Raw genomic sequence first — 54,091 nt, 5'->3', positions numbered from 1 at the left:
AACCGGACCGTCCTGGAGAACATGAAGACCGCGGCGCCGGACCTCAACGAGACGCAGGCCCGCAGCGTGCTCGGTTCCTTCCTGTTCACCGGGGACGACGCGGACAAGCCGGCCCGGGTGCTGTCCGGTGGCGAGAAGACCCGGCTCGCGCTGGCGACCCTGGTCGTCTCGGCGGCCAACGTGCTGCTGCTCGACGAGCCGACCAACAACCTGGACCCGGCGTCCCGGGCCGAGGTGCTGAACGCGATCCGCTCGTACGCCGGCGCGATCGTGCTCGTCACCCACGACGAGGGCGCCGTCGAGGCGCTCGAGCCGGAGCGCGTCCTGCTGCTCCCGGACGGCGTCGAGGACCTCTGGACGAACGAGTACGCCGACCTGATCTCGCTGGCGTAGTTACTCCAGAGTATCTTCCTCCGTATGACGGACTTGGGACTGCGGTTGACGGTGGACGGGCCGGTCGCACGGGTCGTGCTGGACCGGCCGGAGGTGCGCAACGCGCAGACTCCGGCGATGTGGCGAGCCTTGGCCGACTTCGGTACGGCGCTGCCGCCCGAGGTGCGCGTGGTCGTCGTGTCGGGGGAGGGGCCCTCGTTCTCGGCCGGCCTCGACCGGCGGCTGATCATGGGCGAGAACGCCGACGGCGAGGAGCCGCTGCTCGCGCTCGGCGCGAAGCCGGCCGCCGAGGTGCACGAGACGATCGCCGGGTTCCAGGCGGGGTTCGCCTGGCTGCGGCGTCCTGAGATCGTCAGCATCGCGGCGGTGCAGGGCCACGCGGTCGGCGCCGGGTTCCAGCTCGCGCTGGCGTGTGACCTCCGCGTGGTCACGCCGGATGCTCGCTTCAGCATGCGTGAGCCCGCGCTCGGCCTGGTGCCGGATCTGGGTGGCACGCAGCCGCTCGTCCAGTTGGTCGGCTACTCCCGGGCGCTCGAGATCTGCGCGACGTCCCGGTGGGTCGAGGCCGCCGAGGCGAAGGAGCTCGGCCTGGCGAACATCGTCGTACCGGCCGAGGAGCTGGCCGGCACGGTGAAGGACCTGTCGGACGCACTGCTGGCTCCGCTGCCTGGCGCGGTCCGGGAGACGAAGGCGTTGCTCCTGGGCGCTGCAGACCGAGGCTACGAGGAGCAGCTGAAGGCCGAGCGCGAGGCCCAGGAGCGTCGCCTCAAGGAGCTTCTGGCAAGCCTGGGTTAGGCGTCCTGAGTCGGAGGTCCTCCGACTCAGGACACTACGGCCAGTTGCTGATCTCCACGTCGTTCGGCGAGGGGTCGCCCTTGCCGGTCTCGACGTACTTCTTCAGGCTCAGCAGGAAGCTGGCCCACTTGGTGCTGCAGTGGTGCATGAACTCGACCGGTTCCTTCCAGCCCTCGTGCTTGAAGACGACGATCGCCCAGTCGTCGACCTGGGAGAGCTCGAACCCGACGTGCGTGCCGATCCACTCGTCCGGTCCGTCGACGACCTCCCACCGGACGAGCTCGCCGGCCTTCGACTCCAGGACCTTCATGTCGAAGCCTTCGCCGCCCGCGCCGGCGAACCGGAACTTGATCACCCCGTCGATGCCGGGGTCGCCCTGCGTGTCCTCGGTCCACCAGCCGGCCAGTCCGTCGATGGTGGTGAGGGCTTCGGAGACGTCGTCGAGGGATGCCCGGGCCCCGATTCTGTGCAAGATGTCGACCATTTCACGTGCCTTTCTGATGTCTTTGGGTGTGGATGGCCTCCGCCATCCGCTTGATCCGCTGGAGCCGGCCGTCCCATGCGTCGCGGACGGTCGACAGCTGTGCGACCGCGCGGGCGAGTTGGGCCTCGTCGACCGTGTACAGGCGTTCCCGGCCGGAAGGGGTGACCTGGACCAGGCCGACCCGGTCGAGGACGCCGAGGTGCTTGGCGACCGCCTGCCGGGTGACCGGCAACTGGTCGCTCAGGCTGGTCGCCGTACCGCCGTTGCCGGCCAGCAGTAGGTCGAGCATTCGCCGCCGGGTCGGGTCGCCGACGGCCGACCAGAGGTCGTCGTCGATGGCGACGTTCATGGCGTCGACACCAGCCGGTCGACGTACGGCGTGAGGCGGGGGAGGAAGTAGTCCCAGCCGGTGATGTGGTCGCGGTACACCTCGTCGGGGGCGGCCGACTCGTCGAACCCGGTCTCGGAGAACCGCAGCAGCGTGCCCGCACCCACCGGGACCAGGTCGAACGTCACGAGCAAGGAGTTCGCCGTGGTCGCGACCGCATCCAGCTCGTACGCCCACCGGAAGCTGAACCGCCGTGGCGGGTCCGCCTCCAGGACCGTCAGCGGAACGACCTTCCCGTCCGGCCGGTTGGTGAACGAGACGGTGCCGGTTGCGCCGGGCGCCCGCTCGTACTCCGCCTCGTCCGGCCACCACTCGCGCAGGTGCTCCGGCATGCTGATGACCTCGTAGACCACCTCCGGTGCGGCGTCGATGTGGATCTCCCGGTCAATGCTGCGCTGCGCCATCCCACGTCTCCTCGTCATCCCGCAACCTTTGGTTGCACATGACTGTACGGCGCTCGTCGCCGATGTGCAACCATTGGTTGCTCGAAGGAAGTTCGGGACGTGACCGCGTGTTGTCACCGTTGACGAGAAGAGCAGGGAGGGAACCGGATGTCGGGAATGCGGCCCATGGGCGGTGGGATGCCCGGAGGTATGGGCGCCTACGGCTGGCGGCGGCAGGACGCGTCGGTGGCCGGCCAGAAGCTCGCCAAGGGCACGTTGCGGCGGATCCTCCGGTTCGCCCGGCCGTACCGGTGGCACATCACGCTGTTCCTGCTGCTCGTGATCGTGTCGGCCTTCCTGGTGATCGCGTCGCCGTTGCTGTTCAAGAAGATCGTCGACGACGGCATCGGCAAGGGCGACGCCGGCCTGGTCACCGCGCTGGCTCTGGTGGTCGCGCTGCTCGCAGTGTTCGAGGCGGTGCTCGGCCTGATCCAGCGGTGGTTCTCGGCCCGGATCGGTGAGGGTCTGATCTTCGACCTGCGGACCAAGGTGTTCGAGCACGTCCAGCAGATGCCGGTCGCCTTCTTCACCCGGACCCAGACCGGCGCGCTGGTGTCGCGGCTGAACAACGACGTGATCGGCGCGCAGCAGGCGTTCACCTCGACGCTGTCCGGCGTGGTGTCGAACATCATCAGCCTGATCCTCGTGGTCGGCGCGATGCTGGTCCTGAGCTGGCAGCTGACCGTGGTGGCCATCCTGCTGCTGCCCGTGTTCCTGATCCCGGCACGCATCCTCGGCCGCCGGCTCGCCGCGATGACGCGCGAGCAGATGCAGCTGAACGCGGACATGTCGACCGCGATGACCGAGCGGTTCAGCGTCGGGGGAGCGATGCTGGTGACGCTGTTCGGCAAGCCGGAGATCGAGAACGAGGGCTTCGGTGAGCGAGCCGGGCGGGTCCGCGACCTGGGTATCCGGATCGCGATGCTCGGCCGGGTGTTCTTCACCGCGCTGACCCTGGTCGCCGCGCTGGCCACGGCCCTGGTGTACGGCGTGGGTGGCAACCTCGCGGTCCGCGAGGTGCTGACCGTCGGGACCTTGCTGGCGTTGGTCGCGCTGCTCGGGCGGCTCTACGGTCCGCTGACTGCGCTCTCGAACATCCGCGTCGACGTGATGACCGCGCTGGTCTCCTTCGAGCGCGTGTTCGAGGTCCTCGACCTGGAGCCGATGATCAAGGACGCGCCCGGCGCGAAGCCGTTGCCGGCCGACGCCGCGAGTGTCGAGTTCGACCATGTCGCCTTCTCGTACCCGACGGCCGACCAGGTGTCGCTGGCCAGCCTGGAGTCCGTGGCCGTGCTGGACAAGCGCGTGTCCGCGCAGGTTCTCGAGGACGTCAGCTTCGTCGTTCGCCCCGGTCAGATGGTCGCGCTGGTCGGGCCGTCCGGCGCCGGCAAGACCACGATCACGAACCTGGTCGCGCGGCTGTACGACGTCTCAGGTGGAGCGGTCCGGGTCGGCGGGAGCGACGTACGGGATGTGACGTTGCAGTCGCTGCACGACGCGGTCGGCTACGTGACGCAGGACGCGCACATGTTCCACGACACGATCCGGGCCAACCTCGCCTACGCGAAGCTGGATGCCACCGACGAGGAGATGGTCGAGGCGCTGAAGTCGGCGCAGATCTGGGAGCTGGTGTCGTCGTTGCCCGACGGGCTGGACACCGTGGTCGGGGATCGCGGTCACCGGTTGTCCGGTGGTGAGCGGCAGCGGCTGGCGATCGCCCGGTTGTTGCTGAAGGCACCGCGCATCGTCGTACTGGACGAGGCCACTGCGCATCTCGACTCGGAGTCCGAGGTGGCCGTGCAGCGGGCTCTGGACACGGCACTGGAGGGGCGTACGTCGCTGGTGATCGCGCACCGGTTGTCGACGGTGCGGAACGCCGACCTGATCCTGGTGGTTGACCACGGCAACATCGTCGAGCGGGGCACGCACGAGCAGTTGCTGGCACAGAACGGCGAGTACGCCGACCTGTACCGCACCCAGTTCACGGAGTCCGGGACCGCGGCGAATGTCTAGGGGTACCGTGAGCTTGAGGTAGGGGAGGGGCGCGATGATCAAATTGGCGCTGGTTCTGGCGGCCGGCTACGCGGGTTTCAAGGTCGCCTACCACTCCGAGGACGGCCGCCACTACGGGAAAGTCGGCGAGAAGACTCTGCGCACAACCCTCTCCCTGGTGATCGCCGGCCTCGCGGCCGGCGTCACCTACGCGGCGCTGCTACCGCACTAGTTGCTGGCCGCCTTCTGCGGGTCGTGCTCCAGCAGGTGCAGGACCGGGACCCGGAGATGCCGTCGGGCGGAATTGGTCCAGTCCAGGTGGAAGAACTCGGCGACGACGTGGGAGCGGGTCAGGATGATGACCTCCTGCGCGTTCACCTGGTCGACGGTGGCGATCAGGGCGTCGATCGGACGGTCGTGGGAGATCCCGCCGTCCGCGTGCTGGCTCAGGTCGCGCAGGCGTTGCACGCTGCGGCCGGTGCAGCCCTTCGCCTCGGTGTCGATCGCCTTCTGCGCCTCGGCCAGGTCCTGGCGCTGGGTGGCGAGCCCGGGTCCGTAGAGGTCGGCGGTCCCGAGGGCGCTGATGGACGCCTCCACTCCGGCCTCGGCGTTGTGGCACGGCACGAGCACGTGGTACTTGACCGGCTCGGGCATGTCCTGGTGCAGTTCGACGACGCGTTTCGCGTCCGGCTCGGACAGTTCCTGCTCGACGAGCAGTACGACGTCGTACATCTCGCAACCTCCGGTTCGTACCAGTCGGTATACCCCCATGATGCCCCTACGACGGCCGTTTGACCGTCAACTGCATCGATCCAGTTTCCGCCTTCCGTACGTCCTCAGCGCCCGCAGCAGGTCGACCTCCCGAAAGGCCGGCCAGTACAGGTCGCAGAACACGATGTCGGACCCCGTCGTCTGCCACAACAGGAAGTCCGACATCCGCAACTCACCGCTGGTTCTGATCACCAGTTCGGGGTCGGGCAACTCCGGGAGGTACAGGTGCCGGCGGATGTCGTCCTCGGTCAGGCCGTCGGCAACGTCCGACAGTGAGCGGCCTGATTCGGCTGCCTCGTCCAGGAGGGTGCGGACGGCGTTCAGGAGTTCGCCGCGGCCGCTGTAGCCGATTGCGATGGTCAGGTCGCCTGCGTCGGCGCGGTCGCGGGTCGCCTCGACTGCCTCCTTCAAGGCGGTGGCCGTTGACGAGGGCAACAGATCGAGCTGTCCTGCGACATGCAGCCGCCAGCGGTGGTCGCGTCGTACGTGGTCGGCGATCACGGTCTCGGCGAGCTGCATCAGGTAGTCGACCTCGGCCGAGTCCCGGCGGCGGAGGTTGTCGGCGGACGCCACCCACGCGGTGACACAGCTGATCCCGGCCGCGCGACTCCACTCGAGGAACGTCTCCAGGTGTTCGGCGCCGAAGCGGTGGCCCTGTCGCACGTCGTCGTACCCGGCCTGGCGGGCCCAGCGGCGGTTGCCGTCCATCACGATCGCCACGTGCTGCGGCATCGGGAGGCCGGCGAGCTGGCGGCGCAGCGCGCGGGTGTAGAGGCGGTGGAGCATCAGGTGGTTGCGCTCGTCAGTACGTCGGCGAGGTCGAACTTCACCGGCTCCTCGAGTTGCTCGTAGGTGCAGGACTCCGGCGTGCGATCCGGGCGCCAGCGGACGAACTGCGCGGTGTGCCGGAACCGGATGCCCTCCATGTGGTCGTACCGGACCTCGACCACGAGCTCGGGCCGCAGCGGGGTGAACGAGAGGTCCTTCCCGGCCTGCCAGCGGCTGCCTTCCGCGTTCCGCGGCGTCCGGACACCTTCCTCCTGCTTCGCCCACGCCCACGGATGCTCGTCGAACGTGGTGACCAGCGGCTGCATCTCCTGGAAGAGCTCCTTACGCCGCTCCAGCGGGAACGCGCCGATCACGCCGACGCTGGCGAGCGTGCCGTCGTCGTTGTAGAGCCCGAGCAGCAGCGAGCCGATCCGGTCGGGGCCGCTCTTGTGCAGGCGGTACCCGGCGACCACGCAGTCGGCGGTGCGCTCGGGCTTCACCTTGAACATCACCCGCTTGTCCGGCTGGTAGATCCCGTCGAGCGGCTTCGCGATCAGCCCGTCCAGCCCGGCGCCCTCGAACTGCTCGAACCACTGCCCGGCCGTGGCGTGGTCGGTCGTGGCCGGGGTGACATGGATCGGCGCCTCGACGTCGGCGAGCGCCTCGAGGAGCGCCGTACGACGTTCGCTGAACGGGCGCTCGGTGTAGTCCTCGTCGCCGAGGGCCAGCAGGTCGAACGCGACGAACCGGGCCGGAGTCTTCTCCGACAGCATGTTCACCCGGCTCGCGGCGGGGTGGATCCGCTGCTGCAGCACCTCGAAGTCGAGCCGGTCGCCGGACTCGCCGATCACGATGATCTCGCCGTCGATCGCGCACCGCTCCGGCAGGTTCGCCTTCACCGCCTCGACGAGCTCGGGGAAGTACCGGGTCATCGGCTTCTCGTTCCGGCTGCCGATCTCCACCTCGTCCCCGTCGCGGAAGATGATCGAGCGGAACCCGTCCCACTTCGGCTCGTAGCTCAGCGAGCCCCGCGGAATCTCCTTGACCGGCTTGGCCAGCATCGGCTTCACCGGCGGCATGATCGGCAGTCGCATTCCGCCATTCAACCCCACTTTGTGTACCCACCAACCACTTTCCGCGCCAAAAAACGATCGGTGGATGCACAAAGTGGGGTGCGGGGGTGGATGTGGACAGTGGCCCTGGGCGGCACTGACAATGCGGAGATGACATCGGTGCCGGTGCAGGGGGCGCGTCCGTCGGACGCGGAGCGTGACCGGGCACTGGCGGTCCTGCGCGACGGCGCCGGCTCGGGGCGGTTGTCGCACGACACGTTCATCCGGCGGATGACGTTCGTACTGCGGGCGCAGAGCCGTGGCGAGCTCGCTGCTGCGACGCGCGACCTGCCGCGTGAGGAACCACGTGCGCTCGCTCGGGTCCGCGGCGTTCTGGCCCGCCTCCCGCGGCTGACCGTCGTACCGCCGCCGGTGCAGCTTCCCGGCCTCGCGCTGCCACCTGCCGGCTCGCCGACGGTCCGCATCGGCCGCGGACCGGGCGCGACGTTGCGGATGGCCGACATCTCGGTGTCCCGCTTCCACGCCGAGCTCCGGCACGTCGGCGACGGCTGGATGTTGCGCGACCTCGGCTCGATGAACGGCACCCACCTCAACGGTCTGCGCATCACGACCCCGGTCCGCGTCCGCCCCGGCGACCACATCCGCTTCGGCGCCGTCGCCTACCTGCTGACTTGGGCCGAGTAGTTGCATCCTGTACTTGGGTACAGGTTTACCGTCGAAGCATGAGTACGACGGACTGGGCCCCAGAGGCCTGCACCCTGCCAACTGCCGAGCAACCCCTGCGGGTCGCGGAGTTCGACCAACTCTTCGCCGACCACCTGAGAACGGTCACCCGCGTCGACCCGACCACCCTCGAGCTCACGCTCGCCGCCGAGGCCGAGACGACCACGGCCGACCTCACCGCCCGCGAGACCGAGTGCTGCTCGTTCTTCACCTTCGAGCTCACCCCGACCGCCACCCACCTGACCCTCCGCATCACGGTCCCGCCGGCGCATGTCGCCGTACTGGATGCCCTGAACACCCGTTATGGCTGATGGCCTGCGCTCGGGTCAGGTCGCGGCCGCTGCGGGCGTGAACCTGCAGACCCTCCGGTACTACGAACGCCGCGGACTGATCGAGGAGCCGACAAGGAGCCTCGGCGGCCACCGGCTCTACCCGGATGAGGCCGTCACGACGCTGCGGGTGATCAAGGCCGCCCAGCGGCTCGGGTTCACGCTGACCGAGGTGGCGGAGTTGCTCGATGCGGCCAGGCATCGGCATCGCCTCGGCGAGGGAGCCGGGCTGCAGGCGCGCGCTCGCGAGAAGCTTGCCGATGTGGAAACCAAGATCGCCGACCTGACCGTGATCGCCGAGAGCCTGCGCGCCGGGATCGCGGCCGGCTGCGACGACCTCAAGACCTGCGCCGGCGACCCCGACTGCCCGCTGCCGTTCACCGACCTGGTCGCGCGCCCGTGACGGTCCTGCGGTCGGTGGTGCTGTTCGTGCTGGCCGCACTCGCGGAGATCGGCGGCGCCTGGCTCGTCTGGCAGGGCTGGCGGGAGCATCGCGGGATCTGGTGGATCGCCGGCGGCGTGATCGCCCTCGGCGCGTACGGCTTCGTCGCGACGTTCCAGCCGGATCCCCACTTCGGCCGGATCCTCGCCGCGTACGGCGGGGTGTTCGTCGCCGGATCGCTTGCCTGGGGCATGCTCGTCGACAAGTTCCGCCCCGACCGCTGGGACATCCTCGGCGCCGCCATCTGTCTGGTCGGCGTCGCCGTGATCATGTACGCACCCCGCGACTAGGCCACCCGGTCAGGGCTGAGTCACCACCCGATGGGGCCGAGGCGGTCTTCGAAGGTGCCGGTCGGGCCGTCCGGGCCGAGCGTTGCCATCCGGATCATCGAGTCGGTGCCCTCGGTCACCGTCAGCTGGCCCCGGTGGTTGTTCATGTCGGTGGCCGCGAACGTGTGCTTCTCGGTCTCGCCAGGGGTGACGGCGTTGAACTTGATGCCCGGCAGCGCCTGCGCGTACCGGACGGTGATCATGTTCATCGCTGCCTTCGACGAGCTGTAGGCAAGCTCGTGCATGTTGGCGACCGGCTGGTCCGGGTCGAGGATGACGCTGAACGCGCCGCCGGCGCTGGTCACGTTCACCACGCGTGGGTTCTCGGCCGCCTGCAGCAGCGGTAGGAACGCCTGGGTGACCCGCACCGGCCCGTAGACGTTGGCGTCGTACACGGGGTGCAGCTCGTCGGCAGTCGCCTGGCTGGGGTGGACGGCGTGTCCCGGCGCACCGGCGTTGTTGATCAGTACGTCGAGCCGGTCGGTGTGACCGCGGACGAGTTCCAGTGCACGCGCCACGGACTCGTCCGAGGTGACGTCGAGCGGGACCAGTACGACGTCCACACCCTCGGCGGCCAGCTTCTGGGCGGCCGCCTCGCCCCGGGCCTTGTCGCGGCTGCCGAGGAACACCTTCCAGCCCAGCTCGCCGAGCCGCCGGGCCCCCTCGTAGCCGAGGCCCTTGTTCGCCCCCGTGATCAGCACGGTGGTCTGGTCGGGCTTGCTCATCATGTCCTCCTGACGTTGAGAGTTCGCCCACCAGACGCCGCCCGCGGCCCGGCCGTGACGTCGTCCGAGTGTGAAACAGATCTCTGCGAAGCCCGCGCGACGTCGCTGCTAGGGATCGAGGATCGTCGGGTGGTTGTCCGGGTGGGTGCTTGCCGTCCGCGCGGCACGACTCGCTGGTGGCAGGGCGGTTCGCACGTTCTGACCGGAAGGTGGGCGCGGGGGGACTTTGCTGGTTGTTGTCAGGGGAGGAGTACTACCTTGCCTGTCGTTGCTCGGGTTTCGAGGGCGTGGTGGGCCTTGGCTGCTTCGGCGAGGGGGAAGGTGGTGATTACGGCTTGCCAGCGGCCGGAGGAGGTTTCTTCTAGGGCGGTGGATTCCAGGGGGCGGAGGTGGGGGAGGAGTTTGGGGCCGATGGCCCAGGTGGCTGTGAGGCCTCGGGACATGAGGTCTTCGGTGGTCAGGTGGATGGGGCCGCCGCCGGACCAGCCGAACATGAGTAGGCGGCCGCCGACGCCGAGGAGGTCGAAGGCTCGCTGGCCGTTGTCGCCGCCCACGCCGTCCAGGAGGACCGTAATTGCCCGATCACCCAGGTCGGACTTGAGGTCGGTCGGCCAGTCCGGGTTCTTGTAGTCGACCGCGTAGTGAGCCCCCAGGTCGCGGACCAGCTGCACCTTCTCGGGTCCACCGGCCAGGCCGATCACAGTCGCCCCGACGTTGCGCGCCGCCTGGACCAGGTAGCTACCGATCCCACCAGCGGCCGCCGTGACCAGTACGACGTCGTCCGCCGACAGCCGCGCCTGCGACAGAATCCCGGCGGTCGTCCGGCCGGTCCCGATCGCGGCGACGGCCTGGGCGGCGTCGACGTGATCCGGGAGCTCGTACAGCGACTCCACCTTGGCGACTGCGAGTTCGGCGTACCCACCTGGCACCATGCCGAGATGCACCACGACCCGTTTGCCGATCCACCCCTCGTCGACCCCGGGGCCGACCGCCTCCACCCGGCCCGCGACCTCGCGGCCGGGGATGGTCGGCAGCTCGGGCAGCGGGATCGGCCCCCCACCGCCGGTGCCGGCCCGCAGCGTCGTGTCGACCAGGTGAACCCCGGCCGCCTCCACCCGGATCAGCACCTGCTCCGCGGCGGGCACCGGGTCCGGGACCTCCTCGTACCGCAGGTTCTCCGCCGGACCGAACTCGTGCAATCTGATCGTCTTCACAGCCCGAGACGCTAGGACCTCAAGATTGGTTGAGGTCAAGCTGATGCCACTTTGTTACCTTGTGTATTAAAGTGCGGGGTAAGCCGAGGGAGGACGGTGACGTGGGGAAGATTCTGAAGGGTGCGACCGCGCAGGAGACACACAGCGCGATCCTGGACCTGATCCGGTCCAGCGGCACGGTCACCCGGGTCGATCTGGCCGACCGTTCCGGGCTGACCGGGGCGTCGATCTCGCGGGTGGTGAAGCAGCTGCTCGCCGACGGCCTGATCGTGGAGACCGGCCTCGGCGACCCGACCGGCGGCAAGCGCGCGACGTTGCTGCAGTTCAACCCGCGTGCCCGGCACGCGGTCGGCATCTCGATCGACACGCCCAGTACGACGTACGTCGTCACCGACATGAGCGGCCGCGTGATCGAGCAGATGTCGTCGCGGGGGATCGGCCGGGACGCGCCGGCCACGGTCGTCCAGCGGATCACCACCGAGCTCGAGGACCTGGTCGTGAAGGCGAACATCGAGCCGGCCACCCTGGTCGGGGTGGGCGTCGCGCTGGCCGGCCGGCAGGGCGGCGGCGGGATCCGGCTGCTGCGGACGAACGCGGCGAAGTACGTCTGGGAGCCGTTCGCCGTCCGGGACACGCTCAAGGCGGCGATCGACCACCCGATCGTGGTCGAGAACGACTCGACCTGCGCCGCGATCGGCGAGTTCTGGGCCGGCCGGATCCCATCGGTGAACGACTTCGCCACCGTCTACATGGCGGCCGGTTTCGGGCTCGGCCTGGTCACCAACGGCGACGTCTACCGCGGCTCGTCCTCGAACGTCGGCGAGATCGGCCACATGGTCCTGGACGTCAACGGCCCGCAGTGCTGGTGCGGCGGTCAGGGCTGTCTGGAGAGCCTGGCCGCGCCGGCCGCGGTCGTGAAGCGCGCCGAGCAGGACCCGTCCCTGGTCAACGATCTCGCCCTGCGCGGTCGCCGTACGGCGTTGCGCTCGGACTTCGCGAAGATCGCCCGGCTGGCCGCGGCCGGTGATCCCCGGTGCGTGCAGCTGATCGAGGAGTCGGCGACGTACCTGGCCAAGGCGTTGCTGTCGATCACGAACCTGCTCGACCTGGACCAGATCATCCTGGCCGGCCCCGGGTTCAGCGAGGCCGGCGACATCTACGTTCGGGTCGCGGCGACCGAGATCAACCGGCTGTCGTTCGTCCGCGCGATGCATCCGACCCGGGTCGAGCTGTCCAAGCTGGGGCCGAGCGCTGCGGCACTGGGCGCCGCATCGCTCGTCCTGCACAGTCAGCTCACGCCGCACCAGAAGTCGACCCGCGCGGTCACGAGCTGAGGAACTCCTGGAGCCAGCGCCCGCTCTTCTTGACGATCCGCTGCTGGCTCTCGTAGTCGACGTACACGATCCCGAACCGGCGGCTGAAGCCCCACGCCCACTCGAAGTTGTCCATCAGCGACCAGGCGAAGTACCCCTTCAGCGGCAGGCCCTCGGCGACCAGCTCCCGGCAGACCGTGAGGTGCTGCTCGAAGTAGTCCAGCCGGTCGTCGTCCTCGACGGTCCCGTCTGCAGTCAACGAGTCCGGGTACGCCGCGCCGTTCTCCGTCACGTACAGCGGCAGGTCCGGCGCGAGCTTGTTGATCGTGACCAGGATGTCGCGCAGCCCGGTCGCCTGGATCGGCCAGCCCATCTGCGTCTTCGGCAGGCCGGTGTCGACGGCAACCACGTTCTCGCTGCCCGGCTGCGTCGTCGGGACGCCCGGCGACGAGACCGGCCCGTCCGGCGCGGCCACGGTGGTCGGGCAGTAGTAGTTCACGCCGACGAAGTCCAGCGGGGCGCCGATCACCGGCAGGTCCGCCTCGAACTGCGCGAACCAGTCGGTCATCCCGGTGTCCTCGAGGACGTCGGCCGGGTACCTCCCGGTCAGCAAGGGCTCCAGGAACAGCCGGTTCCGCAGCCCGTCGACCCGCCGCGCGGCGTCGCGGTCCGCGGCCGAGTCCGACGCGGCGTGGATCGGTGCCGGGTTCAGCGCGATGCCGTAGGAACCCTCCGGGCAGCGGATCGCCTCTAGCGCGAGCCCATGCCCGAGCAGCAGGTGGTGCACGGCCTTCAGCGCGTCGGCGCCCTCGGTCCGCCCGGGCGCGTGCTCGCCGTTCCCGTAGCCGAGGAACGCCGAGCACCACGGCTCGTTCAGCGTCATCCAGTTCTTGATCACGTCCGCGAGCGCCGCGTGCGTGACGGCGGCGTAGTCGCGGAACCGCTCCGCGGTGTCGCGGACCAGCCAGCCACCCGCGTCCTCGAGCGGCTGTGGCAGGTCCCAGTGGTAGAGGGTCGCGTACGGCGTGACGCCGTACTCCAGGCAGGTCTCGGCGAGCCGACGGTAGAACGCGAGGCCGGACGGATTCGTCACGCCGGAGCCGGCCGGGATGATCCGCGGCCAGGCGATCGAGAACCGGTACGCCGTCAGCCCGAGGTCGGCGAGCAGCCGGATGTCCTCGGCGAACCGGTGGTAGTGGTCGTCGGCGACGTCGCCGGTGGTCCCGTCGGAGATCCGGCCGGGGGTGTGCGCGAAGGTGTCCCAGATGCTCGGACCGCGCCCGTCCGTGGAGACCGCACCCTCCACCTGGTACGACGCCGTCGCCGCGCCCCAGGTGAATCCGGGTGGGAAGCCGTTCGTCACGATGTCTCCTTCAGGTTGTGTCCGATGGTCCCGAGCCGTAGCGAGCAGGTGCCGAGTGCCGCGCAGTAGGCGCGGGACCATCGGACACGACCTAACCCTCGACCCAGTACTGCTCTTGGGGAAGGAGGCTACTCAACCGGTTAAGGAGCTCGTCGGGCAGGTCCGCTTCCATGGCAGCGACCAGCGCGTCGACCCGGGCCGGCTTGCTGATCCCGACCACGGTCCCGGCGACGCCCGGGGTGTCGGTGGAGTGCCGGAGCGCGGCCGTCGCGAGGTCGACGCCGTACTCGCGGCAGGCCTTGTCCATCTCCTGCACAGCCTCCAGTACGGCGGGCTGCGCCTCGCGGTACGCGTACTTCGTCGAGCCCTGCGGGTTCGCGAGGATGCCGCCGCCGTAGATCGCCGCGTTGATCACGCCGAGCCCGTCGGCGAGCGCGCGCTCGAACAGCGCGCCGGCCGAGTGGTCGACCAGGCTCCAGCGGTTGTGGACGAGCAGCACCTCGAAACCGCCGAGGTCGAGGTAGCGGGACAGCTCGCGGGTGTTGCCGCCGGCGAGTCCGACATGACCGATCTCGCCGTCCTCGCGCAGCTGCATCAGCGTGTCGACGGCGTCACGCATGGTGTCAAAGTCGTGGAACTCGGGGTCGTGCAGGTGCACCAGCGGCAGGTTGTCCAGGCCGAGGCGCTCCTTGCTCTCCGCGACACTCGCCCGGACCCGGGCGCCGGAGTAGTCGCCGTCGCGAGCGTCGACCTTCGTCGCGACCAGGAACCCGTCGGGCAGGCCGCCGTACTCCTTGATGGCCTGGCCGATCCGCAGCTCGCTCTCGCCGTCGCCGTACCCGTTGGAGGTGTCGATCCACTTCAGCGGGCTGTCGAAGACGCGGAGCACGAGGTCGACGGCCTCCTGGCGCGTGACGTCGTACCCGAAGACCGCGGGCATGCCTGCGATCCCGCTGCCGCCGGCGCAGACGGCGGAGACGGTGAGGCCGGTGGATCCGAGCGGCCGAAGCCAGTCCTTGTTCATGCCTCGGAGCCTACGGCGAACGCGAACCCGTCCGGATCGACGTACACGGTCGTGCCGTCAGGTGAGACGAGGTTGCCGAGATCGGCCGGAGGCTTGCCTTCGAGCTCGGCGTATGCAAAGCCGGCCACGGCGAGCTGCGGATCGCGGGACGTCTTGGGGACCTGGTAGGTGAAGACCTCGAGCACGGTGTCGCCGCCCTTGAGGTAGCCGATGCTGAAGCCGCGGTGGTCGTGCGGCTGCTCGATGGTGCCGATGAACGAGAAGCCGTAGTGCTGGTCGTAGAACGCGCTGGTCCGCTCGCGGTCCTCGATCGTGATCGCGACGTGGTCGAACCGCGGCCGCTGCGGCACCCCGAGCGCCCGCTCCCGGGCGACGCCGTCGGTGTCGAGGATCTCGGCGTACTGCAGGTCGCCCTGGATCATCTCCAGCAGCGTGCCGTCGGGGTCGTAGAAGAAGCAGATCCGGACCTTGCCCTCGGCATCGAGCGGGTCCAGCTTGAACTCGACCCCGGAGGCCTTGAGTACGGCGGCCCGCTCGTCCAGCCGGTCGACCTTGAACCCGACGTGCCGGAAGCCCTTCTGCAGGTCGTCGCCGACCCAGGTGGTCAGCTCGCGGCCGTTGCCGACGGCCCGCAACTCGATCGTCGCGGTGACCGCGTCCAGCACGGCCCGCTCCGCGGTCGGCTCGCCGACGACCGGGAGCTCCAGGAACTTGGTGTAGTACTCGACCGAGCGCTGCACGTCCGTGCAGTTGACCACGACGTTCTTGATCGCCATCGGACCTCTCTCAGGTGGGAGCTAGTTCTTGACGGCGCCGAGCATCATCCCGGCGACGAACTGCCGCTGCATCCGGACGTAGACGATGACGACCGGTACGACGGACAGCGTGAGGCCGGCGGTGAGGGCCGGCCAGTTGGTGGAGTACTGACCCATCAGGGTGAACAGCACCGGCTGCAGCGGCAACGAGTCGGTGTTGCGCAGCACGGTGTTGGCGATCAGGAACTCGTTCCAGGTGGAGAGGAACTGGAAGATCACCACGGTCGCGATCCCTGGCCGGGTGAGCGGCAGGATCACCCGGCGGAAGATGGTGAACTCGCTGCCGCCGTCCACCCGGGCCGCCTCGATCAGCTCGTCCGGCAGTGTCTGGAAGAACGCCCGCATCAGGAACATCGCGAACGGCGCGGACCCGGAGATGTAGAGCACCAGCAGGCCGGTCTGGGTGTCGAGCAGGCCGAGCGACTTGAGCTCGAGGTAGAGCGGGATGATGAGCGCCGTCGAGGGCATCATCAGGGTTGTCAACAACAAGACGAAGAGGGTGTTACGGAAGGGAAAGTCGAGTTTCGCGAACGCGTAGCCGCTCAGCGTGGCGAAGACCAGCACCCCGACGACCGTGACCGACGTGATCCAGACGCTGTTCCAGAAGTGCAGCGGGAACTCGATCGACGTCCACGCCTCCTGGTAGGCCTTGCCGGTGACCGATCGGGGGAAGAATGGCCCGTTGAAGATCGTGTTCTGCTCACGCAGCGACGTGAGCAGCATCCAGACGAACGGGAACGCCATCAGCACGCAGAACGGCGCCAGCACGAAGGTGGCGAACGACTTGCCGGCCCACGACGTACGTTTCATCGGTCCGCCCTCCTGGTCAGCCAGAGCTGGGCGATCACGGCGAGCGTGCAGAGCACCATCGTCACGACGCTGAACGCGCTCGCGTAGCCGAGCTGCGGGATGGAGCCGGACGTCGAGCCGAACGCGAGCGAGTACAGGTACGTGCCGAGCACCTCGCTGGCGTGGTTCGGTCCGCCGCCGGTCATCACGAAGATGACGTCGAAGGCCTTGAATCCGTTGAGCAGGCCGAGGCTGACGACCAGGCCGGTGACGACGCGCAGGCTGGGGACGGTGATGTGCCGGAACTGCTGCACGGTGTTGGCGCCGTCCACGGCCGCGGCCTCGTACAGGCTCGGGTCGATGCCCTGCAGGCCGGCGTAGAAGATCAGCATCGTGAAACCGATCCCGCCCCAGACCGTCACCACGATGATGGCCGGCAGCACCGTCTTCTGGTCGGCCAGCCACGGATGCTGCAGGCTGTCGAGGCCGACCGCCCCGAGCAGCCGGTTCAGCGTGCCGATGTTCGGGTCGTAGATGAGTTTCCACAGCACCGCGGACACCACGAACGAGACGATGCCCGGGATGAACAGGATCGTCCGGACCAGGACACCGACCTTCGGCCAGACAGCGTTGACGAGTACGGCGGTGACCAGTCCGAGGAACGTGAGCAGCGCCGTGGTCACGCCGGTCAGCACCAGCGTGATCACCATCGCCCGGCGCGCGACCGGGTCGGACAGCATCCGGCTGTAGTTGTCGAAGTTCACGAACCGCGGCGCGCCGAAGCCGCCCCATGAGGTCAGGCTCAGGTACGCCGTGTAGAGGATCGGCCAGAGCACGAACGCCAGGAACAGCGCGAACGTGGGGAGCACGAACAGGTATCCCGCCGCGCGCTGCGACCGGCGCAGCGGCGAGCCGAACCGGTACGACGTACGGCGGGGGACTGCCTGGGGTCTGGTCTCCGACCGGGACAGGGCTGTCGCCATCCGATCAGCCGCCCTTGGCGTTCAGCACGGCCTGCTGCATCTCCTTCGCGACCGCCGCCGGATCGCCCTTGCCGTCGAAGATCTTGGCCAGCGGATCGCCGGCCGCGACCGAGCCGGGCCCGAACGGGATGTGCGGGCAGCCGTCGCCGTCGAGCAGCCAGGATGTCATCTGCTTCATGATCGGCAGCTCGATCCGGCCCGCCGCGCTCTTGGTGGCCGGCATCGAGTTGGACTCGTTCATCGTGGGGGAGTACTCGTCCGCGGAGTACAGGAACTTCAGGAACTCCAGCGCGGCGTCCTTGTTCTTGCTGGTCGCCGAGACCGCCCAGCCGGCGCCGGCCTGGTTCGCGGTCCAGTGCCGCTTGCCCGGGGCGATCGCCGGCGTCTTCATCACCTTGTACTTCTTCACGAAGGCCGGCGGGGCGTCCTGGGTCAGGCCCTGCGGCGTCCACGACCCGTTGAACAGCATCGCGGACTTCTCGGTGTAGAACAGCTGCGGCGCCTGGTCGCCGCTGGTGCCGGTCGTGCCGGGCTGGAACACGCCGCCCTTGACGATCTTCTGCTGCAGCTTGATCGCGTCGAGGACCTTCGGGTCCTCGTACGTCGTGCCGTCCTTCAGCTGGTCGAGCTTCAGGTAGAACGTCGGGTCGTCGGCGACCTGGGTGATCAGCGGCAGGAAGAAGTCCAGCGAGCTGGTCGTCGGGTTGCAGCTGAGCGCGACCGGATGCTTGCCGATGGCCCGGATCTTGGCCGCGGCCGCGATCAGGTCGTCCCAGGTCTCGATCTCGTCCTCGCCGACCCCGGCCTTCTTCAGCAGGTCCGGGTTGTAGAACAGCCCGAACGTCTGCGCCATCCAGCCGACTGCGTACTGCTTGCCGTCCAGGGTGTACTCCTGGTTGGCCGAGTCGAAGAAGTCCTTCAGGAAGTCGTCGCCGAGCTCCTGCTTCAGGTCGGCGGAGACCCCGCCGGTGCCGTAGGTCAGCGCGCGCGTGTGCGGCGCGAAGATCTCCGGGACGTCGCCGCCGGCCACCGCCGCCTGCAGGGCGGGCAGGTACTGGTCCGGGGTGCCGAAGATCCGGTTCTCGATCTTGATGTTGCTGTGCGCCGCCTCGAACTTCTCGATCAGCTTCGGGAACTGGGCCTCCTGGTCGTTGTACCAGGACCACATCCGGACCACGGCCTTCCCGCCGCTCGTGGTGCCGCCCTCGCTGTCACTGCCGCCGCACGCGGCCAGGGCGGGCCCGAGCCCGAGTGCCGCGGCGCCGCCCAGCGCTCCCTTGAGTACCGTCCGCCGGCCCACTGTGCCGGCTTCCCGCCGTTCGCCCATACCGACTCCTCAGTCAGTCACCTCACGAACCTCACATCAACTTCCTAACTGAAAGTAAGAAAGTGGTCAAGCTCACGTGGAAGTTTCCCGGAGTTTCCGGGCCGGGCCCCTCGGGCGGCTTGTGTCACCACTGGGGTGCTGCACCCCCCACCGGTGACCCAACCCGCTAGACCGCAGGTTGGGCGGCGGGGCGGGTGGTGGGGGTGTCCCACTTAAGGTTGGGCGCATGGTGATTCGGTTGAGTGAGCGGTGGCCGGAGGTGAGCCCGGACCGGCTGCTGTCGGAGTGCGTGCCGCCGCCGCGGTTCGCAGACGTCCGGTTCGCCACCTACGAGCCGGCGCCCGACGAGCCGTCACAGGCCGAAGCGCTCGCAGTGCTCACCAATCGCGCCGTCGGACTGGCCAAGCCCAAGCCGGCGCCGAGCCTCTGGTCCCGGCTACGCAAGCGCCCCGAAGCGCCTGGCAAGCCCGGGATCTATCTCGACGGCGGCTTCGGCGTCGGCAAGACCCACCTGCTCGCGTCGCTGTGGCACGAGGCGGCCGGACCGAAGATGTACTGCACTTTCGTCGAGCTCACCAACCTCGTCGGGGCGCTGGGCCTGCGGACAGCTGTCGAGGCGTTGTCGTCGTACCGGCTGATCTGCATCGACGAGTTCGAGCTGGACGATCCAGGTGACACGATGCTGATCTCGCGGCTGCTGGGTCAGCTGGTCGCGGCCGGCGTCGAGCTGGCGGCGACCTCGAACACGCTGCCCGACAAGCTGGGGGAGGGCCGGTTCCAGGCGGTCGACTTCCTCCGCGAGATCCAGGCGCTGGCCGCGCACTTCGATGTACGGCGGATCGACGGGCCGGACTACCGGCATCGCGGCCTGCCCGTTGCGCCCGAGCCGTGGCCGGACGACAAGGTCGAGGCGAAGGCGGCCGAGCGCGCCAACGCGTCATGCGACCACTTCGTCGACCTGCACCGCCACCTGTTCGAGCTGCACCCGAGCAAGTACGGCGCTCTGCTCGACGGCGTCGAGGCGGTCGCCATCACCGAGATCCGGCCGCTGACCGACGAGAACGTTGCCCTGCGCATGGTTGTTCTCGCCGACCGCATGTACGACCGCAACCTGCCGCTGCTGGCCGGTGGCGTGCCGCTTGACCAACTGTTCTCCGCCGACATGCTCAAGGGCGGCTACCGCAAGAAGTACCTGAGGGCGCTCTCCCGGCTGATCGCCCTCGCAAATGCGGGAGGTTAACCGCCGGGCTTGCGCAGTGGATGAGGCAGGATGGTGCGATGGCGAAGCAGAAGAAGAGCCAGGCGGACATGGGTGGGCTGCTCGAGCAGTTGAAGATTCCGCCGGGGCCGGTCGATCTGAGCAAGTACGACACGCGGGCCACGCCTGGGTTCACCGGGACCAAGGACGAGGGGAAGCTCGCGCTGGAAAGCCTCGACGCCGAGTTGTCCGACTGGCAGGAGCGCCTGTACGCGGAAGGCCGCCAGGACGGGCAGCGCAGCGTGTTGCTGGTACTGCAGGGGATGGACACGTCCGGCAAGGGCGGCGTGATCCGGCACGGCGCGGGCCTGATGGACCCACAGGGCCTGAAGATCACCTCGTTCAAGGCGCCGACGCCGGCCGAGAAGCGGCGCGGGTTCCTGTGGCGGATCCGGCAGGCGCTGCCAGGCCCCGGGATGATCGGGATCTTCGACCGGTCGCACTACGAGGACGTGCTGATCGCGCGGGTCCGCAGCCTGGTCGCGCCGACGGTGTGGAACCGGCGCTACAACCAGATCAACGACTTCGAGGCCGAGCTCGCGGCCAACGGCGTGACGCTGCTGAAGTGCTTCCTGCACATCTCGCCGGAGGAGCAGAAGCTCCGGCTCCAGGCCCGCCTGGACGACCCGACGAAGCACTGGAAGTACAACCCGGGCGACGTCGACGAGCGGAAGCTCTGGCCGGCCTACACCGAGGCGTACGAGGCCGCTCTGGAGCGCTGCAACAGCGCTGACGCGCCCTGGCTGGTGATCCCCAGCGACCGCAAGTGGTACCGCAACTGGGCGGTCACCACGATCCTCCTCGAGACGCTGCAGTCGCTGAACCCGCAGTGGCCGGCCGCGGACTTCGACGTGGACACCGAGAAGAAGCGCCTGGCTGCCACCTGACCCTGTGCGCTGCGGCCCAATTTGGGTACACAGGGGGCGGAAGGAGCACAACGATGAGCGCGGTTTCGGTTCGGTACATCGTCAGCGACGTCGACGCGGCGGTCGACTTCTACACCAAGCACCTCGGGTTCGAGGTGCAGATGCGGCCCGGGCCGGGGTTCGCCGGGATCACCCGTGGTGATCTCCGGCTGCTGCTGTCCGAGCCGAAGGGACCTGGCGGCGCGGCCCAGGCGATGCCGGACGGGCGCACGCCGGAACCGGGCGGCTGGAACCGGATCCAGCTGGAGGTCGACGACCTCGAGTCCACGGTCGGTGCACTGCGCGCGGACGGCGCGTCGTTCCGGAACGAGATCGTCACCGGCCGTGGCGGGCTGCAGATCCTGCTGGACGACCCGTCCGGCAACCCGATCGAGCTCTTCCAGCCGACGACGTAGCCCCCCTCTGACGACGTACGCCTTCAGTCCTCCGGGTCGATGTTGTGGCGGCGGAGGAGGGCGCGGAGCGCTGCGACCTGCTCGTGGAGCCGCTCGTTCTCGTCGAGTACGGCGTTGAGCTCGGCGAGCAGGTGGTGGCGACGGCCGTAGGTGGTCCAGGCGGCTTCGGCCTCGGGTGTGGTCCAGGCGGTTTCGGCCTCGTCGGTGAGGTAGCCGGAGACGGCTGACTCGAGCCGCTGGCGGTGATCGATCCAGTCGTGCGTCTTGCGTCGTACGTCGTCGAGTTCGTGGCCCAGCTTCAGCAGGATCTGAGTCGCGACGCCCTCGCCGTCGCGGAGCAGGCCGAGCAGCAGGTGCTCGGTGCCGAGGATCTCGGAGCCGAGCCGGCGGGCGCGTGCCTGTTTCCGGCCGGGCTTGGCCGCCTCCTGATAGGCGTGCTCGAGCGTGCTCTTCGCCCGCGGGGTGAACGGGATCGTGCCGGCGGTGCCGCGGCCGGTACCGCGCCCGATGATCTCCACCACCAGGTCGCGCACGGCCGGTGCGGTGACGCCCAGGTCGGCCAGCACCTTCCCGCCGCCACCCTGCCCTTCGTGAATGATCCCCAGCAGCAGGTGCTCGGTCCCGATGAAGGTGTGGCTGAGCATGCGGGCCTCCTCCTGCGCGAGCACGACAGCTCGCCGGGCCGAGTCGGTGAACAACTCGAACATTCCGCCTCCCCTCCGCGACAGCTCGTCCTCGACGGCGGACGCCAGGTCCTTGACCTCGTCCTCGAGCAGCAGGTCGATCCTGAGGTGCTCCTGCAGGTCCTCAGCGGTCACGTGCTCAGGTTTCAGCCGCTCGCGGAGGAAGTCGGCCACCTCGTCGGCCGACACCCCGTCAGCGGCGATCCGGTCCAGCAGCTCGTCCACCTCCTCGACCGGTTCGAGCCGCAGCTCCGACCGGTTCAGCGAGCAGAACTGCAGCACCACCGCCACCGTCACCACCCGGTTCGCGCCCTCGAACGCACGCGCCCGCACCAGCCCGGCCAGCAACACCCCTGCCGCCTCGGCCAGTCCGCCGGTACGGCGTACGTCGCTCAGCACCTCGTCGACCGCGTCGAGGTTCGTCCGCCGGACCGCGTCGTCCGACGAGCACCGCAACACGCGGGCCGCGATCGCGAGGACGTCGTACTGGTCGAGGAAGCGCATCAGTCGTCTCCACGGAGGCGGCGCAGCGACTCCTCGTGGCGGGCCAGGTTCTCGTCCAGGAGCCGGCTGAAGCGGCCGTCTTGGCGGCGCTGGTCCACGAGGGCGGCGATCGCCTCCCGGGCGACGTCGGACACCGACCGTCCCTCGACCGAGGCCACTGTCTGCAGCCGGTCCGCCAGCTCCGGATCCAGCCGCAACAGGATGTTCTTCGTCCCGTCCTTCGCCATGGATAGCAAGATATCACGCTATCAGAGACTCGGTAAGGTGAGCGGGTGGAGATTCTGCGAGCGGATGTCGTGGTGGTGGGGCTGGGCGCGTTCGGGTCGGCCGCGTTGTGGCGGCTGGCGGCGCGTGGGGTGAACGTGATCGGGATCGAGCGGCAGGCGATCGGGCATCCGTTCGGGTCGTCGCACGGGAGTACGCGGCTGTTCCGGGTCGCGTGCATGGAGCACCCGGGGCTGACGCCGATCGCGCGGAAGTCGCTGGAGTTGTGGACCGAGCTCGGGGCGAGGACGGGAGAGGTGTACGTCCGGCAGACGGGCTCGCTCAATGTCGGCGCACCGGACAGTCGTCCGGTCAGTGGGGCGCGTCGGGCCGCGGCCGAGGCCGGCGCGTCGACCACCGACCTGAGTCATGACGAGTTGGCCGGCAGGTTCCCGCAGTACGACTTGGCCGCGGACGAGGTGGCGGTTTGGGATCCGGGGGCGGGTATTTGCTACGCGGAGCCGACGGTGCGCGCGCATGTCGCGGAGGCGCAGAAGCTCGGAGCGACGGTCTATCCGCACACGATGGTGACCGGGATCGATGTCGAGGCGGGGCAGGTGACTGTCCGGACGCCGACGATCGCGATCGAGGCTGAGCAGGTCGTGGTGTGTGGCGGGGCGTGGCTCGGGAAGCTGGTGCCGGGGTTGCCGTTGTCGCCGCGTCGTACGCCGTTGTTCTGGTTCCAGCCGAAGGAGGCGGGCTCGGAGGCGTTCCGGCTGGCGAACTTTCCGGCGTTCATCTGGGCGTTCGCGGACGGGCGTGGGCTGTGGGGGCACGGGTCGGACGAGGACTTCTTGGTGAAGGTCGGCCTGGACGGTGCGCAGCGGGACCGTGGGGTGGATCCGGACGAGCTCGATCGGTACATCCATCCGCGCAAGGACATCGCTGAGTTGTCCGCGGCGATCGCGGGGCACTTCCCGGAGCTGGATCCGGAGCCGGTGAAGGTGATTCCGTGCATGGTGACGGACTCGCCGGACGGGCAGTTCCTGGTCGGGCGGCGGGACGAGCGGATCGTGATCGCCGGCGGCGACAGCGGCCACGGCTTCAAACACTGCGCCGGCGTCGGCGAGCTCCTCGCCCAAATAACCACGAAGGAGACGCCCTACACGGACGTCTCCTTCATGGATCCCTTGCGGTACTAAGCCGTGCGGACCAGCTCGGCGCGTACGACGGTTGGCCTCGGGGCGGGGGCGAGGGTGAGGAGGTCCAGGCCGGCTACGCCGTAGCGGAGGAGGACTAGGCGGGCTACCTCGGCGCTGACGCCGAGGGGGCGGGAGACGGCGACTGCGCCGGCGCGGCGAGCGGTCGACTCGGCGCGGTCCGGGAGCACGCCCGGCGCCAGGAACAGGGAGCCGACGGCAACGTGCCGCCGGCCCTCGAGCCGCCACTGCAGGACGGCCTCGGCCGGGGACGGCGACGCCGCGCAGGTGAAGGCCGCGGTGACCGGGAGCTTGTGCCGCTGACCCCACAGCCGCGCGAGGCGGGTGACGCTCGCGTTCGCCTGCGAGTCGCTCGAACCGGCGCACGCCAGCACCAGCGCGTCCAGCTCCCGCACCCGGCCGTCCTTGAGCTCGGCCCGCATCCGGCGGTCCAGGACGTCGAGCAGCGTCTCGTCGTACCCGAGCACGTCCGAGGCGATGATCCGCAGGTCCGGGAACCGGGTGCGGGCTTCGTCGACGACGGCCGGGACGTCGATCCGGGCGTGGTACGCCGACGACAGCAGCAGCGGCAGGACGACGACTTCCTCCACGCCCTCGGCGGCGAGCTTGCCGATCACCTGGTACGGCGTGGGCGGGCAGTGGTCGAGGAAGGAGGCTTCGATCCGCAGGTCGTCACGCATGTCGCGCAGGCACTTGACGAGCGAGTGAACAGTGGCGGCCGAGCGCGGGTCGCGGCTGCCGTGGGCGAGGATCACGAGCGCTGGAGCAGTCACAGCAGTTCCCCTTCTTCGTCGTCGATCATGCCGGCTGCGAGCGTCCACCCGTCGTGGGCGTCGATGAGCAGGAACGATCCGGTGATGGCGTTGCTGGAGTACGGGTCGGCGGCCAGCGGTGCGGCGACCTTGAGTTGCACCTTGCCGATGTCGTTGAGGTCGAGCCCGGCGGCGTCGATGACTCCGAGCGTGTCCAGGTCCAGCGCGCCGGTGATCTTGGTCACGATGGCCTGGGCAGTGGTGGTGGTGTGCTTGATCAGCACCCGGGCGCCCACGGTCAGCGGGCGGTCGGACAGCCAGCACACGGTGGCGGCCAGTTCCCGGCGGGTGCCGGGGGAGGCCTCGGCCGCGACGATCACCGAGCCGCGGGCGACGTCGATGTCGTCGGCCAGCCGGACCGTGACGGCCTCGCCGGCGACCGCGGACGGCCGTTCGGCGACCGCGGTCGAGGTGGCGGTGACGACGGCCTTGTCGATCCCGGCGACCGAGGTACGGCGTCCGGCCGGCAGCACCAGCACCGGGTCGCCGACCGAGACGGTGCCGGAGGCAACGGTTCCGGTGTAGCCGCGGTAGTCGCGGTACTCGTCGTCGGACTGCGGCCGGATCACGTACTGGACCGGGAACCGCAGCGGCTGCTGCGAGTTGTCGATCCGGCCGGTCGCGTTCTCCAGGTAGTCCAGCAGGGTCGGGCCGTCGTACCAGGGGGTCTCGGCGGACCGCTCGACCACGTTGTCGCCGACCAGTGCGGACACCGGGATGGCGTGCACGTCGGCGATCCCGAGCTGGTCGGCCAGGTCGTTGACGTCCTTGGCGATCCCGGTGAAGACGGCCTCGTCGTACCCGACGAGGTCGATCTTGTTCACCGCCAGTACGACGTGCGGCACCCGGAGCAGGCCGGCGACGGCCAGGTGCCGGCGGGTCTGCTCGAGCACACCGTGGCGGGCGTCGACCAGGATGATCACCACGTCCGCGGTGGACGCGCCGGTCACGGTGTTGCGGGTGTACTGCACGTGCCCGGGGCAGTCGGCCAGGATGAACGAGCGCTTGTCGGTGGCGAAGTACCGGTAGGCGACGTCGATCGTGATGCCCTGCTCACGCTCGGCCCGCAGGCCGTCGGTGAGGAGCGCGAAGTCGAAATCAGTACCGTCGCCGCGGGCCCCTGGTCTTTGCGCTGTGACCGTCTGCACGTGGGCGATCTGGTCGGCCAGGATCGCCTTGCAGTCGTGCAGCAGGCGACCGACCAGCGTGGACTTGCCGTCGTCGACCGAGCCGGCCGTGGCCAGGCGGAGAAGTGTGCTCATCAGAAGTACCCCTCTCGCTTGCGGTCTTCCATCGCGGCCTCGCTGACCCGGTCGTCGGCGCGGGTGGCGCCACGCTCGGTCAGCTCGCTGGCCGCCACCTCGACGACCACCTCGGCCGCCGACGTCGCCGTACTCGCGACCGCGCCGGTGCAGGACATGTCGCCGACGGTGCGGTAGCGCACCACCCGGTTGCTGACGGTCTCGCCGTCGCGGGGCTGCGAGTACGGGCCCACGCCCAGCAGCATGCCGTCGCGCTCGAACACGTCCCGCTCGTGGGCGTAGTAGATGCTCGGCAGCGGGATCTGCTCGCGCTCGATGTAGTGCCACACGTCCAGCTCGGTCCAGTTGGACAGCGGGAACACCCGCACGTGCTCACCCGGGCGGTGCTTGCCGTTGTACAGCGACCACAGCTCCGGGCGCTGGTTGCGCGGGTCCCACTGGCCGAACTCGTCGCGCAGGCTGAAGATCCGCTCCTTGGCCCGGGCCCGCTCCTCGTCGCGGCGGCCGCCGCCGAACACGGCGTCGAACCGGTGCCCGTTGATCGCGTCCAGCAGCGGGATCGTCTGCAGCGGGTTCCGGGTGCCGTCGGAGCGCTCGCGCAGCCGTCCGTCGGCGATGTAGTCCTCGACGCTCGCCACCTCGAGCCGTAGCCCGAGCGCCTCGACGGTCTGGTCGCGGTACGCGAGGACCTCGGGGAAGTTGTGGCCGGTGTCGACGTGCAGCAGCGAGAACGGGACGCCGGCCGGCGCGAACGCCTTCCGGGCCAGGTGCAGCATGACGATCGAGTCCTTGCCGCCGGAGAACAGGATCACCGGGCGCTCGAACTCGGCCGCCACCTCGCGGAACACGTGGATGGACTCGCTCTCCAGCGCGTCCAGCTCGGTGACGGTGGTGGTGTTCAGGGCTGCCTCCGGGGCGGCGATGGGTGCGGTCGGCGTGTCGATCGTGGCGGTCATGTGTGCAGCCCGCACTCGACCTTGCCCGTGCCGGCCCAGCGGCCGCTGCGCGGGTCCTCACCGGGGGCGACGCGCTGGGTGCACGGTTCGCAGCCGATCGAGGGGTAGCCGTCGTACTGGAGCAGGTTCACCAGTACGCCGTTGTCCGCGATGTAGGCGTCCAGGTCCTCCTGGGTCCACGGCGCGATCGGGTTCAGCTTGACCATGTCGCGCTTCTCGTCGTACTCGACGACCGGGGTGTTCGCCCGGGTCGGCGCCTCCTCGCGGCGGATGCCGGTGACCCAGGCCTTGTAGCCGGACAGGTACCGGTTGAGCGGCTCGACCTTGCGGAGCGCGCAGCACCTGTTCGGGTCGCGGTCGTGCAGCTTTTCGCCGTACTCGGCGTCCTGCTCGGCGACCGTCTGCCGCGGGGTGGCGTTGATCAGGTTGATCGGCAGCGTCGCCGCCACCGCGTCGCGGGTGCCGATCGTCTCGGCGAAGTGGTAGCCCGTGTCGATGAACAGCACGTCGACACCAGGGGCCGCCTCGGCTGCGAGGTGGGGGAGTGCCCCGTCTGCCATCGAGGCGGTCACCACCAGTTCGTCACCGAAGGTCTCCCGCGCCCACGCCAGCAGCTCGTGCGCCGAGGCGTCGGCCAGTCGAACGTTGGCCTCCTCGGCGAGCGTCTTCAGGTCCGTGCTCATTCCACCGTCACCCGCAGTCCGATCATCTTCAGCTGGAACACCCGTGCACACGGCCGGCACTCCCACGCGCCATGGCCTTCCTCGGAAGGACGAAGGTCCTCGTCCCCGCAATAGGGGCAATAAAGCGGTGCTGCTCGCTCACTCACTGCAAAGCCTCCTCATCAGCACGGGTGACCCACTGGGCGAAGCGCTCGCCCTCGTTGCGCTCCTTCAGGTAGTTCTGGGTGATGCGCTCGACGTAGTCGGCCAGGCCGGCCGACGTGACCTTGTGGCCGCGCAGTTTGCGGCCGAAGCCGGCGTCCAGGCCGAGGCCGCCGCCGAGGTGGACCTGGTAGCCGGGCACCTGGTTGCCGTCCTCGTCGCGGACCAGCTGGCCCTTCAGGCCGATGTCGGCGACCTGGATCCGGGCGCAGGAGTTCGGGCAGCCGTTCACGTTCACGGTGATCGGAACATCCAGTTCGGGGATCCGCTGCTCCAGCTCGTCGATCAGCTGGGCGGCCCGGGCCTTGGTCTCGACGATCGCCAGCTTGCAGAACTCGATCCCGGTGCAGGCCATCGTGTTCCGCCGCCATGCCGACGGCCGGGCCTGGTAGCCGAGATCGGCGAGCTGCTCGACCAGCGACTCGACCTTCGACTCCTCGACGTCCAGCACGATCAGCTTCTGCTGTGCGGTGGTCCGGATCCGGTCCGAGCCGTGCGCGGCGACGACGTCGGCGACCTTGGCCAGCGAGCTGCCGGACACCCGGCCGACCACCGGCGCGACGCCGACGAAGTACCGGCCGTCCTTCTGCTGGTAGACGCCCACGTGGTCGCCCTGGACCGCGGGCACCTCGGGCGCCGGGCCGTCGATCAGCTTCCGCTTCAGGTACTTCTCCTCGAGCACCTCGCGGAACTTCTCCACACCCCAGTCGGCCACCAGGAACTTCAGCCGGGCCCGGTTCCGCAGCCGCCGGTACCCGTAGTCGCGGAAGATGCTGGTGACTCCCCACCAGGCCTCGGCGACCTCGTCCAGCGGGATCCAGGTGCCCAGCCGCTGGGCGAGCATCGGGTTCGTCGACAGACCGCCGCCTACCCACAGGTCGAAGCCCGGCCCGTGCTCGGGGTGGACGACCCCGACGAAGGCGATGTCGTTGACCTCGGGTACGACGTCGTGCGACGGGTGACCGGTCATCGCGGTCTTGAACTTCCGCGGCAGGTTCGAGAACTCCGCGGATCCGATGTACTTCTCGACGATCTCGTCGATGGCCGGCGTCGGGTCGATGATCTCGTCCGCGGCGATCCCGGCGACCGGGCTGGAGATCACCACCCGCGGCACGTCGCCGCAGGCCTCGGTGGTGTACAGCCCGACAGCTTCGAGCTTCTGCCAGATGGCCGGCACGTCCTCGACCCGGATCCAGTGCAGCTGGATGTTCTGCCGGTCGGTGATGTCGGCGGTGTCGCGCGCGTACGTGCTGGAGACCTCGGCGATCACCCGCAGCTGCTCGGTGCTGAGCTGGCCGCCCTCGATTCGGACCCGCAGCATGAAGTAACGGTCGTCCAGCTCCTCCGGCTCCAGCGTGGCGGTCTTGCCGCCGTCGATGCCGGGCTTGCGCTGGGTGTACAGACCCCACCAGCGGAAGCGGCCGCGCAGGTCGGCCGGGTCGATCGAGTCGAAGCCGCGGTGCGCGTAGACGTTCTCGATCCGGGCCCGGACGTTGAGGCCGTCGTCGTTCTTCTTGTTCTCCTCGTTTTTGTTCAGCGGCTCGCGATATCCGAGCGCCCACTGACCTTCGCCCTTGCCCTTGCGTGGGCGGGCGGGTTTGCGGGGAGCAGACGTGACGCCAGTCATCCGGGAGGGTGTCCTTGTCCTCGTGACAGGTGCGTCCGCGGGCTGCGGGATCGAAGCGTCGTCGGTTCGATGCGTTCCGCGGTGCGCACCCAGCGGTGATCGGGGGTGATCAGGGGGCCGTCATTGGCCCGGCAGGGTGGCTGTCAGAACATCGAAGGACAACAGATGGCGCTGCGCATCCGCCCGAGGTCGACATGAATCCGACCTACGAGATGAGTGGAGCGGGCAGCGAGCATGGTGTTAAGCGTCAGCGTCAACGCCTGACAAATCAACTCCCAATCCTGCATGTTGAGACCAGGTCTCACGATGCGGCTATGTCCACAAGTCTGGTCATGATTGTTTCCAGCCGTTTCCGAGCCGTAACGCCCCGGGATCGCCCCAACCGAGAGATGCCTCACATCACCGCCCGGGGAGCCATGAGCACCGACGACTTTCCGTCGTACCGGAGGGACCGTCGGGTTCTTGGGGCTGCCTGATTGCGGTTGGTGGACGGCAGAGGGACCATGCAGGTAGTTGAATGTTGACCAGCCTCAGCCCGGGGCGCGTCCGACCGAGTCCGGGGGGATGCATGCAGGTACCTGCGAGTTTCGAGTACGCCAGGGCGACCACTGTCGAACAGGCCATCGAACTGCTCGGCCGCTACGGCCCGGAGTCCCTGGTGGTCGCCGGCGGTCACAGCCTGATCCCGATGATGAGGCTGCGCCTCGCGCGACCTGAGGCGTTGATCGACATCAACTCGGTCACCGAGCTGTCGTACCTCCGCGTCGAGGGCGACGAGTTGCTGATCGGCGCGCTGGTCTGCCATGCGGAGCTGCTCGCCTCGGAGGTCGTCGGCGAACATTTCCCGATCTTCACCGACGCCGAGCGGGTCATCGCCGACCCGGTCGTCCGCAACTGGGGCACGGTGGGCGGGTCGCTGTGCCAGGCCGATCCCGCGGAGGACCTGTCCGCGGCCTGCGCCGCCGTTGGTGCGACCGCGGTGATCCGCGGGCCGAGCGGTACCCGGACAGTCCCGATCCGGGAGTTCCATCTGGCTCCGTACGAGACTGTGCTGGCACCGGGGGAGCTGCTGACCGAGGTCCGGGTGCCGATCCGCCCCGGTGGCGGTAGCGCCTACGAGAAGGTTGAGCGGCGCGCCGGCGACTGGGCTGTGGCTGCTGCCGGCGCCGCGCTGTGGCTCGAGGGCGACGTCGTCGAGGATGCCGGCATCGGGTTGACCGCGGTCGGCGCCCAGCACTTCGTCGCCGCTGAGGCCGAGGAGTTCCTGCGTGGACAGCCGGCGACAGACGCGAGCTTCGCCGAGGCCGGCCGGCTCGCCGCGGAGCACAGCAATCCGTGGGCGGACCAGCGCGGTCCGGTCGACTACAAGCGACACCTTGCCGGCGAGCTCACGACGCGGGCGCTGCGCCGGGCCGCGGCCCGGGCGCGGGGGCAGGAGGCATGACATGCAGATCTCGGTGACCGTGAACGGGCAGGAGTACGCCGACGACGTCGAGCCGCGGCTGCTCCTGGTCCATTTCCTCCGCGACAATCTCCGCCTGACCGGCACGCACTGGGGGTGCGACACCTCGCAGTGCGGCACGTGCGTGGTGTGGCTGGACGGGCGCCCGGTGAAGTCCTGCACGGTGCTTGCCGTGATGGCGGACGGCCGCGAAGTCCGGACGGTCGAGGGGCTGGAACGCGACGGGCAGCTCGATCCGGTCCAGCAGGGCTTCGTGGAGTGCCACGGCCTGCAGTGCGGCTTCTGCACCCCGGGGATGATGATGACCACCCGCTGGCTCCTCGACCACAACCCCGACCCGTCCGAGTCCGAGATCCGGGAGGCCATCTCCGGGCAGCTGTGCCGGTGCACGGGCTACGAGAACATCGTGCGGGCGGTCCGCTGGGCGGCGGAGCACCCCGCGGCCGAGAAGGTGACGACATGACCACGACCGGCGAGCGTACGACGCCGATGGGCTTCGGACGGATGATCCGCAAGGAGGATGCTCGCTTCATCCGGGGTCGCGGCAACTACGTGGACGACGTACTGCTGCCCGGCATGCTGTACGGCGCCGTCCTGCGCAGCCCGTTCGCGCATGCCCGCATCAGGTCCATCGACACGACGGCCGCCGAGGCTCACCCGAAGGTCAAGGCAGTCATCACCGGCCAGACGCTCGAAGGCCTGAACCTGGCGTGGATGCCCACCCTGTCCCACGACGTCCAGGCGGTGCTCGCGACCGACAAGGTGCGCTTCCAGGGCCAGGAGGTGGCGTTCGTCGTCGCCGAGGACCGGTACGCCGCCCGGGACGCGCTCGAACTCATCGACGTCGACTACGACCCGCTGCCTCCGGTCGCCGACGCCCGCCGGGCCCTCGACCCGGATGCCCCGGTGATTCGCGACGACATCGAGGGCAGGACCGACAACCGCATCTTCGACTGGGAGGCCGGCGACCGGTCCCGGACCGACGAGGTGTTCGAGGCGGCCGAGGTGGTCGTTGCCGAGGACATCCTGTACCCCCGCGTGCATCCCGCGCCGCTGGAGACCTGCGGCGCTGTGGCCGATTTCGACAAGGTCACCGGCAAGCTGACCATCTGGTCGACCTCGCAGGCTCCGCACGCCCACCGGACGGTGTACGCCCTGGTCGCTGGGTTGCCGGAGCACAAGATCCGGGTGATCGCGCCCGACATCGGCGGCGGGTTCGGCGGCAAGGTTCCGATCTACCCCGGTTACGTGCTCGCGATCGTCGGTTCCATCGTGACCGGCAAGCCGGTGAAATGGGTCGAGGACCGGTCGGAGAACCTGATGAGCACCGGGTTCGCCCGTGACTACCACATGCACGGCGAGATCGCGGCCACGCCGGACGGCAAGATCCTCGGCCTGCGGGTCAAGGTTCTCGCCGACCACGGGGCGTTCAACGGCACTGCGCAGCCGACGAAGTTCCCGGCCGGCTTCTTCCACGTGTTCAGCGGTTCGTACGACCTCCAGGCGGCGCACTGTGAGGTCACCGGCGTCTACACGAACAAGGCGCCCGGGGGTGTCGCGTACGCCTGCTCGTTCCGGATCACCGAGGCCGTCTACCTGGTCGAGCGGATGGTCGACGTACTGGCCGGCGAACTCGGCATGGACCCCGCCGAACTGCGGATGAAGAACCTGCTCCGGCCCGAGCAGTTCCCGTACAACTCACCCACCGGCTGGGAGTACGACTCCGGCGACTATCCGCGGGCGCTGGAGCTCGCCCTGGACATGGCGGGGTACGCCGATCTCCGCCGGGAGCAGTCCGCGAAGCGTGAGCGCGGCGAGTTGATGGGCATCGGCGTCAGCTTCTTCACCGAGGCGGTCGGAGCGGGGCCGCGCAAGCACATGGACATTCTCGGCCTCGGCATGGCCGACGGCGCCGAGCTCCGTGTGCACCCGACCGGCAAGGCGGTGCTGCGGATCTCGGTGCAGTCGCAGGGGCAGGGCCACGAGACGACGTTCGCCCAGATCGTCGCCGAGGAGCTCGGCATCTCGCCGGACGACGTCGAGGTGGTGCACGGCGATACCGACCAGACGCCGTTCGGCCTCGGGACCTACGGCTCGCGCTCGACGCCGGTGTCCGGCGCCGCGACAGCCGTGGTGACCCGCAAGGTCCGCGAGCGCGCTCGCATCGTTGCCTCCGCCATGCTCGAGGTCGCACCGGACGACCTGGAGTGGGAGAAGGGCCGCTGGTTCGTCAAGGGCGACCCGGACCAGGGCAGAACCATTCAGGAGATCGCGATGGCCGCCCACTCGGGGCTCGAGCTGCCCGAGGGAGTGGAGGGACACCTGGACGCGACGTGCGTGTACGACCCACCCAACCTCACCTACCCGTTCGGCGCCTACGTCTGCGTCGTGGACGTCGACCCGGAGACCGGGAAGGTGACGATGCGCAAGTTCGTCGCCGTCGACGACTGCGGGGTCCGGATCAACCCGATGATCGTCGAGGGGCAGGTGCACGGTGGGCTCGCGGACGGCGTCGGTATGGCGCTGATGCAGGTGATGGCCTTCGACGACGACGGCAACCACCTCGGGTCGACCTTCATGGACTACCTGTTGCCGACATCGATGGAGTGCCCGTCGTGGGAGCTCGGGGAGACCGTCACCCCCTCGCCGCACCATCCGATCGGAGCCAAGGGCGTCGGGGAGTCCGCCACGGTGGGTTCACCGGCGGCGGTCGTGAACGCGGTGGTGGACGCGCTTGCGCCGCATGGCGTACGGCACGTGGACATGCCGCTCACTCCGGCCAACGTATGGCGGGCGGTCCAGGGCCGGCCGTTCCGCACCGACCTGGCCATCACCTGACGCCGGTGCAGGCAGATGATCCAAGCCGACCTGCAGCTCCGTGCGAACCACCTGCGGTCCGGGCGGACGCCGTACGTCCTCGCCACAGTGGTCCGCGCGGAACGGCCGACCAGCGCCAAGGCCGGTGACAGCGCGCTGCTCCTGCCCGACGGAACCCTCGAGGGGTTCGTCGGCGGTACCTGCGCCGAGTCGACCGTCCGGCTCGAGGGGCTGCGGCTGCTGGAGACCGGCGAGTCGACGCTGCTCCGGATCACCCCGGCGGCTGACGAGCGGGAAGTGGTCGGGGACGGGCTGGTCACCGTCGGAAACCCGTGCCTGTCCGGCGGCACGCTGGAGATCTTCCTGGAGGCGATGATCCCGCCGACCCTCGTGCACGTGTTCGGTGATGCGCCCATCGCCCGCGCGCTGGGACGTGTCGGCGAGGCGCTGGGCTACGAGATCCGCGCCGTCGGCAACCCCGAGGAGCCGTTCCCGGCCGACACGGCAGCGGTCGTGGTCGCGTCCCACGGCAGGCACGAGGAGCGGGTGCTCACCGCCGCCATCCGGGCCGGCGTCCCCTACGTCGCGCTGGTGGCCAGCCGTCGCCGGGGGCACGCGGTGGTGGCCGGACTGGACCTGAGCGAGGACGAGAAGGCGCGGGTGCATACACCGGCGGGCCTGGACATCGGGGCCCGTGCGGCCCCGGAGATCGCGTTGTCGGTGCTCGCCGAGATCATCGCCACCAGGCCCCAGCCGGCCAGACAGGTCTCGGTGCCGTCCGTGCTGCCGGCTGAGGCCGTCGACCCGGTGTGCGGGATGACTGTCGCGGTCACGGCGGCGAGCCTGCGCCTGGAGCACAACGGAAGGGTCTGGCACTTCTGCGGACCCGGCTGCCGGCAGGCGTTCGCGGACGATCCCGGACGCTACCTCGATGAGTGACCCCGAAGGCTGGGTGGCTGACATCGCCGAGCTGGGTGCCCGGCTGGAGGCGACGGGCTACCTGGCAGCCGAGTCCCTGGCGACCACGCTGTTCCTCGGCATTCGGATGCGGCAGCCGATCCTTCTGGAGGGCGAGCCGGGCGTCGGCAAGACCGAGGCCGCCAAGGCCCTGGCCACCGCGCTCGACACCCGGCTCGTGCGGTTGCAGTGCTATGAGGGATTGACCTCCGCCGAGGCGTTGTACGAGTGGAACTACCCGCGCCAACTGCTGGCGATCCGGCTGGCCGAGTCCCGGGGCGAGGTGCTGCGCGACGCTGATCTGTTCGGCGAGGAGTACCTGCTGCCGCGGCCGCTCCTTCAGGCGATCGAGCATCCCGGGCCGCGGCCGGCGGTGCTGCTGATCGACGAGGTGGACCGCGGCGACGACGAGTTCGAGGCGTTCCTGCTCGAGGTGCTGGCGGAGTCGGCGGTGACCATTCCGGAACTCGGTACCCGCCGGGCGGCCCTTCCCCCGGTCGCCGTGCTCACGTCGAACCGCACCCGCGACCTGCACGACGCGCTGAAGCGGCGATGCCTTTACCACTGGATCGGCTATCCGGACACCGGTCGCGTCGCGGCGATCATCCGCCGTCGGGTTCCTGCCGCGGCGGACTGGCTGGCCGAGCGGGTCGCCGGCTCGGTGGCCCGCCTGCGCACCCTTGACCTGCAGAAGCCCCCAGGAATAGCCGAAGCCATCAGTTGGGTGACGGCGTTGCACGTCCTCGGCGTGGACGCGTTCGACGCCGACGCCGCCGAGCAGACCCTCGGTGCGGTGCTGAAGTACCAGGAGGATCAGGAGACCGTACGGGCAACCGGACTGGCTGCGGTGGTCGGTGGTGACTGAGCCGGTGCTGGACGGAGTGGCCGACCTCCCGACCTTGGTGGCCCGGTTCGGAGCGGCGCTGCACGCCGCCGGCCTGCCGGTCGGCCCGGACCGCTGTGAACGCTTTGCCCGGGCGATCACCGTCGTGCGGCCGGACACGACCACCGAGCTCTACCGTTGCGCACTGGCGACTCTGGTGTCCGATCAGATGCATATCGAGGTGCTGGACCGCGTCTTCGGCGCCGTGTTCGGCGGGCTCGTGGATCCGGCCGAGGGTCGCGGTGACGTGAACGTCGTACGTCGACCCGAGCCCCGCGAAGACTCACTGGCCACGGACGACACACCCGGATCCGGCCGGCCGGGCTGGTTCCAGGCCGGCGCATCGAAGGAGAGTGGATCGGACGGTCGACAGCCCGGGGAAGAGGTGCCGCTGCGCGCACTGGCCACTGCGACCGAGCGGCTGGCTACTCGCGACTTCGCCGCGCTGACGCCCGCTGAGTTGCTCGCACTGGCCGACCTGATGCGGCGGCTCACCCTGGTCACACCCACCTACCAGTCCCGCCGGTTCCGCCTCGCGTCGTACGGCTCGCGTCTCGATCTGCGCGCGACGCTGAGGCATGCCCGACGTACCGGAGGTGACCCGGTCCGGCTGATCATGCGCAGGCGACGGGAACGCCACCGGCGGCTGGTCGTCCTGTGCGACATCTCCGGATCGATGGAGCCGTACGCCAGGGCCATGCTCCAACTGCTCTACTGCGCGGCGGGTGGGCGGCGGGCCGAGGTCTTCACGTTCGCGACCCGGCTGACCCGACTGACCAGGGTGCTCGCCCGGTCCCGGCCCACGGCGGCGCTGGCACGGGCTGCGGCGGTGGCACCGGACTGGTCAGGGGGAACCCGGATCGGCGCGGCACTCAAGGACTTCAACGACCGGTACGGCTGCCGCGGCGTGGCCCGTGGAGCGGTGGTCCTGGTGATCTCCGACGGCTGGGAGACAGGCGATCCCACCCAACTCGCCCAGGAGATGGCTCGCCTGTCCAGGATCGCCTATCGCATCGTATGGGCCAACCCGCGGACGCAGAGCCCGCACTACCGCCCACTGGTCCGGGGCATGGCCGCAGCCTGGCCGTACTGCGACTCGGTCGTCAGCGCGCACAGCCTCTCCGCACTCGACGAGCTCGAGACCGCCCTCGGCAGCAGTTGGACCGGACGTTAGGTTCCCGCCTACCGCTGCTGCCGCACGCGCCGCGTCATGACCGCCGGATGACGATGGCCAGCCAGCTGAGAATCCTCGCCCAGCGCCGGTAGCCGGCGCTGATCGCCCGGGCCTGCGGCGGTGCGTACGCCGCCGGCGCGCCGGGCATCGGGGGCGGGCCTGGCCGCTGTTCAGACATGGGCCCGGTTCTACCGCGCGCGGGGGCACCTGGAGCTGGTTAGACTCGCGCCGGTGACGGCGAGAACCGCGGCGGCGGTCGCGGAGCAGGTGCGGAGTGGTCGCCGCGGGGGCGATTCCGATCGGTACGGCGACGCGCGCCCGGCCGGGTGCGGTGTCCCAGACGTTCGGGTGGAACGGGCGCGAGTACACCAGGAATCCGTGGGACCTGTCCCGGTCGCCGGGTGGTTCGACGGCCGGCGGCGCGGCGGCTGTCGCGGCCGGCGTCGTCCCGCTGGCGACCGGTGGCGACTCCGGTGGTTCGCTGCGCATCCCGGCGGCGTTCTGCGGTGTAGTCGGCTTCAAGGGCACGTACGGTCGCATCCCGCGTGCGGTCGGGCGGACGTTGGGCGGGCTCACGACTGCCGGTCTGATCGGATCCGACCTCGACGACGTCGTACTCGCGACGAGTATCGCGAGCGGGCCGCACCGGCTGGACCCGAGCGCGCTGCCGCACTGGCCGGTGCCGGACACCGCCGACCGGCCGTGGCGGGTCGCCTACCGGTCGACGCTCTCCGAACCCGAGGCCGACCCGGCGGTCGACGTACTGATCCGCAAGCGGCTGGCCGACTGCGACGTCACGCTGATCGACGCACCGCTCGAGCTCATCCCGCCGGACGAAGCGTGGCAGACGCTGTCAGGTCTGGACGCCGGTCGGGGCGCCGAGGCGGCCGCCGCCAATCGGGCGCGCGAGGTCCGCGACCGCAACAACACCGCACTCGCTGACCTGTTCGAGACCGTCGACGTGCTCGTCACGCCGACGACGCTGAATGTTGCCCACGGCTACGACCAGCACGAGCCCAACATCGTGACTGCCGACCCCTGCTGGGCCTTCAACGTGACCGGCCATCCCGCGGTGAGCGTCCCAGCAGGCCTGGTGAACGGACTCCCGGTCGGGCTGCAGGTCGTTGCACCGCATGGCCTTGACGAGCTTGCGCTCGCGGTGGCACGGCGCCTTCAGGCCGATCTGCCGCTACCGCCGATCCACGCATGACGACCGGCGGCGGTCATCGCGGGTGGTCCACCCGCCAGGACTTGATGAGTTGTTCCAGGTCCTTGTGGATGAAGGCGAAGTAGTCGGCGGCCTCGGTCAGGCGGCGGCCGACCGGACTGTCGGGGCCGAACAGTTCGGCGCCGGAGCGGCTGGTGGACTCCCACTCGGCGAGTGCGTTGTTGCGGCGCTCGAGAAGTGCGGCGAACACGTCGTCCCGGATCCGATAGTGGTCCTTGCGTGAGCCCGGGATCCGCTCCCGCGAGATGAAGCCGACCTGCAGCAGCTGCCGTACGGCGCCGGACACCGCCGGCTGGCTGATCTGCAGGGACTCGGCCAGCTCGGCGGACGTCAACGTGCCGGTCGGGCTGACCAGCATCCGCCCGATCACCCGGGCGGACATCGTCGGCACGCCGCTGTTCGCCAGCACGCCGGCGAAGCGCTCGACGAACTGGCTGATCTCCTCCGGAGCCGGGTCAGGGTGCGGCATGGCCGCACCCTACCGCAACTATCACAACTTTCTGATAGTTCGAGCCGGTCAGCTGAGCTCGAGGCCCGGGTACAGCGGGTGCTTGTCGAGCAGCTCCGCGGACGCGGCCTTGGTCTTGTCCGCGACGCCGTCGGCCAGCACGTACTTCGCCTTCGACGGCGCCCCCGCCGACGTGGTGGTCGGCGTGGTCGAGGACAGCACGTCCACGATCAGCTCCGCGACCCGGTCGAACTCGTCGGCGCCGAAACCACGGGTGGTCAGCGCCGGCGTGCCGATCCGGACACCGGAGGTGTACCAGGCGCCGTTCGGGTCCCGCGGTACGGCGTTCCGGTTGGTCACGATGCCCGCGTCCAGCAGCGCCGACTCGGCCTGCCGCCCGGTGATCCCGTACGACGACACGTCGAGCAGCACCAGGTGGTTCTCGGTGCCGTCGGTCACGAGCTTCACGCCACGCTTCATCAGGCCGTCGGCCAGCGCGACCGCGTTGTCCGCGATGGCCTGCGCGTACTCCCGGAACGCCGGCTGCCGGGCCTCGGCCAGGGCGACCGCCTTCGCCGCCATCGTCTGGCTGAGCGGCCCACCGAGCACCATCGGGCAACCGCGGTCGACGGAGTCGGCGTACTCGGGCTGGCACAGCACCATGCCGCCGCGCGGGCCGCGCAGCGACTTGTGGGTGGTGGTCGTGGTGACGTGCGCGTGCGGCACCGGGTCGAAGTCGCCGGTGAACACCTTGCCCGCGACCAGGCCGGCGAAGTGCGCCATGTCGACCATCAGGGTCGCGCCGACCTCGTCGGCGATCTCGCGCATCGTCGCGAAGTTCACCTTCCGCGGGTACGCCGAGTAGCCCGCGATCAGGATCAGGGGCTTGAACTCACGGGCCTTGCGCGCCACCTCGTCGTAGTCCAGCAGCCCGGTCTCCGGGTCGGTGCCGTAGGAGTGCTGGTTGAACATCTTGCCGGAGATGTTCGGCCGGAAGCCGTGGGTCAGGTGACCGCCGGCATCCAGCGACATGCCGAGCATCTTCTGGTCGCCGAGCGCCTTGCGGAGCTTGGTCCAGTCCTCCTCGGTCAGGTCGTTGACGTGCTTCGCGCCGGCCTCGGCGAGCGCCGGGGACTCGATCCGCTGGGCCAGGATCGCCCAGAACGCGACCAGGTTCGCGTCGATGCCGGAGTGCGGCTGGACGTAGGCGTGCGGCGCGTCGAACAGTGCCTTGGCGTGGTCGGCGGCGACCTGCTCGACGGTGTCGACGTTCTGGCAGCCCGCATAGAAGCGGTGCCCGATGGTGCCCTCGGCGTACTTGTCGGACAGCCAGTTGCCCATCGTCAGCAAGGTGGCGGGGGAGGCGTAGTTCTCGCTCGCGATCAGCTTCAGCGAGGAACGCTGGTCGGCGAGCTCGGACTTGATCGCGCCGGCGATCGTCGGCTCGACGGAGGCGATCACCTCGAGCGCATTGCGGTACGCGGCCGATGCGGCGGCGGCATCGAAGGGTTGAGTCATCGTTGTCTCTCCTGCGGTTGCAGTGGGTCGAAGGCACCCAGGCGCACGGTGCCGACGGATTTCGCTCCCCGGTGGTTCTCCACCTCAGCGCGCCAGTCGCGACGCCTCACCCTATCGTGCGCTCGACGATCGCCTGGAACGGTGTGGTCCTCGGCAGCGTGCCGAAGACGCCGCCCCAGTCGTTCGCCAGCCGGGAGGCGACGAAGGCGTCCGCGACGTCGGGTGTGGAGTGCCGGATCAGCAGTGAAGCCTGCAGGCACAACGCCATCCGGGCGGCCAGCCGGCGAGCGCCTGCTTCGGCTCCTTCGATGTCAGCAAGCGCTTGCAGTACGTCGTTCACCGCGGTGTCGAGCCGTTGGTCGGCGCCCTGAACCGTGGCGAGCTCGGTCAGCCACGCCTCGAGCGACTCCGGCCGCCGGAGGGCTCGCAGTACGTCGAGTGCGTTGACGTTCCCGGATCCTTCCCAGATCGAGTTCAACGGCGACTCCCGGAACAACAGCGGCAGGCCGGACTCCTCCACGAACCCGTTCCCGCCCAGACACTCCAAAGCCTCCGCCACCATGAACGGCGTCCGCTTGCAAACCCAGAACTTCGCCAACGGAAGGGCGATTCTCCGGAACGCGGCAGCCTGCGCATCACCGTTGACGGAGGCATCGACCGCGGCGGCCAACCGCATCCCCAGCGCGGTGGCCGCTTCGCTCTCGATCGCCAGGTCGGCCAGCACGTTCTGCATGGCCGGCTTGTCCGCGAGCAACCCGCCGAACGCCGAGCGGTGCTGGGTGTGCCAGATGGCTTCGACCAGGGCTCGGCGTTGGAGGGCGGCGGATCCCAGGACGCAGTCGAGGCGGGTGGCGGCGACCATCTCGATGATGGTGCGGACGCCGGCGCCCTCGTCGCCGAGGCGGTAGCCGACGGTGCCGTGGAACTCGACCTCGCTGGACGCGTTCGACCGGTTGCCGAGCTTGTCCTTGAGCCGCTGCAGGGCAAACGCGTTCCGGTTGCCATCGGCAAGCACCCGCGGCACCACGAAGCAGCTCAGCCCTTCCGGCGCCTGGGCCAGCACCAGGAAGACGTCGACCTGTGGCGCCGAGCAGAACCACTTGTGCCCGTTCAGCTGGTACTCGCCGTCGCTCCCGGTCGGCGTCGCGGTGGTGAGGTTCGCCCGGACGTCGGACCCACCCTGCTTCTCCGTCATCCCCATCCCGGCGAGCACACCGGCCTTGTCCGCCGCGGGCAGCCGGCGGACGTCGTACTGCGTCGAGGCGAGCTGCGGGATCCACGCCTTGGCGAGCTGCCCGTCGGCCTTCAGCGCGGGTACGGCGGCGTACGTCATCGAGATCGGGCACCCGTGACCCGGCTCGACCTGGGACCACAGGTAGAACCCCGCGGCGCGGGTCAGGTGCGGCGACGGCCGGTCGCTGGTCCACGGCGCCGCCTGCAGGCCGAAGCCGACAGCCTGCTCCATCAGCCAGTGCCAGGACGGGTGGAACTCGACCTCGTCGACGCGGTGCCCGTAGCGGTCGTGGGTGCGCAGCACCGGCGGGTTCTGATTCGCCGGCAGCGCCTGCGCGAGGGCCTCTTCGGAGCCGGCCAGCTCGCCGATCCGGCGCAGGCCGGGATCATCGGCGAGGCCGCCGTACGGACGCAGAGCGTCACCGAGGCCCACGTCCCGGGTGAAGAAGTTCACCCCCTGCAGTGGTGGGGCCTGATTCGTTACCGCGAAAGGGTCCGCCATGTCAGTACGGTAAGCGGTATGGCACGTTCTGGGGCAGGACCCACTGGTGGGAGCTCCCTCTCATTGGCATGGGTCCGCAAGATCCCGGCGACGACCTGGAAGCTGCTCACCCAGACCGTCGGCGTCTGCCTGCGCTACCGGGTCACCGGCCTGGCCGCGGAGGGGGCGTTCTTCGCCATCCTCTCGCTGCCGCCGCTGATCTTCGGGCTGGCCGGAAGTCTGGGCTACATCGCCAGCCGGTACTTCGAGGTCGAGACGATCGACGAGATCAAGCAGCAGATCGCCGACCTGGCCGCCCGGGCGCTGACCGTCGACTCGGTCCAGAGCGTGATCGTGCCGACCCTGGACCAGGTGCTCAGCGGTGGCCGGCCGGACGTGATCTCGATCGGTTTCGTGCTCGCCCTGTGGTCCGGCAGCCGGGCCCTGAACGTGTTCGTCGACACCATCACGATCATGTACGGGATGGGCGGCAAGCGCGGCATCGTCCGGACCCGCGCACTGTCCTTCTCCTTGTACTGCGCCGCGCTCGTCATCGGCGTGATCGTGCTGCCGCTGGTGCTGGCCGGCCCGGACGCGGTGGACGCGCTGCTGCCGCACCGGCTGGACTTCCTGAACCAGCTGTACTGGCCTGTGGTCACGATCCTGTCGGCGGGCTTCCTGAACACCCTCTACCACCTGTCGGTGCCGGTCCGGACGCCGTGGGTGTCGGACCTGCCGGGGTCGTTCCTGGCGTTGTCGATCTGGATCCTGGGCAGCTTCGTGCTGCGCTGGATCCTGCAGAGCACGGTCGGCGGGACCTCGATCTACGGTCCGCTCGCGGCGCCGATCGCGGTCCTGATGTGGCTGTACATGACGGCGATCGCGGTGCTCATCGGGGCGGCGCTGAACGCGGTGGTGGACCGGCTGTGGCCGCACAAGTCGCGGGCGCTGGAGAAGGCGTCCGGCACCGCTTCGGACAAGGCAGAGGTGGAGGACGAAATCGAGCCGGTGATGAAGGCCGAGCCCGACCCGCACCACCACGAGCACCCGCTGACCCCGGTCGACGAGCCGCCCCCGGTCGTGCCGACGGAGCCGCCGAAGGCGCCGGCCGCCGAGTCCCACCACCGGAAGACCGAGGCCGCGCCGACGACCGCGGCCGGCGGGCAGCCCGAGGTCGGCCGGGAGGCTGCGGCCGACGGGAAGGCGGCGGCGCGCAAGCCGGCGCCGGTCGGAAAATCCGGTGCGCAGAGTGACCCCGACGACCTACGCTGACGGCACCAGCCGGTCCTCGACCAGGACCCCAGGACTTCGAAGGGAGGCGGCCGCCATGAGCTTGTACCGGGCCCAAAGGGCCGACGTCTCCCGCACTGTCCGTCCGCTGAGCTGACCTCGCGGCCGGACCCTCTGAAAGGTTCGCCGCATGTCCGCAACACTGCAGGCCCTGGGGCTCGACAGCACCACGGCCGAATTCCTCACCACTGTCCCGGACGACCTCGTGCCGGGGCGCGTCGCCCGCGTCGACAAAGGCCTCGCGACGGTGCTCACCGAGGACGGCCCGGTCCGGGCCACGTGGTCCGGTGCGCTGCTCGCCGCGATGGCCCACGACAGCCAGGCCGGCCCATGTACAGGGGACTGGGCCGTACTGCGGTTCTGGCCGGACGACCGGATCACGCTCGAGTCGCTGGGCCCACGCCGTACGGCGATCGTCCGCGCAGAAGTCAGCGGTACGTCGAAGGGCCAGGTGCTCGCCTCCAACATCGACGTCATCGCGATCGTGGTCGGGCTGCATCCGGAGCCGAACATCGGCCGGATCGAACGCTTCCTCGCGCTGGCGTGGGAGAGCGGTGCGCGGCCGGTCGTCGTACTGACCAAGTCAGACCTCGTCGGCGATGCGGACGCGATCGCGGACGACGTGGCGCGGGCTGCGCCCGGTGCCGACGTACTGGTGTGCAGTGCGACGACCGGTGAGGGTTTGTCGTCTGTGCAGGCGTTGCTCGCCGGTGACGCGACCGTGGCGTTGCTGGGGTCGAGTGGTGCGGGCAAGTCGTCGCTGGTGAACGCTTTGGCCGGTGTGGAGTTGCTGGACGTGCAGGAGATCCGTGACGACGGCAAGGGGCGCCATACGTCTGTCCGGCGTGAGCTGATCGTGCTGCCGGGCGGCGGAGTCGTCATCGACACGCCAGGGCTGCGGGGGATCGGGCTGCAGGAGTCGGGCGAAGGTCTGGCGGCTGCGTTCCCGGACATCACGGCGCTGGCCGAGAAGTGCAAGTTCAAGGACTGTGCGCACGTCACCGAGCCCGGCTGCGCTGTGCAGGCTGCGCTCGAGGACGGCAGTCTGCCGCACCGCCGCTACGAGAGCTGGACGAAGCTCCAGCGCGAGGCAGCCTTCATGGCCAGGCGGTCCGACGCCCGCCTCCGCGCCGAGGCCAAGAAGGAGTGGGCCCGCGCCTCGAAGTCCTACCGCCGGGATTTCAAGCCACGACCCTGATGAAAGGATCGGGGCATGGATCGAGCGGTGCTGGTGACGGGAGCTTCACGGGGGATCGGTGCGGCGGCCGCGCGGGCGTTCGCGGCGGCCGGGGACCGAGTGGCGGTGCACTACGGCTCGTCCGCCGAGGCTGCCGCGATGGTCTTGAAGGAGTTGCCGGGATCCGGTCACGTGCTGGCGCACGCGGATCTCGCCGACCCGGCGGCGATCCAGACGATGGTCGACGACGCCGCGGCTGCGCTCGGCGGCATCGACGTACTGGTGAACAACGCCGGCGTGTACCGCCCGCATCGGATCCGGGAGGCGACGTACGCCGAGTGGCAGCAGGCGTGGGCCGACACGCTCGCGGTGAACCTGGTCGGCCCGGCGAACGTCGCGTGGTGCGCGGTCCGGCACATGGGCCGTGGCGGGCGGATCGTGAACGTGTCGTCGCGCGGCGCGTTCCGCGGCGAGCCGAACCAGCCCGCGTACGGCGCCTCGAAGGCGGGCATCGTGTCGTTCACCCAGTCGCTGGCGCGGGCGCTCGGGCCGGAGGGGATCGCGGTGACGGCGATCGCCCCGGGGTGGACGACGACCGACATGGCGTCGGTGCACCTGGTCGGCGAGGGCTACGACCGGCGGCGGCTGGAGAGCCCGCTCGAGCGCGTCGCGGACCCGTCCGAGGTCGCGGCCGCGATCCTCTACCTGGCCTCACCCGAGGCCGAGTTCGCGACCGGCACCATCCTGGACTTCAACGGCGGCTCACACCTGCGCATGTAGCTCAACCGTCGCCGCCGCCACCCCCGCCGCCGTCAGCCCAACCGCCTTCGAGGCCGCCGCCGACGTCGTGGTCGGCGGGGTAGTGACCCGAGCTCCAGGAGGTGGCGCTGGGGAGGTCGAAGCTGGCCAACGCGAGGTAGCTCGCGCCGGCGCCGGCCCCGAAGTACCCGTGACCGTACGGCGCGACCGCGGCGCCGGCCTCCCAGTACGGCACCCGCCGGCTCCCGAGAACGACGAAGCGGACCGCGGGCTCGTCGCCGGACCGGATCCGCGCGGCGTCCTGCGCACACGCCGGCACCGTCCGCGTGCCGACCTTCGGCTGGGTCCAGACGATGTCCGTCGTCGACGGACCGTGTTGCGGGTTGAAGAAGCACGGCACCCGGCGCTCCGGCACCGCCTCGCCCCGGACCCGCGCCTGCACGCAGACGATGGCGTACCGGCCGGTCGCCAGGGTGTCGGTGACAGTGCTGATGTCGTCCGGCTTCCGGATCCGCTGGACCGCGCGCTGTGCCGCTTCGTAGGCGTCGAGGGCCACCTGGTAATCGGCCTGCCCGTCGTGATCAAGCGGTTTCCCCGTCACACCGGCGTCGAGCCGCCGCAGCTCCTCTCCGAGCAACGTGACATCTTCGTCGGCGAGCTTGCGGATCTCCTCCAGCTCTTCTGCATCACCACGCTGCGCAGCCCGCCGGTCCCAGACATAGCGACCCGCGAGCACGATCCCACCGCCCCCAAGGGCGGCAAACAGCCACCACATCCATCGACAGTACCTCCGCAACCACGACCCGTCAGCCGGTTGAGCGGAAAACAACCCGTCAGCCGCGGGTCCGGGTTGCTGGGGTCACCGCCGGTGCACCGCCTCAGCACTCCGCCGGCCGCCGCTCAGCGGACGGCCCTCGCGCCGTCGCCGGCGCGCGGTCTTCTGTACGTCGCCCCTTGGCCGGAGTCGCCGCGCCGCAGCGCGAGGTTGCTCTGGTCGCCTGGGCGACCGGCGGCCCACTGCAGCCTACTGTTCCAGCACAGCGACTCGGCTCGCGAGCCGCCTCGTTCTGGCGCCACCGTTATCCCCCCGGCGCCGGCCCACTCTTGATCGCGCTCGGAGCCCGCGAGCGCATCACCTGCTCGTTCCTCGGCTTCGCCGCCGGCGCCGTGTTGCCGTAGGCAAGGAGCGCCGACCTGGTCCCGGCCCGGTCAGCTGGCCGTGGCTCGCTGTCGGGGGAGCCCGGCTCGACGTTGTAGATGCAGAGGTACAGGCCCGGCCGGACCCGCTGCGGGGCGGCCGGCGTACGACGAGCGGACTTGGGCCTGGCGAGCAGATCGGTGAGGTGCTCACGCTCGACGGTGTCGAGCTGCAGGGCGCGCGTCAGCGCGTCGAGCCCGGCATCGCCGACACCGAGTTGCAGAACCACGTGACCGACGAGGGCGCACTGCAGTGGCTGGCCGGAGCCAAGGAGTCCATGGAGTGGCTGACTGCGCAGGACGTCGCCCAGACCGTCGGCTTCATCGCGTCCCTGCCGGCCCGGGTGAACTTGCAGCAGGTCACCATCATGCCGACCGGTCAGACGAGCTGATTCACTCGGCGGTGCGGTCCAGCCATTCGCGGATCAACGCGCCGAACAGCTCGGGTTGCTCGAGCTGAAGGTTGTGCCCGGCAACATCCAGTACGGCGTACGTCGCCCGCGGGTAGTGCGGGAGCAACGCGTACTGGTCCTCGTAGCCCGTGACCGAGTCCTGCCTGCCGCAGACGATCAGCGTCGGACGTTGGTAGGCAGGACCGCTCTCGGGCGCGATCGTCAGCGCCCAGCTGTTCTTCTGGATCCGGTCGAGCGCTGCGGTGTCGGCGGCGGCCAGGCCGGGCGCGATGTCCGAGCGGTACGCGTGCAGAGCGGCTGCGGTCTGAACGACGGCGATCTCGGTGAAGTCCTCGTCCTCCTCCAGCGACTCGAGCACTCCCGGCTCGGTCCGCAGCGCGACGTGCTCGGGCACGGTCCGGTCGGCGTGCATGAGGGCGGTGCCGATCGGGCAGATCAGTGCGAGACCCAGGACCTGCTCCGGCCGCTCCGCGATCAGGCCTCGCGCGAGGTAGCCGCCGTACGACTCTCCGATCAGCAGGAACGGCTCCGCGCCGATCTGCTCGTCGATGAACGTGCGCAGCTCGGCCATGATCCCGTCGGAGCTGTCGATGTCGCCGGCCGGTGTCTGGCCCATCCCCGGGAGATCCGGGTAGTGCCGGCGGTAGCCGGGGACGTCGGCGAACACAGGCTCCAGGCAGCCGGTCATCAGCCGGTGGTCGGGGGTCCAGCCGTGCAGCGCGAGCACCGGAACGCCTGCGCCGAAGGACTCGTGGTGGAGCGCCATCGTGGTTGCCTTTCGCCGGGTGCCGACCGGGTCTCGATCGAGCCGGGACAAGTTCTAGCAACCCTCGCCGACAGTTTCCCGTCACAGCCCGGTAAGCAATGTGCTTGTGCGGTTGTGCGCGATCGGTGCTACACCTGTCGGTAGGGGGTGCAAGGGGGTTGACCATGGCAACAGCTGCGATGGTTGCCGAGTTCGGGGACGTTGCCGGATGGACTGCCGACGCGGTCGAGCAGCTCGGGCCCGGGCACGCGATTCCGGCCGCCTGCCGCGGCAGTTCGAGCCCGGCCGGGCTGGCCTGGCTGGCCAAGGCGTGCGAGCTCGCGCCGGGGGACAGGTTGCTGGATGTCGGCGCCGGTGTGGGCGGTCCGGCGGCCTGGGCGGCGGAGCGGTTCGGCGTGCGGCCGATCCTTGTCGAGCCGATGCACCCGGCCTGCCGGGCTGCGGCGCGGCTGTTCGGGCTGCCGGTCGTGACGGCCGACGGCGGACGGATTCCGCTACGGACACACTCCGTCGACGTCGGGTGGTGCCTGGGCGTGCTGTGCACAGTCGAGGACAAGGCGGCACTGCTCGGCGAGATGCACCGGGTGATGCGGCCGGGCGCGTCGCTCGGTCTGCTCGTGCTTGTCGCCCGACAGGGGCAGCTGCTGCCGCTGCCGGAGGGTAACCACTTCCCGACCCAGGGAGAGCTCATCGGGCTGCTGGATGACGCCGGCTTCGAGCTCATGGAGCAGGTCACCCGCCCCGACGGCTGCCCACTGTCCTGGTCGCGCCGAGCGGAGCAGGTGGCGGCGGCCATCGCAGCGAAGCACCGGACCGACGAGGCATACGCGTTGGCTGCGCGCCAGGTGGAGCGTCTGGCCCGCCTGCTGGCCGCTCGGCAGCTCTCGATCCAGCTGGTGCACGCGGTGGCTGACTAGAGTCGGCTGCATGTCGAGTCGAAGCCCACAAGGTCCTGTCCCCGATGTCGCCGTACTGCGTGCCAGGTTGGAGCGTGCCCGGGAGGCCGCCGCCGGGACCGGGCTGCTAATCGCACCCGGGTCGGATCTGCGGTACTTGCTCGGACAGGCCGGTGGCTCGCTCGAGCGGCTGACCACGCTGGTTGTCCCGGCCGACGGTTCGCCGGCGCTCGTCGTACCGAAGCTGGAAGCGCCTGGCTTCGCCGACCTGCCGTTGGACGAGCTCGGGGTCGAGGTCATCACCTGGGTCGACGGTGAGGACCCGTACGGCGTGGCCGCCGACCGCCTGCGTGGATCGGAGCGGGTGGCGGTCAGCGACTTCACGCCTGCGCTGCATGTGCTGGCGCTGCGCAACGCCTTGCCCGACGCGGAGCAGGTGCTGGCTGGTCCGATCGTGCGCGAGTTGCGGATGCGCAAGGACGCGGCCGAGGTTGAGGCACTCCGGAAGGCGGGCGCGGCGATCGACCGCGTGCACGCGCGGGTCGGCGAGTGGCTGCGTCCTGGGCGGACCGAGGCCGAGGTGGGGGCTGACATCGCGGCGGCGATCGTCGACGAGGGGCATGTACTGGCCGAGTTCGTCATCGTCGGCAGCGGGCCGAACGGCGCGAGCCCGCACCACGGAGTGTCCGACCGGGTGATCGAGGCAGGCGACGTGGTGGTCGTCGACATCGGCGGACCGGTTGCCGAGGGCTACTACTCCGACTCGACCAGGACGTACGCCGTCGGCGAGCCACGGGATGCGGACGTCGCCGCGACCTACGCCGTACTGCGGGATGCTCAGCAGGCGGCGGTGGACGCGGTGCGGCCCGGGGTGTCCGCGGAGTCGATCGATGCGGCCGCGCGGGACGTGATCACGGCGGCCGGCTTCGGTGAGCTGTTTATCCACAGGACGGGACATGGCATCGGGCTCGACGTGCACGAAGAGCCGTACATTGTCAGTGGGAACGAGCTGATTCTCGAGCCGGGGATGGCGTTCAGCGTCGAGCCGGGCATCTACCAGCCGGGGCGGTGGGGTGCGCGGATCGAGGACATCGTCGTGGTCACCGCGGACGGTGTGGAGTCGATGAACCACCGGCCCCACGAGCTTGTGGTGCTGTAGTTCAGCCCGCCCGGAAGGTCTTGCGGTAGGCGAGTGGAGAGACACCCAACTCGGAGCGGAGGTGATGACGCAGCGATGCGGCGGTGCCGAGACCAGCGGACTCGGCGACCCGGTCGACGGACAGATCAGTGGTCTCCAGCAGGTGGCACGCGTGCCGGACGCGTTGCTGCAGCAGCCACGTGCCGGGGGACTGACCCGTCTCGGCCTTGAACCGCCGGCTGAACGTGCGGACGCTCATCTGCGCGTGCGCGGCCAGCGCGGTGAGACTCAACTCCTCGTCCAGCCGCTCCAGCGCCCAGGCTCGCGTCGGCGCCGTACCCTCGCTGCCCTCGTCCGGCACGACCCGCTCGATGAACTGGGACTGCCCACCGTCACGCCACGGCGGTACGACGCAGTGCCGGGCGGCCCGGTTGGCGACCTCGCTGCCGAAGTCGCGGCGGATCAGGTGCAGGCACAGGTCCACGCCCGCGGCGAGGCCGGCCGACGTGATGATGTCGCCGTCGTCGATGAACAGCAGGTCCTCGTCGAGCTTCACCTGCGGGTAGAGGTCGCGGAACATCTCGGCCCGGCGCCAGTGCGTCGTGGCCGGCCGCCCGTCGAGGTAGCCGGCCGCGCCGAGCACGAACGCGCCGGTGCAGATCGACGCGATCCGGGTGCCTGGCCGGATGGTGTCGAGCGCCTGCGCCAGGTCGTCGGGCAGGGTGCCTTCGTACCGCGGCTGGGCGATGTAGGTGCCGGGGATGATGACCGTGTCCGCCTCGGCCAGGACTTCCGGCCCGTAGTCCGGGATCAGGCTGAAGCCGGCGCCGGCCCGGATCGGCGCGATCTCGAGGCCGCAGATCCGGACGTCGTACAGCGGGGTGCCGTCGGCCTTCGTGGCGGCGCCGAACACGGTCGGCGGAATGGTCAGGTCGAACCCGACCACCGGTTCGAGCGCGAGCACCGCGACCACGTGCGGGCCGACGGCGTGCAGTCGTCGCTCCGTCGGTGAGCTCATGGCCATATCTTGACACATGCTGGCGTCCTGGCCACTGGTTCACGGGTCGGGCAAACGGCACAGTAAGCGGGTGACGCAGATTCTGGAGACGAAGAAGCCTGCCCGGGTGCACCTTGCCTGGGCAGTCGCCGCGGTCGGGTTCGTGACGCTGATCGGAGCGGCCGGGTTCCGTTCGGTGCCGGGGGTGCTGCTCGACCCGCTGCACGACGAGTTCGGCTGGTCGCATGCGACGATCTCGTCGGCGGTGTCGATCAACCTGCTGCTCTACGGCCTGATCTCGCCGTTCGCGGCGGCCCTGATGGACCGCCTCGGCCTGCGCCGCGTGGTCAGCGGAGCGCTGGTGCTGATCGCGCTCGGCAGTGGGCTGACCGTCTTCATGACCTCGTCCTGGCAGCTCCTGCTGACCTGGGGCCTGCTGGTCGGCGTCGGCACGGGGTCGATGTCGATGACGTTCGTCGCGACGATCACCGGTCGTTGGTTCGTCGCGCGGCGTGGTCTGGTCACCGGCATCCTGACCGCGGCGGGTGCGACCGGCCAGCTCATCTTCTTGCCCCTGATCGCGAGCCTGGCGAGCGCGTACGGCTGGCGGGTCCCTGCACTCGTCGCGGCCGGTACGGCGCTGGCCGTCGTACCACTGGTGTTGCTCTTCCTGCGCGACTACCCGAGCGATGTCGGTTTGCGTGCGTACGGCGCTCCGGAAGGCAGCACCGCGGGTCAGCGGGTGGAGACGACCGGCAGTAGTGCGATGCGGGCGCTGAATGCGCTGTGGTCCGCGATGCACCGGCCGGCGTTCTGGCTGCTTGCGGGCGGCTTTGCCATCTGTGGAGCGTCTACGAACGGGTTGATCGGCACGCACTTCGTCACCGCCGCGCACGACCACGGCATGCCGGTGACGACCGCCGCGTCGCTGCTGGCGGTGGTCGGCATCTTCGACGTCGGCGGCACGATCGTGTCGGGCTACCTGACCGACCGGTGGGATCCGCGGTACTTGCTGATCGCCTACTACTCGCTGCGTGGGCTGTCGCTGCTCGTGCTGCCGTCCCTGCTCGGTCCGACCGCGCAGCCGAGCGTCTGGGTGTTCATCATCTTCTACGGTCTCGACTGGGTGGCGACTGTGCCGCCGACGGTCGCGCTGTGCCGCGAGTGGTTCGGTGTGGACGGGCCGATCGTGTTCGGCTGGGTATTCGCGTCGCACCAGATCGGTGCCGCACTCGCGGCTACCGGAGCCGGTGCGATCCGCGACGTCCAGGGCAGCTACAACCTCGCGTGGTACCTCGCCGGCGGCCTCTGCGCAGTAGCCGCGTTGATGTCCGCGAGCATCGGACGCCGACTCGTGACTGCCTGAATCCGTCGGCTAGCCTCGATCCAGGTCGAGGTCGGAGGGATGACGGGTGGACATCGAGCCGGGTGAGTTGACGGTCGGGCAGTTGTCGCAGCGCAGTGGGGTGGCGATCTCGGCACTGCACTTCTACGAACGGCAGAACCTGATCGTCAGCCGCCGTACGTCGGGCAACCAGCGCCGGTACAAGCGCGACACGCTCCGCCGGGTCGCGCTGATCCGGATCGCCCAGCGGGTCGGCATCCCGCTCGCCGAGGTCGCCGCGATCCTGGCCCTGCTGCCGGAGAACCGGACCCCGACCCGCCAGGACTGGGAGCGGATCTCCGAGTGCTGGCAGGCCGAGCTCGACAAGCGGATCCTGCACCTGGAACAGCTCCGGGACGACTTCAAGGACTGCGTCGGCTGCGGCTGCCTGTCCCTCGACCGGTGCGCGCTGGCCAACCCGTACGACGCCTTGGCCGCAAAGGGACCGGGGCCGCAACGGCTGGTGTCGACCAGCGGCGAACCATGTCATCCCGGGAAGTGCGCCTGACCCGTCAGCCCCACTGACCGGGCACGTAGTCGCCGGCGGGCCGCTGCGTGATCACGTTGAGGCGGTTCCAGGTGTTGATGAGGGCGATCAGCGAGAGCAGTGCGGCGAGCTGGTCGTCGTCGTAGTGCTTGGCGGCGTTGGCCCACACCTCGTCGCTGACGCCACCGGCCGCGTCGGCGATCCGGGTGCCTTCCTCGGTGAGCTCGAGGGCCGCACGCTCGGCATCGGTGAAGACCGTCGCCTCCCGCCAGGCCGCGACCAGGTTGAGCCGCACCGAGGTCTCGCCGGCGTGCTCGGCGTCCTTGCTGTGCATGTCGATGCAGTAGCCACAGCCGTTGATCTGGCCGGCGCGGACGTGACCTGGGTCTCCCGCCGGGTTGTCCACAGGCCGGCGATCGGGACGAGAAATGTGGGGGTGCGGGCGTCTAGGGTGCTTGGCATGGCTGACACCAGTTCGACCACCAGCACGCTGACCGAGGCGCGCGCCGGGATCGCCGGCGGCGTGATCCGGGCGATCGCGGGGGAGAGCGCGCGATTGCGGGCCGATCAGGAGACCGCGGTCGCCGCCTTGTGCGAGGCGAGTGCGCGGGTGCTGGTCGTGCAGGCGACGGGGTGGGGCAAGTCGGCTGTGTATTGGGCTGCGACGGCGATCCGGCGCGCAGAGGGCGCCGGGCCGACGCTGGTGGTGTCACCACTGCTGTCGCTGATGCGGGACCAGGTTGCGGCCGCGAGCCGCGCCGGCCTGCGGGCGGCGACCTTGAACTCGAACAACATCGACGAGTGGTCGAGTATCGAGCACGACCTGCGCTCGGGCGCGATCGACGTACTGCTGGTGTCTCCGGAGCGGCTGGCGAATCCGGGCTTCGGCCGGCGGGTGCTCGACGGGCTGGCCGGTCAGGTCGGGCTGCTGGTGATCGACGAGGCGCACGCGGTGTCGGACTGGGGGCACGACTTCCGGCCGGACTATCGGCGAGTCTCGGACGTGCTGCAGCAGTTGAACCCGAAGACGCCGGTGCTTGCCACGACAGCGACTGCGAACGCGCGAGTGACGGACGATGTCGCGCATCAGTTGGGTGAGTCCACGCTGGTGCTGCGCGGACCGCTGGCCCGGTCGAGCTTGCAGTTGGCGGTTGTCGACGCGTTGTCGCCGTTGGATCGGTTCGCCTGGGTGGTCGACCATCTGCCGAAGCTGCCGGGGTCAGGGATCGTCTACACGTTGACGGTCTCGGACGCGCAGCGGTTGGCGGCAGCGATCCAGGAGGTGCACGGTCGCGACGTACCGGTGGCGGCATACACGGGCGGTCTGGACGCGGGGGAGCGGGAGAGTCTCGAGGACGCGTTGCGGACGAATGCGTTGAAGGCGCTCGTCGCGACCTCGGCGCTCGGGATGGGGTACGACAAGCCGGACCTGGGGTTCGTCGTGCACGTGGGTTCGCCGCCGTCACCGGTGTCGTACTACCAGCAGGTCGGGCGTGCGGGCCGCGGGATCGACCACGCCGTCGTGGCGTTGCTGCCGTCGGATGCGGACGCCGGAGTGTGGGACTACTTCGCGACCGCGACCATCCCAGTCCCGGAGAACGTGAACCGCCTACTACGCGGTTTGGACGGCTACGGTCCGGACCAGCCAGCCACCGTTCCAGCGCTAGAAGCCGAGACTGGTCTGCGGCGGACTCGGGTCGAGCTGATGCTGAAGCAGCTGGCAGTCGACGGGGTGGTCGACCGGGTCGAGCGCGGCTGGGTGCGGACCGGCGCGGAGTGGACGTTCGACGCCGCGCACTACGACGGAATCGTGGCGGTGCGGCGCCGGGAGGCGGACATCATGCGGGCCTACACCCGCGGTGACCGTTGCTTGATGCAACTTCTGCAGGAGTCGCTGGACGACCCGTCGGCCGAGCCGTGCGGCCGCTGCTCGGTCTGCCTCGGGGAGCTGCCGGATCCGTTGCAGGCCGCGCCGTCGCCGGAGACGGTGCAGTCGATCATCCGGTTGCTGCGCGGTGAGGTGCACGTGCTGGAGCCGCGGAAGATGTGGCCGGGTGGCGCCTTCGGCGCGAAGGGGCACTCACAGCCCGGCCGGCGGCCAGGGCATGAACCTCGGCCTCCGCGACGCGATCGCCCTTGCTGAAGCGCTGTCCACAGCCCTCGGTCAAGGCG

Annotated in this window: 59 protein-coding genes, 1 pseudogene and 1 riboswitch (1 of these 61 cut by a window edge); of the genes and pseudogenes, 30 read left to right on the top strand and 30 right to left on the bottom strand. The window is 69.7% G+C overall.

Features of this window, described 5'->3' with window-relative positions:
- Both AB0H36_RS13640 and AB0H36_RS13635 read left to right on the top strand, forming a co-directional pair.
- Positions 1-393, top strand: partial view of an ABC-F family ATP-binding cassette domain-containing protein gene (locus AB0H36_RS13640; protein WP_360521299.1) — the final stretch only. The gene continues 1,206 nt to the left of window position 1, outside the view; the window shows 393 of its 1,599 coding nt (coding positions 1,207-1,599); its start codon lies off the left edge, out of view; the stop codon is at positions 391-393.
- Between the two features lie 24 nt (positions 394-417).
- Complete coding sequence (locus AB0H36_RS13635) at positions 418-1,188, top strand: enoyl-CoA hydratase/isomerase family protein (protein ID WP_360521296.1); 771 nt, start codon at positions 418-420, stop codon at positions 1,186-1,188.
- Between the two features lie 34 nt (positions 1,189-1,222).
- Here AB0H36_RS13635 and AB0H36_RS13630 read toward each other — a convergent pair whose 3' ends face one another.
- The 3 genes from AB0H36_RS13630 to AB0H36_RS13620 are packed head-to-tail and all read right to left on the bottom strand — an operon-like array spanning position 1,223 to position 2,482.
- A complete protein-coding gene (locus AB0H36_RS13630) occupies positions 1,223-1,660 on the bottom strand; it encodes an SRPBCC domain-containing protein (protein WP_360521293.1) in 438 nt (145 codons plus the stop codon).
- Positions 1,661-1,673: 13 nt separating this feature from the next.
- Entirely contained in the window at positions 1,674-2,021 is a 348-nt protein-coding gene (locus AB0H36_RS13625; RefSeq protein ID WP_360521290.1) for a helix-turn-helix domain-containing protein, read from the bottom strand.
- Positions 2,018-2,482: an SRPBCC family protein gene (locus tag AB0H36_RS13620; RefSeq protein ID WP_360521287.1), complete on the bottom strand. Its 465-nt coding sequence runs from the start codon at positions 2,480-2,482 to the stop codon at positions 2,018-2,020. The genes AB0H36_RS13625 and AB0H36_RS13620 overlap by 4 nt, the downstream gene beginning before the upstream one ends.
- 129 nt (positions 2,483-2,611) lie before the next feature.
- Here AB0H36_RS13620 and AB0H36_RS13615 point away from each other — a divergent pair, with 129 nt between their 5' ends.
- Complete coding sequence (locus AB0H36_RS13615; RefSeq protein ID WP_360521285.1) at positions 2,612-4,516, top strand: ABC transporter ATP-binding protein; 1,905 nt, start codon at positions 2,612-2,614, stop codon at positions 4,514-4,516.
- Positions 4,517-4,550: 34 nt separating this feature from the next.
- Positions 4,551-4,727: a hypothetical protein gene (locus AB0H36_RS13610; protein WP_360521282.1), complete on the top strand. Its 177-nt coding sequence runs from the start codon at positions 4,551-4,553 to the stop codon at positions 4,725-4,727.
- On the opposite strand, the gene AB0H36_RS13605 is transcribed toward AB0H36_RS13610, so the two are convergent.
- The 3 genes from AB0H36_RS13605 to AB0H36_RS13595 form a co-directional block, all read right to left on the bottom strand.
- Positions 4,724-5,227, bottom strand: a complete 504-nt coding sequence (locus tag AB0H36_RS13605; RefSeq protein WP_360521279.1) for a hypothetical protein — start codon at positions 5,225-5,227, stop codon at positions 4,724-4,726. The two genes, AB0H36_RS13610 and AB0H36_RS13605, sit on opposite strands and share 4 nt — an antisense overlap.
- A 66-nt stretch (positions 5,228-5,293) precedes the next feature.
- Positions 5,294-6,052, bottom strand: coding sequence for a polyprenyl diphosphate synthase (gene uppS / locus AB0H36_RS13600; protein WP_360521276.1), 759 nt, complete (start codon positions 6,050-6,052; stop codon positions 5,294-5,296).
- Entirely contained in the window at positions 6,052-7,128 is a 1,077-nt protein-coding gene (locus AB0H36_RS13595; protein ID WP_360521273.1) for an ATP-dependent DNA ligase, read from the bottom strand. Before AB0H36_RS13595 ends, uppS begins: the two co-directional genes overlap by 1 nt.
- A 129-nt stretch (positions 7,129-7,257) precedes the next feature.
- On the opposite strand from AB0H36_RS13595, the gene AB0H36_RS13590 reads away from it, so the two are divergent.
- Genes AB0H36_RS13590 through AB0H36_RS13575 form a run of 4 tightly spaced genes read left to right on the top strand, consistent with a single transcriptional unit; the run spans position 7,258 to position 8,891 of the window.
- Positions 7,258-7,791 carry a DUF1707 and FHA domain-containing protein gene (locus AB0H36_RS13590; protein ID WP_360521270.1) on the top strand — a complete coding sequence of 178 codons (534 nt, stop codon included), beginning with the start codon at positions 7,258-7,260 and terminating at the stop codon, positions 7,789-7,791.
- Between the two features lie 38 nt (positions 7,792-7,829).
- The gene (locus tag AB0H36_RS13585) at positions 7,830-8,141 is read left to right on the top strand and encodes a hypothetical protein (protein ID WP_360521267.1); all 312 of its coding nucleotides are present in this window, start codon (positions 7,830-7,832) and stop codon (positions 8,139-8,141) included.
- Positions 8,134-8,562, top strand: a complete 429-nt coding sequence (locus tag AB0H36_RS13580; protein ID WP_360521264.1) for a MerR family transcriptional regulator — start codon at positions 8,134-8,136, stop codon at positions 8,560-8,562. Before AB0H36_RS13585 ends, AB0H36_RS13580 begins: the two co-directional genes overlap by 8 nt.
- Positions 8,559-8,891, top strand: coding sequence for a YnfA family protein (locus tag AB0H36_RS13575; protein ID WP_360521261.1), 333 nt, complete (start codon positions 8,559-8,561; stop codon positions 8,889-8,891). Before AB0H36_RS13580 ends, AB0H36_RS13575 begins: the two co-directional genes overlap by 4 nt.
- A gap of 20 nt (positions 8,892-8,911) precedes the next feature.
- On the opposite strand, the gene AB0H36_RS13570 is transcribed toward AB0H36_RS13575, so the two are convergent.
- Both AB0H36_RS13570 and AB0H36_RS13565 read right to left on the bottom strand, forming a co-directional pair.
- Positions 8,912-9,655: an SDR family NAD(P)-dependent oxidoreductase gene (locus AB0H36_RS13570; protein ID WP_360521258.1), complete on the bottom strand. Its 744-nt coding sequence runs from the start codon at positions 9,653-9,655 to the stop codon at positions 8,912-8,914.
- A 239-nt stretch (positions 9,656-9,894) separates the two neighbouring features.
- Entirely contained in the window at positions 9,895-10,869 is a 975-nt protein-coding gene (locus AB0H36_RS13565) for a zinc-binding dehydrogenase (RefSeq protein ID WP_360521255.1), read from the bottom strand.
- A gap of 101 nt (positions 10,870-10,970) precedes the next feature.
- Between AB0H36_RS13565 and AB0H36_RS13560 the strand changes: the two genes are divergently transcribed.
- Entirely contained in the window at positions 10,971-12,203 is a 1,233-nt protein-coding gene (locus AB0H36_RS13560; protein ID WP_360521252.1) for an ROK family transcriptional regulator, read from the top strand.
- Here AB0H36_RS13560 and AB0H36_RS13555 read toward each other — a convergent pair.
- The 6 genes from AB0H36_RS13555 to AB0H36_RS13530 form a co-directional block, all read right to left on the bottom strand.
- A complete protein-coding gene (locus AB0H36_RS13555; protein WP_360521249.1) occupies positions 12,193-13,545 on the bottom strand; it encodes a GH1 family beta-glucosidase in 1,353 nt (450 codons plus the stop codon). The genes AB0H36_RS13560 and AB0H36_RS13555 overlap by 11 nt on opposite strands.
- Before the next feature lie 91 nt (positions 13,546-13,636).
- On the bottom strand, positions 13,637-14,569 hold the full coding sequence (locus tag AB0H36_RS13550; RefSeq protein WP_360521246.1) for an aldo/keto reductase: 933 nt from the start codon (positions 14,567-14,569) through the stop codon (positions 13,637-13,639).
- Positions 14,566-15,345, bottom strand: a complete 780-nt coding sequence (locus AB0H36_RS13545) for a VOC family protein (RefSeq protein WP_360521243.1) — start codon at positions 15,343-15,345, stop codon at positions 14,566-14,568. Before AB0H36_RS13545 ends, AB0H36_RS13550 begins: the two co-directional genes overlap by 4 nt.
- 21 nt (positions 15,346-15,366) lie before the next feature.
- The gene (locus tag AB0H36_RS13540; protein WP_360521240.1) at positions 15,367-16,194 is read right to left on the bottom strand and encodes a carbohydrate ABC transporter permease; all 828 of its coding nucleotides are present in this window, start codon (positions 16,192-16,194) and stop codon (positions 15,367-15,369) included.
- Positions 16,191-17,156 (bottom strand): sugar ABC transporter permease, encoded by a 966-nt coding sequence (locus AB0H36_RS13535; RefSeq protein WP_360521237.1) that lies wholly within the window; start codon positions 17,154-17,156, stop codon positions 16,191-16,193. Before AB0H36_RS13535 ends, AB0H36_RS13540 begins: the two co-directional genes overlap by 4 nt.
- A gap of 4 nt (positions 17,157-17,160) precedes the next feature.
- Positions 17,161-18,483, bottom strand: coding sequence for an extracellular solute-binding protein (locus AB0H36_RS13530; RefSeq protein WP_360521234.1), 1,323 nt, complete (start codon positions 18,481-18,483; stop codon positions 17,161-17,163).
- Positions 18,484-18,709: 226 nt separating this feature from the next.
- Between AB0H36_RS13530 and zapE the strand changes: the two genes are divergently transcribed.
- The 3 genes from zapE to AB0H36_RS13515 are packed head-to-tail and all read left to right on the top strand — an operon-like array spanning position 18,710 to position 21,062.
- The gene (gene zapE / locus AB0H36_RS13525) at positions 18,710-19,723 is read left to right on the top strand and encodes a cell division protein ZapE (RefSeq protein WP_360521232.1); all 1,014 of its coding nucleotides are present in this window, start codon (positions 18,710-18,712) and stop codon (positions 19,721-19,723) included.
- A gap of 38 nt (positions 19,724-19,761) precedes the next feature.
- Positions 19,762-20,628 (top strand): polyphosphate kinase 2 family protein, encoded by an 867-nt coding sequence (locus AB0H36_RS13520; protein ID WP_360521229.1) that lies wholly within the window; start codon positions 19,762-19,764, stop codon positions 20,626-20,628.
- 53 nt (positions 20,629-20,681) lie between these two features.
- Positions 20,682-21,062: a VOC family protein gene (locus AB0H36_RS13515; RefSeq protein ID WP_360521226.1), complete on the top strand. Its 381-nt coding sequence runs from the start codon at positions 20,682-20,684 to the stop codon at positions 21,060-21,062.
- 23 nt (positions 21,063-21,085) lie between these two features.
- Here AB0H36_RS13515 and AB0H36_RS13510 read toward each other — a convergent pair whose 3' ends face one another.
- Positions 21,086-22,249 (bottom strand): Clp protease N-terminal domain-containing protein, encoded by a 1,164-nt coding sequence (locus tag AB0H36_RS13510; protein ID WP_360521223.1) that lies wholly within the window; start codon positions 22,247-22,249, stop codon positions 21,086-21,088.
- A complete protein-coding gene (locus tag AB0H36_RS13505; RefSeq protein WP_360521220.1) occupies positions 22,249-22,476 on the bottom strand; it encodes a ribbon-helix-helix protein, CopG family in 228 nt (75 codons plus the stop codon). Before AB0H36_RS13505 ends, AB0H36_RS13510 begins: the two co-directional genes overlap by 1 nt.
- 45 nt (positions 22,477-22,521) lie before the next feature.
- Here AB0H36_RS13505 and solA point away from each other — a divergent pair, with 45 nt between their 5' ends.
- On the top strand, positions 22,522-23,655 hold the full coding sequence (solA, locus tag AB0H36_RS13500) for an N-methyl-L-tryptophan oxidase (protein ID WP_360521217.1): 1,134 nt from the start codon (positions 22,522-22,524) through the stop codon (positions 23,653-23,655).
- Here the strand turns inward: solA and AB0H36_RS13495 are convergent.
- From AB0H36_RS13495 to AB0H36_RS13475, 5 genes are all read right to left on the bottom strand, one after another.
- Complete coding sequence (locus AB0H36_RS13495; RefSeq protein ID WP_360521214.1) at positions 23,652-24,446, bottom strand: sirohydrochlorin chelatase; 795 nt, start codon at positions 24,444-24,446, stop codon at positions 23,652-23,654. The genes solA and AB0H36_RS13495 overlap by 4 nt on opposite strands.
- The gene (locus AB0H36_RS13490; RefSeq protein WP_360521211.1) at positions 24,443-25,747 is read right to left on the bottom strand and encodes a GTP-binding protein; all 1,305 of its coding nucleotides are present in this window, start codon (positions 25,745-25,747) and stop codon (positions 24,443-24,445) included. Before AB0H36_RS13490 ends, AB0H36_RS13495 begins: the two co-directional genes overlap by 4 nt.
- Positions 25,747-26,703 carry a sulfate adenylyltransferase subunit CysD gene (gene cysD, locus AB0H36_RS13485; RefSeq protein ID WP_360521209.1) on the bottom strand — a complete coding sequence of 319 codons (957 nt, stop codon included), beginning with the start codon at positions 26,701-26,703 and terminating at the stop codon, positions 25,747-25,749. The genes AB0H36_RS13490 and cysD overlap by 1 nt, the downstream gene beginning before the upstream one ends.
- Positions 26,700-27,386, bottom strand: coding sequence for a phosphoadenylyl-sulfate reductase (locus AB0H36_RS13480; RefSeq protein ID WP_360521206.1), 687 nt, complete (start codon positions 27,384-27,386; stop codon positions 26,700-26,702). The genes cysD and AB0H36_RS13480 overlap by 4 nt, the downstream gene beginning before the upstream one ends.
- Positions 27,387-27,528: 142 nt before the next feature.
- On the bottom strand, positions 27,529-29,214 hold the full coding sequence (locus AB0H36_RS13475) for a nitrite/sulfite reductase (protein ID WP_360521203.1): 1,686 nt from the start codon (positions 29,212-29,214) through the stop codon (positions 27,529-27,531).
- Between the two features lie 568 nt (positions 29,215-29,782).
- On the opposite strand from AB0H36_RS13475, the gene AB0H36_RS13470 reads away from it, so the two are divergent.
- From AB0H36_RS13470 to AB0H36_RS13445, 6 genes are read left to right on the top strand one after another with little or no spacing between them, the layout of a single operon-like run.
- Positions 29,783-30,658, top strand: a complete 876-nt coding sequence (locus AB0H36_RS13470) for a xanthine dehydrogenase family protein subunit M (RefSeq protein WP_360521200.1) — start codon at positions 29,783-29,785, stop codon at positions 30,656-30,658.
- 1 nt (position 30,659) lies between these two features.
- Positions 30,660-31,139 (top strand): (2Fe-2S)-binding protein, encoded by a 480-nt coding sequence (locus tag AB0H36_RS13465; RefSeq protein WP_360521197.1) that lies wholly within the window; start codon positions 30,660-30,662, stop codon positions 31,137-31,139.
- Positions 31,136-33,514, top strand: a complete 2,379-nt coding sequence (locus tag AB0H36_RS13460; RefSeq protein WP_360521194.1) for an aerobic carbon-monoxide dehydrogenase large subunit — start codon at positions 31,136-31,138, stop codon at positions 33,512-33,514. Before AB0H36_RS13465 ends, AB0H36_RS13460 begins: the two co-directional genes overlap by 4 nt.
- 15 nt (positions 33,515-33,529) lie before the next feature.
- Complete coding sequence (locus AB0H36_RS13455; protein WP_360521191.1) at positions 33,530-34,432, top strand: XdhC family protein; 903 nt, start codon at positions 33,530-33,532, stop codon at positions 34,430-34,432.
- The gene (locus AB0H36_RS13450; RefSeq protein ID WP_360521188.1) at positions 34,425-35,315 is read left to right on the top strand and encodes a MoxR family ATPase; all 891 of its coding nucleotides are present in this window, start codon (positions 34,425-34,427) and stop codon (positions 35,313-35,315) included. Before AB0H36_RS13455 ends, AB0H36_RS13450 begins: the two co-directional genes overlap by 8 nt.
- Entirely contained in the window at positions 35,308-36,507 is a 1,200-nt protein-coding gene (locus AB0H36_RS13445) for a VWA domain-containing protein (RefSeq protein ID WP_360521185.1), read from the top strand. Before AB0H36_RS13450 ends, AB0H36_RS13445 begins: the two co-directional genes overlap by 8 nt.
- A 34-nt stretch (positions 36,508-36,541) precedes the next feature.
- Here AB0H36_RS13445 and AB0H36_RS13440 read toward each other — a convergent pair whose 3' ends face one another.
- Positions 36,542-36,685 carry a hypothetical protein gene (locus tag AB0H36_RS13440; RefSeq protein WP_360521182.1) on the bottom strand — a complete coding sequence of 48 codons (144 nt, stop codon included), beginning with the start codon at positions 36,683-36,685 and terminating at the stop codon, positions 36,542-36,544.
- Positions 36,686-36,781: 96 nt separating this feature from the next.
- Between AB0H36_RS13440 and AB0H36_RS13435 the strand changes: the two genes are divergently transcribed.
- Positions 36,782-37,717 (top strand): amidase family protein, encoded by a 936-nt coding sequence (locus tag AB0H36_RS13435; RefSeq protein ID WP_360521179.1) that lies wholly within the window; start codon positions 36,782-36,784, stop codon positions 37,715-37,717.
- A gap of 13 nt (positions 37,718-37,730) precedes the next feature.
- Here the strand turns inward: AB0H36_RS13435 and AB0H36_RS13430 are convergent, their stop codons facing one another.
- From AB0H36_RS13430 to AB0H36_RS13420, 3 genes are all read right to left on the bottom strand, one after another.
- Positions 37,731-38,204 carry a MarR family transcriptional regulator gene (locus AB0H36_RS13430; protein ID WP_360521176.1) on the bottom strand — a complete coding sequence of 158 codons (474 nt, stop codon included), beginning with the start codon at positions 38,202-38,204 and terminating at the stop codon, positions 37,731-37,733.
- 48 nt (positions 38,205-38,252) lie between these two features.
- Positions 38,253-39,701, bottom strand: a complete 1,449-nt coding sequence (locus AB0H36_RS13425; protein ID WP_360521173.1) for a glycine hydroxymethyltransferase — start codon at positions 39,699-39,701, stop codon at positions 38,253-38,255.
- A gap of 28 nt (positions 39,702-39,729) precedes the next feature.
- Positions 39,730-39,811, bottom strand: a riboswitch (ZMP/ZTP riboswitch).
- Entirely contained in the window at positions 39,808-41,436 is a 1,629-nt protein-coding gene (locus tag AB0H36_RS13420) for an acyl-CoA dehydrogenase family protein (RefSeq protein ID WP_360521170.1), read from the bottom strand. Its footprint overlaps the riboswitch before it by 4 nt.
- A gap of 18 nt (positions 41,437-41,454) precedes the next feature.
- Here AB0H36_RS13420 and AB0H36_RS13415 point away from each other — a divergent pair, with 18 nt between their 5' ends.
- From AB0H36_RS13415 to AB0H36_RS13405, 3 genes are all read left to right on the top strand, one after another.
- Positions 41,455-42,687, top strand: a complete 1,233-nt coding sequence (locus AB0H36_RS13415; protein WP_360521167.1) for a YihY/virulence factor BrkB family protein — start codon at positions 41,455-41,457, stop codon at positions 42,685-42,687.
- Between the two features lie 148 nt (positions 42,688-42,835).
- Positions 42,836-43,903 (top strand): ribosome small subunit-dependent GTPase A, encoded by a 1,068-nt coding sequence (gene rsgA / locus AB0H36_RS13410; RefSeq protein WP_360521164.1) that lies wholly within the window; start codon positions 42,836-42,838, stop codon positions 43,901-43,903.
- Positions 43,904-43,918: 15 nt separating this feature from the next.
- A complete protein-coding gene (locus AB0H36_RS13405) occupies positions 43,919-44,662 on the top strand; it encodes an SDR family oxidoreductase (RefSeq protein WP_360521160.1) in 744 nt (247 codons plus the stop codon).
- Position 44,663: 1 nt separating this feature from the next.
- Here the strand turns inward: AB0H36_RS13405 and AB0H36_RS13400 are convergent, their stop codons facing one another.
- Together AB0H36_RS13400 and AB0H36_RS13395 are read right to left on the bottom strand one after the other, a co-directional pair.
- Positions 44,664-45,416 (bottom strand): hypothetical protein, encoded by a 753-nt coding sequence (locus AB0H36_RS13400; protein WP_360521157.1) that lies wholly within the window; start codon positions 45,414-45,416, stop codon positions 44,664-44,666.
- Positions 45,417-45,720: 304 nt separating this feature from the next.
- On the bottom strand, positions 45,721-46,068 hold the full coding sequence (locus AB0H36_RS13395) for a hypothetical protein (RefSeq protein ID WP_360521154.1): 348 nt from the start codon (positions 46,066-46,068) through the stop codon (positions 45,721-45,723).
- Here AB0H36_RS13395 and AB0H36_RS13390 point away from each other — a divergent pair, their 5' ends adjacent.
- The gene (locus AB0H36_RS13390) at positions 46,069-46,230 is read left to right on the top strand and encodes a hypothetical protein (RefSeq protein WP_360521151.1); all 162 of its coding nucleotides are present in this window, start codon (positions 46,069-46,071) and stop codon (positions 46,228-46,230) included.
- A 1-nt stretch (position 46,231) separates the two neighbouring features.
- On the opposite strand, the gene AB0H36_RS13385 is transcribed toward AB0H36_RS13390, so the two are convergent.
- On the bottom strand, positions 46,232-47,068 hold the full coding sequence (locus tag AB0H36_RS13385; protein WP_360521148.1) for an alpha/beta hydrolase: 837 nt from the start codon (positions 47,066-47,068) through the stop codon (positions 46,232-46,234).
- Positions 47,069-47,181: 113 nt separating this feature from the next.
- On the opposite strand from AB0H36_RS13385, the gene AB0H36_RS13380 reads away from it, so the two are divergent.
- Entirely contained in the window at positions 47,182-47,934 is a 753-nt protein-coding gene (locus tag AB0H36_RS13380; RefSeq protein ID WP_360521145.1) for a class I SAM-dependent methyltransferase, read from the top strand.
- A gap of 10 nt (positions 47,935-47,944) precedes the next feature.
- Positions 47,945-49,072, top strand: a complete 1,128-nt coding sequence (locus tag AB0H36_RS13375) for a Xaa-Pro peptidase family protein (protein WP_360521142.1) — start codon at positions 47,945-47,947, stop codon at positions 49,070-49,072.
- Position 49,073: 1 nt separating this feature from the next.
- On the opposite strand, the gene AB0H36_RS13370 is transcribed toward AB0H36_RS13375, so the two are convergent.
- On the bottom strand, positions 49,074-50,069 hold the full coding sequence (locus AB0H36_RS13370) for a helix-turn-helix domain-containing protein (RefSeq protein WP_360521139.1): 996 nt from the start codon (positions 50,067-50,069) through the stop codon (positions 49,074-49,076).
- Positions 50,070-50,085: 16 nt separating this feature from the next.
- Between AB0H36_RS13370 and AB0H36_RS13365 the strand changes: the two genes are divergently transcribed.
- Positions 50,086-51,414 (top strand): MFS transporter, encoded by a 1,329-nt coding sequence (locus AB0H36_RS13365; RefSeq protein ID WP_360521136.1) that lies wholly within the window; start codon positions 50,086-50,088, stop codon positions 51,412-51,414.
- Positions 51,415-51,460: 46 nt separating this feature from the next.
- On the top strand, positions 51,461-51,940 hold the full coding sequence (gene soxR, locus AB0H36_RS13360; protein ID WP_360521133.1) for a redox-sensitive transcriptional activator SoxR: 480 nt from the start codon (positions 51,461-51,463) through the stop codon (positions 51,938-51,940).
- Between the two features lie 4 nt (positions 51,941-51,944).
- Here the strand turns inward: soxR and AB0H36_RS13355 are convergent, their stop codons facing one another.
- A complete protein-coding gene (locus tag AB0H36_RS13355) occupies positions 51,945-52,325 on the bottom strand; it encodes a carboxymuconolactone decarboxylase family protein (RefSeq protein WP_360521130.1) in 381 nt (126 codons plus the stop codon).
- Between the two features lie 54 nt (positions 52,326-52,379).
- Here AB0H36_RS13355 and AB0H36_RS13350 point away from each other — a divergent pair.
- Together AB0H36_RS13350 and AB0H36_RS13345 are read left to right on the top strand one after the other, a co-directional pair.
- Positions 52,380-53,411, top strand: a pseudogene (locus AB0H36_RS13350) (DEAD/DEAH box helicase); the annotation flags it as partial.
- Positions 53,412-54,024: 613 nt separating this feature from the next.
- The coding region (locus AB0H36_RS13345) for a hypothetical protein (protein WP_360521635.1) at positions 54,025-54,091 on the top strand (67 nt) is incomplete at its 3' end.

Source organism: Kribbella sp. NPDC050820, assembly GCF_040653975.1.
Classification (GTDB): domain Bacteria; phylum Actinomycetota; class Actinomycetes; order Propionibacteriales; family Kribbellaceae; genus Kribbella.
The sequence above is the reverse complement of the archived record's forward strand: the minus strand, read 5'-3'. Positions and strand labels throughout refer to the sequence as shown.

Bases quoted from the DNA above. Each gene is read 5' to 3' on its own strand.
- AB0H36_RS13635 (WP_360521296.1), top strand. From the start codon at position 418: ATGACGGACTTGGGACTGCGGTTGACGGTGGACGGGCCGGTCGCACGG.
- AB0H36_RS13625 (WP_360521290.1), bottom strand. From the start codon at position 2,021: ATGAACGTCGCCATCGACGACGACCTCTGGTCGGCCGTCGGCGACCCG.
- AB0H36_RS13620 (WP_360521287.1), bottom strand. From the start codon at position 2,482: ATGACGAGGAGACGTGGGATGGCGCAGCGCAGCATTGACCGGGAGATC.
- AB0H36_RS13615 (WP_360521285.1), top strand. From the start codon at position 2,612: ATGTCGGGAATGCGGCCCATGGGCGGTGGGATGCCCGGAGGTATGGGC.
- AB0H36_RS13610 (WP_360521282.1), top strand. From the start codon at position 4,551: ATGATCAAATTGGCGCTGGTTCTGGCGGCCGGCTACGCGGGTTTCAAG.
- AB0H36_RS13605 (WP_360521279.1), bottom strand. From the start codon at position 5,227: ATGTACGACGTCGTACTGCTCGTCGAGCAGGAACTGTCCGAGCCGGAC.
- uppS (WP_360521276.1), bottom strand. From the start codon at position 6,052: ATGCTCCACCGCCTCTACACCCGCGCGCTGCGCCGCCAGCTCGCCGGC.
- AB0H36_RS13595 (WP_360521273.1), bottom strand. From the start codon at position 7,128: ATGCGACTGCCGATCATGCCGCCGGTGAAGCCGATGCTGGCCAAGCCG.
- AB0H36_RS13590 (WP_360521270.1), top strand. From the start codon at position 7,258: ATGACATCGGTGCCGGTGCAGGGGGCGCGTCCGTCGGACGCGGAGCGT.
- AB0H36_RS13585 (WP_360521267.1), top strand. From the start codon at position 7,830: ATGAGTACGACGGACTGGGCCCCAGAGGCCTGCACCCTGCCAACTGCC.
- AB0H36_RS13580 (WP_360521264.1), top strand. From the start codon at position 8,134: ATGGCTGATGGCCTGCGCTCGGGTCAGGTCGCGGCCGCTGCGGGCGTG.
- AB0H36_RS13570 (WP_360521258.1), bottom strand. From the start codon at position 9,655: ATGAGCAAGCCCGACCAGACCACCGTGCTGATCACGGGGGCGAACAAG.
- AB0H36_RS13550 (WP_360521246.1), bottom strand. From the start codon at position 14,569: ATGAACAAGGACTGGCTTCGGCCGCTCGGATCCACCGGCCTCACCGTC.
- AB0H36_RS13545 (WP_360521243.1), bottom strand. From the start codon at position 15,345: ATGGCGATCAAGAACGTCGTGGTCAACTGCACGGACGTGCAGCGCTCG.
- AB0H36_RS13540 (WP_360521240.1), bottom strand. From the start codon at position 16,194: ATGAAACGTACGTCGTGGGCCGGCAAGTCGTTCGCCACCTTCGTGCTG.
- AB0H36_RS13535 (WP_360521237.1), bottom strand. From the start codon at position 17,156: ATGGCGACAGCCCTGTCCCGGTCGGAGACCAGACCCCAGGCAGTCCCC.
- AB0H36_RS13530 (WP_360521234.1), bottom strand. From the start codon at position 18,483: ATGGGCGAACGGCGGGAAGCCGGCACAGTGGGCCGGCGGACGGTACTC.
- zapE (WP_360521232.1), top strand. From the start codon at position 18,710: ATGGTGATTCGGTTGAGTGAGCGGTGGCCGGAGGTGAGCCCGGACCGG.
- AB0H36_RS13520 (WP_360521229.1), top strand. From the start codon at position 19,762: ATGGCGAAGCAGAAGAAGAGCCAGGCGGACATGGGTGGGCTGCTCGAG.
- AB0H36_RS13515 (WP_360521226.1), top strand. From the start codon at position 20,682: ATGAGCGCGGTTTCGGTTCGGTACATCGTCAGCGACGTCGACGCGGCG.
- AB0H36_RS13510 (WP_360521223.1), bottom strand. From the start codon at position 22,249: ATGCGCTTCCTCGACCAGTACGACGTCCTCGCGATCGCGGCCCGCGTG.
- AB0H36_RS13505 (WP_360521220.1), bottom strand. From the start codon at position 22,476: ATGGCGAAGGACGGGACGAAGAACATCCTGTTGCGGCTGGATCCGGAG.
- AB0H36_RS13490 (WP_360521211.1), bottom strand. From the start codon at position 25,747: ATGAGCACACTTCTCCGCCTGGCCACGGCCGGCTCGGTCGACGACGGC.
- cysD (WP_360521209.1), bottom strand. From the start codon at position 26,703: ATGACCGCCACGATCGACACGCCGACCGCACCCATCGCCGCCCCGGAG.
- AB0H36_RS13480 (WP_360521206.1), bottom strand. From the start codon at position 27,386: ATGAGCACGGACCTGAAGACGCTCGCCGAGGAGGCCAACGTTCGACTG.
- AB0H36_RS13475 (WP_360521203.1), bottom strand. From the start codon at position 29,214: ATGACTGGCGTCACGTCTGCTCCCCGCAAACCCGCCCGCCCACGCAAG.
- AB0H36_RS13470 (WP_360521200.1), top strand. From the start codon at position 29,783: ATGCAGGTACCTGCGAGTTTCGAGTACGCCAGGGCGACCACTGTCGAA.
- AB0H36_RS13465 (WP_360521197.1), top strand. From the start codon at position 30,660: ATGCAGATCTCGGTGACCGTGAACGGGCAGGAGTACGCCGACGACGTC.
- AB0H36_RS13460 (WP_360521194.1), top strand. From the start codon at position 31,136: ATGACCACGACCGGCGAGCGTACGACGCCGATGGGCTTCGGACGGATG.
- AB0H36_RS13455 (WP_360521191.1), top strand. From the start codon at position 33,530: ATGATCCAAGCCGACCTGCAGCTCCGTGCGAACCACCTGCGGTCCGGG.
- AB0H36_RS13450 (WP_360521188.1), top strand. From the start codon at position 34,425: ATGAGTGACCCCGAAGGCTGGGTGGCTGACATCGCCGAGCTGGGTGCC.
- AB0H36_RS13440 (WP_360521182.1), bottom strand. From the start codon at position 36,685: ATGTCTGAACAGCGGCCAGGCCCGCCCCCGATGCCCGGCGCGCCGGCG.
- AB0H36_RS13430 (WP_360521176.1), bottom strand. From the start codon at position 38,204: ATGCCGCACCCTGACCCGGCTCCGGAGGAGATCAGCCAGTTCGTCGAG.
- AB0H36_RS13425 (WP_360521173.1), bottom strand. From the start codon at position 39,701: ATGACTCAACCCTTCGATGCCGCCGCCGCATCGGCCGCGTACCGCAAT.
- AB0H36_RS13420 (WP_360521170.1), bottom strand. From the start codon at position 41,436: ATGGCGGACCCTTTCGCGGTAACGAATCAGGCCCCACCACTGCAGGGG.
- AB0H36_RS13415 (WP_360521167.1), top strand. From the start codon at position 41,455: ATGGCACGTTCTGGGGCAGGACCCACTGGTGGGAGCTCCCTCTCATTG.
- rsgA (WP_360521164.1), top strand. From the start codon at position 42,836: ATGTCCGCAACACTGCAGGCCCTGGGGCTCGACAGCACCACGGCCGAA.
- AB0H36_RS13405 (WP_360521160.1), top strand. From the start codon at position 43,919: ATGGATCGAGCGGTGCTGGTGACGGGAGCTTCACGGGGGATCGGTGCG.
- AB0H36_RS13400 (WP_360521157.1), bottom strand. From the start codon at position 45,416: ATGTGGTGGCTGTTTGCCGCCCTTGGGGGCGGTGGGATCGTGCTCGCG.
- AB0H36_RS13380 (WP_360521145.1), top strand. From the start codon at position 47,182: ATGGCAACAGCTGCGATGGTTGCCGAGTTCGGGGACGTTGCCGGATGG.
- AB0H36_RS13375 (WP_360521142.1), top strand. From the start codon at position 47,945: ATGTCGAGTCGAAGCCCACAAGGTCCTGTCCCCGATGTCGCCGTACTG.
- AB0H36_RS13370 (WP_360521139.1), bottom strand. From the start codon at position 50,069: ATGAGCTCACCGACGGAGCGACGACTGCACGCCGTCGGCCCGCACGTG.
- AB0H36_RS13365 (WP_360521136.1), top strand. From the start codon at position 50,086: ATGCTGGCGTCCTGGCCACTGGTTCACGGGTCGGGCAAACGGCACAGT.